Source organism: Parabacteroides sp. 20_3 (genome assembly GCF_964238835.1).
Classification (GTDB): domain Bacteria; phylum Bacteroidota; class Bacteroidia; order Bacteroidales; family Tannerellaceae; genus Parabacteroides; species Parabacteroides distasonis.
The window spans coordinates 692,057-749,727 of the sequence record NZ_CAXSNO010000002.1 but is presented as its reverse complement, the minus strand read 5'-3'; the positions used below and the strand labels follow the sequence as shown (position 1 = coordinate 749,727).

Here is a 57,671-nt window from a genome sequence, read left to right as displayed (position 1 = left end):
GGAGGTAATATCGGTGTGGGTGAGGCATTTTTATATGATGCTACTAATATTCGTCTACGTAATATTACCGTTGGTTATGATTTTGAGAAAAAATGGTTAGAGAAAACCCCATTACAGAAAGTACGTGTATCATTCGTGGCGAATAACGTTTGGATGATTGTAAATCATTTGGAAGGTATTGATCCGGAATCTATTTCGGCTACAAATTCCAATGCTACTGGTTTTGAGAATGGGGCAGCTCCGACTTCTCGCTCTTTCACATTTAATGTAACAGTTGGTTTCTAATAAGAAAGATGATTTTAAGTATGAAAACATTAAAAAGAACAATAATAGGGTTAGCTTCATTAGCCGTTTTATTTACTGCATGTAACGACTTTGAGGAAATAAATAAAGACCCGAATGCCGTAGATGAAAGTGCGATCAAAGTATCTTATCTACTGAATAAATCAATCATGGGGGCACAGCAGAACCCGCATATCGCAGAGCGTGTGTTCGTGTATCAATGGAAAAGTGCGGCTCGTTTTGAACGTCGTAGTGGTTTAGCTACAGGTGCGAATTATAATGATTATAATACGGACTACTTTGGCGTTGATTATGGAGTGGGATGGCTGAACAATGTTAATATGGCCGTGAAAATTGGTACGGAACGTGCCGCCAATCCGGAGTATCCTTATGAGAACAATTTGCTACAGATGTCTCGTATTTGGCGGGCTTATGTCATCTCTGAATTGGCTGATAACTTTGGTCCTGTGCCTCCGGCAAACGCTTTTGATGGTATCGTAGAATATAAGAGTATAGAAGATATTTATGATTTTATTATTTCTGAATTGAAAGATGCCGCTGGCAAGATAGATGTAAATGCGGATATGAGCGCTATTACATCAGAGAAAACGGATGCTTTCTATGATGGTGATGCCTCTAAATGGATAAAGTATGCGAACTCATTACGCTTGCGCTACGCTATGCGTTTATCTGCTGTAGATCAAGCTAAAGCAAAGGCTGCTTTTGAGGATGCCGCTTCGACGAATAATTTTATTACTACGCAAGATGAAATTGCTCAGGTGCAAGAAAAAGGCGGTTGGACTGATCTTGATGGTGTGATGTCTCGTCCTTGGAATGCCCAACCCATTTCGGTCACCATTAATAATATGATGATTGGCCTAGGAGGAATCGATTTCCAAGTTCCTGCGGCGATAAAAGAGGATGTGGTATTGAAAGATGCTCGTAATTATCTAGGCCTTCGATTAGAAAAACACTTACCGGTTTCTACGAATGATCCGGCTGCAGGCTATTTCTTTGATGCTCTTCCTTCAAAGATTGATCCTCGTGCTACTAAGTTGTTTCATATTCCGGGATATGATGATGGTGCTGTTTATTTCTCTAATATCGGTTTGGCTGATAAGGCTCGTTTAGCGGATCCTGCTACTGGAAATGTTGAGGATAACAATAAGACATATTTGGAGTTGAACGTGAAATATACTTGGAATACTTGGGTTGCTGGAAAATGGGATAAATACTCAGCGCTAACCAGCGAATTGACAGGAGCAAGTAAGACTTATCCTTCTTTATCCAAGATATATCGTGAAAGTACGAATAAGCGTGTATGGTTTGGGCCGTGGGAGACGGAGTTCTTATTGGCTGAAGCTGCGTTGTATGGTTGGAACGTGTCTGGTAGTGCGAAATCTCATTATGAGGCTGGTATAGCAGCTAGCTTTGAATATCACGGTGTATCTGAGTTCTTAAATGATTATTTGAGTTCTACGGAATATAACCGTGTAGGTACTTCTGTCGCTTTTGATCATACGGCGGAAGCAAAGTCTTATACGGCTGAATATGTAGATGGTTATACTGGTGAGAAAAAGACTACTACTTATACTTATCCGAAAAATTCTATTTATAAGAATGGTACGGTCAATAATGATAAGCTGACAAAGATAATCTCGCAAAAATACTTGGCACAGGTTCCTTGGTTACCTTTAGAGGCATGGTCTGATCATCGTCGTTTAGGTTTGCCTTTCTTTGAGAATCAAGCTGTTGAGATAGATTATAACGTTTCTAGTAACGAGTTGCCTCTTACTCGTGCTAACTGTAAGGAATGTAAGTGGGAATTCTATCAAGAACGTCTGCGCTATCCAGCGAATATGGAAATCAATAGTAAGGATAGTTATATGAAAGCTGTTGAGCTATTGGGTGGAGCTGATTTAATTTCTACTCCGCTATGGTGGGCTAAACATTGATTTATATGAAAGCTCAAGGTGAAGGATTATGCTTCCACCTTGGGCTATTTTTGTTAACTTAATAAATTGTCTGATTATGAGAAAGTTATTAATGGTATTGTTTTTATTTGGAACAATTAGTGTTTTTTGCAATGCCCAAATAGATGGTTATTATGTAAAAGACAGTGGTAATCTAGCGCTTTTTGCGGATGGAGAACCTAGAACTAGTACTTCAATTGGTATTGAAGCTGGGAAATCAGTGGAAATTCGTTTTACTCAACCTTCTACTAGAGATTTCTTGTGGCAAAAAATAAGTGGTAGTGACTATATTCAATTTAATCCCGGTGGGTCTGGACGTTTTGCGTTAATTTGGACACAGGGTGCAAGTAAAGGGGACTCGGCTGTTTTTTGTGTCACAGACAAGAATGGTGATGTGCTGACGATTACTATTCATGCTTATTAGACTTTATATAAAATAAAGATATCTACTTCTTGTCTTTTGACAACTTTGTATTGTAACTGATTCGGAAATCATAGAGAATAAATATTCTTACGAGGAAAAGGGCGTATCGATGTAAATGTCGGTATGCCTTCTTTTTTTGTAGTGATGGTTTGTATGGTAAACCGGAGCTTTTAGGGGCTTCTGAAGTGAATAACTAACGGCTTGTCGAGTCGTAAGCTTACGGCTACCCCTAGTGAATAACTAACGGCTTGGGAAGTGAATAACTAACGGCTTCCTGCCTCTTTTACGGTTTGGTTATCCTTTGGTGAAAGTTTCTGTAAATCAATTTTTTATGAATGTTAGTGAGGATAACTCTTATTCGTTTTGTCTGTAAGGAGAGAGTAGTTGCGGTATCCTCACCAGTTACCTCTTGTATATGTTAAACTCAAAACATATCTGCCCTTTTTATGTTTATACAGGATAAATGACATTCGTTGACGCAAAAACTAAAACATTGTCTATCAAAATAAACAAAAAACAGTAGTTATGTTGAAAAGATTCAGACCAGTCAGCTTAATCCTGTTGGTAGGGGCGCTTGGGTTCTCGGGAAACTTATACGCCACGCCTATGCCCGGGATTCCGAAGGTTGACATTTCCCAGCAAAACGCAAAGGTGTCGGGAATAGTTGAGGATGCCTTAGGACCCGTTACCGGGGCGTCCGTAATCGTGAAAGGAACTACCAATGGTACTATGACCGACTTGGACGGGCATTTTACTTTGGATAACGTGAAGAAAGGGGATATCATACAGATATCGTTTATCGGTTATACCTCGCAAGACATCCCATATACCGGCCAGTCCGAGATTACGGTTAAACTCGTGGAAGATACCCAGAAACTCGATGAGGTGGTGGTGACTGCCTTGGGTATGAAACGGGATAAGAAAGCCTTGGGTTATGCCATGCAGGAGTTGAAAGGGGATGACCTCTTGGCCTCCCGTGAGCCGAACTTGGCGAACTCCCTTTCCGGTAAGGTTTCCGGTTTGCAGATCGTTCGTTCAAGCAATGGCGTAGGAGGGTCTTCTAAGATCGTACTTCGTGGTAACAACTCCTTGACGGGTAGCAACCAGCCCTTAATCGTCGTAGACGGTACCCCGATGGATAACTTCACCGGTGGTGTGGATGATGTATGGGGTAACTCCGGAGCGGACATGGGTAACGGCCTTTCGGATATCAACCCGGAAGATATCGAGTCCATGACGGTATTGAAGGGTGCTTCCGCCGCCGCCCTTTATGGCTCACGTGCCGGTAACGGCGTGATCTTGATCACTACCAAGTCCGGACGTAAGAACGAGGGACTCGGTATTACGATCAACGCCGGTATCACCGCCGAGACGATTTTCCTGAAACCTGATTTACAGAACGACTTCGGACAAGGCTCCGTGGGCGTTTACGATAACCAATCCCGCCTTAGCTGGGGACCGAAAGCCATGGGACAAATGGTAACCGATTGGAGAGGCAACCAAATCCCTCTGCATACTTATGATAATATCGACGCTTTTTTCCGCACTGGAACCTCCTTTAACGAGGGTGTCAGCTTCCAGCAGAACATAAAGGGTACGGCGGTATTCGCCTCCGTAAACCGTTCCGACGATGCTAGCATCACCCCACGCTCAAAACTAAACAAGACGAATATTACCTTGCGTGCCACTACTTTCCTAGATGAGGCGGAAAAGTGGAAAGTAGATGCCAAGGTGAATTATATCAATCAAAACGCACATAACCGCCCGATTCAGGGCGTGAATCCCTCGAACGCTTTCAATACGATCTATAACCTGCCTCGTTCCTTGAATATCCGCGAATTTGAGGATGACGTGGATGAGCAAGGCAATATGATTTGGTATGACGCCTCCAAGAATCCGCAGGAGAACCCTTATTGGGTGACCCGTTATCGCCAGAACGAGGATACCCGTAACCGTTTGTTAGGAAATATCTCCTTGAAATATGCCCCGACCGATTGGTTCGATATTGAGTTGAGAGGTGGTACGGATTATTATACCACGACGAAGAGCGAGAAAGTATATGCCGGTGGTAATACCAGTCCGAGAGGTCTGTATACCGAGGGATCGGAGACCTTCTATGAGAATAACTTCAGTTTCTTGGCTACGGCCCGGAAGGATAATTTGATCGATCGGCTGGGAGGTTTCGTTACTTTCGGTGGTAACTTGATGCTCCAGCAGCGTAATAAGATGAACGCTTCTGCCGGAGAGTTGTTGGTGCCGAACTTGTTCTCGCTGAATAATGGCGTGAATAAGCCAACAGTCACTTCCGAGTTGATCCGCCGTCGTATGAATTCCTTGTACGGGTCGTTGCAGTTGAACTGGGATGGTTATCTGTTCTTGGATGTTACGGCACGTAACGATTGGTCGTCTACGATGTCGAAAGCCAACCGCTCTTATTTCTATCCATCTGTCAGTTTATCGCTTGTGATCTCAGATATGTTGCCGAAGATTGGCGGAAGCATGCCGGATTGGTTCTCTTTCGCTAAGGTACGTGCCTCCTTCGCTGAGGTAGGTAACGACTTGGATCCGTATCAATTATATAACTTCTACTCTGTAGGCAAGGACCCCAACGGGAATACGACGGCGAAACCGGGTAAGGTACTTTACGACTCGGACGTACGTAGCGAGTTGATTAAATCATGGGAGGCCGGTTTCGATATCCGTTTCTTCAATAACCGATTGGGCTTGGATGCCGCTTGGTATAAGTCCAACGCTACCCGCCAGTTACTGGATTTACCGATGGACCCGTTCTCCGGCTATGCTTCCCGTAAGATTAACGCAGGTAACATTCAGAACGAGGGTTTGGAGATCTCCTTGAACGGTACGATTCTAGACAATCCCGCCGGATTGAGCTGGAGCTCTACGGCGCAGTTCTCCTTGAACCGGAATAAGATCAAAGAATTATACGAGGGCGTGAATCTATATGATATAAAGACGTTCGACGCTATCCAGATCGTAGCTCCGGTAGGTGGTTATTATGGTGAGATCTACGGGCAGACCTTTATGCGTGTGACCGATGAGAATAGTCCTCACTATGGAAAGATCGTCGTAGGTGATGACGGTTTGCCTTTGATCTCTACCGAGAAGTCGAAAGTAGGAAACCAGAGTCCGGATTGGATGATGGGTTGGACCAATAATTTCTCTTATAAAGGTTTTAACCTGAGCTTCTTAATAGACTTCCGTATCGGTGGTAGCATCTATTCGGCGACAGCCTCCAACCTGTATACCCGGGGTAACGCCGCCGGAACAGTGGTGAATGGTGATCGTGCCGAATTCGTGGTACCGAATACCGTGGTTCAACAGGGCAGTGGTTATGCGGAGAATACGGTCGCCGTCACTCCCCAGAACTATTGGGAACGTATTGGGTCTACCGGAAATTATGGTTTACCAGAGGTTTATACCTATAGCGCCACCAATGTCCGTTTGCGTAATATCACCTTTGGCTACGAGTTCAATCGACAGATGTTGAAGAAAACGCCTTTCCAGCGTGTACGTCTATCCGCTACTTGTAACAATGTTTGGATGATCCATTATAACTTGCCGGGTATCGACCCCGAGTCCGTTGCCGCCACGAATACCAACGCTACCGGATTCGAGAATGGAGCCGCGCCGACCAGCCGTTCCTATACGTTTAATGTAACCGTGGGATTCTAATGGAATACATGATAATTTGAATTACGATAAAAATGATGAAGATGAAAACAAGAAATATACTTTTTACCGGACTGGTATCGGTGGCCGCTCTTCTTTCTTCCTGTAATGACTTTCAGGAGATCAATGAGGACCCGAATCTTGTGGGAGAGGATAAGGTGAAGCCCCAATGGTTCCTGAATGCCTCTATCATGGGAGACCAGATGAACCCAGAGATAGCCGAGCGTATCTTTATCTTGTACTGGGACCGTGCTTCCCGTTTCAATAGGGGAAGTGGTTTTACGATCGGTACGGATAACAATGATTATAGTACTACCTACTTGAGTAACGATTACGCCGTGGGTTGGCTGAACCAAGTGACCAAAGCGATCCAGTTAGGAGAGCAGATGGTTGCCAATGGCGAGGCGGATACCTATCCTTATTATAAGAACGTGATCCAGATGTCCCGTATCTGGCGTGCTTATTTGAACTCGGAAGTAGCTGACGGTTTCGGGCCGATCCCTGCGTTGGCCGCTTTCTCCGGTGTACCGGCTGAGTACGATAGTGTAGAGGCTATCTATCAATTTATATTGAAAGAGTTACGGGAAGCTGAGTCTGCGTTAGACCCCTCCTTGGATATGTCCGCTATGGCTAACGAGGATGCTTTCTATGCGGGAAATGTTGCGAAATGGAAGAAGTACGCCAACTCCTTGCGTATGCGTTTGGCGATGCGTATCTCGGCTGTCGATCCTGCCTTAGCAAAAGCGGAATTTGAGGATGCCGCCTCTAAGACATTTATTTCCGAGCCAACCGATATCGCTTCCGTGCAGGAGAAAGAGGGTTGGGATGAGCTGACGAGCGTGATGTCTCGTCCTTGGAACGGGCAGGCAATGTCCGTGACGTTTAAGAACTTGGTAGTTGGTTTGGGTGGACAGGAATTTCCGTTGCCGGACTCCTTAAAAAGCCATTTGAAGAATCCATACGATTATCAAGGTTTGTATTTGAACCAGCACTTCCCGCTGACAACGAATGATCCGTGCGCCGGTTTCTATTTCGACGGTATACCTCAATATGTAGATCCCCGTGCCCCGAAGTTGTTTAGTGTAGTAGGCTGGGATGATGGCGTGGTTTATTCCGATTATATCGGTGCGGCCAGCGAGGTGAAGCCGGTTCACTTGAAGAATCCGGCGGATAATACCCAGAATATGTTGACAATCGATCCGAAATATACGTGGGGCACTTGGGTCGCCGGAGAATGGGACGTGAAAGCCGGTCTGGTAAGTGAGCTGACAGGTAAGAATTATAATTATCCCTCTATGTCGAAACAATATCGAATGAGTACCAATAAGCGTGTCTTCTTCGGCCCGTGGGAAAGTTACTTCTTATTGGCGGAGGCTGCGGTGAAAGGCTGGAAAGTTCCGGGAACGGCTAAATCCAATTATGAGTCTGGTGTTACGGCTAGTTTTGAGTATCATGGCTTATTGAGCCAAGTCGGCGATTATCTATCGTCTCAGAAATACAACCGTGTAGGTACTTCCGTCGCTTTCGACCATACGACAGAGGCGAAATCGTATACGATCCGTTATACGGACCCATATACGAAGGAGGTAAAAAGCCGTACGTATGAATATCCTCATAACTCGATCTACCGGAATGGCGCTTATAATAATGACGCTCTGACGAAGATTATCACCCAGAAATATATAGCGCAAGTTCCTTGGTTGCCGGAAGAGGCTTGGAGCGATCATCGTCGTTTAGGTCTTCCTTTCTTCGAGAACCAAGCGGTAGAGAAGGATTACAACCCATTGAATCAAGTTCCTTTGACGGTCGCTACCTCTAAGGAATGCCGTTGGGATTTCTACCCGAAACGTTATCGTTATCCGGCGAATATCCAAACGAATAATCAAGCGGGTTATGCGCAAGCTCTCCAGCTTTTGGGCGGCCCGGACTTGACGACTACTCCACTTTGGTGGAACGCTAAATAGCGAACCTACTTGGTCTGTTTTATATATACTTTTTCGGTGTCACGCATTTACTTGTGTGGCACCGTTTTTTATGGATATCCCTTCCGGTTCCTCGGCCGCTAAGGATGCGGTAGACGAATTGATCCGTCTTTATTTACCGATGGATGGTAAGGAGGCTCCTCAAATCCCGGAGATACTTGGGATTCGTTCCCCTTATTCGGGTGCGGTGAAATATTTGCGAGGCCCAATCTCTGTCTCAAACGCCAGTACGTCTTTGGCTGAATTGCTGGAAGATTGCCCGTTCACGGGAGTCTGGTTCGTGGGAGAAAGGAAGACCGATTATTTTCAAGCCTTAATTTACGTGAAAGATCAAAAAAACTTGAAACGTTGGGGTGAGAAAATATCGGCCTCTTCTTGCATTCGCAAGGGAGATGACTTTATTTATATAAAAGGAACGGAGGAGGAGACAGCGGACGAGGGTCATGGAGACTTCGGGTTTTAACCCGAGTCTCTTATTCGATCATACTTAACCATTTCTCCAATTCCTCAGTCCATAAATGCTTAAAGATAAAGCTGTCCCTGAACCCAAAACTATGGCCGCCTTTTGGGTAAATATGCAAGGAGGCGGACACCTTGTTCTTTAGCAAAGCGAGATAATAAAGCACGCTATTCTCCGGGCTAATCGCCTCGTCATCCGAAGCCAACGCTATAAAGGCGGGAGGCGTCAGTGAGTTTACGTGCAATTCCAAAGAGAAAGCTTCCTCTTCCTCATGCGTGGGATTCGCTCCTAATAGCCGTTCCCTCGATTTAAGGTGCGTTAAATGAGGTAGCATACTGATAACCGGATAAAGGAGTATTTGGAAATCCGGACGTGCGTCGTCTACCCCGAATATTGCGGCATGCCCGGCGATATAACCGCCAATGGAGGCACCCATGACACCGACCTTCGTAATCTTCCACTCTTCCGAGTAATTACGGAGGATGCGGAGACCTTGGCGAACATCGTCCAGAGGGACTTCCCTATGTCCGTTCGGCATCCGGTATTTCAATACGGCATAAGTAATACCTTGCGCATTAAACCATGCGGCCATATCACGCCCCTCATGTCCGATCGAAATCTTGGAAAGTCCGCCACCCGGACACATCAAGATCGCCTTGCCATTCGGCTTCGTCGCCGGATAAACCAATAGGGAAGGATTCGATATATTGGATATGGCATTCGGGGCATCTTCCAATTCTACGCCGGCCAATCCATTACTAGTGGGCGCTCCATCCGGCCAAAGTAGGATAATCCTATTTTTCTGTTGTACTGTTTCCATTTTCTATATTCTGAATTGTGTTTATAGTATAAAACAACGTTGGCCTTTGATTAGTTTAGCATTCAAGATCTTTTCGAATCATCATCGTATATAAAAAAGTCCGGAAAAGACGAGGGAAATCACCCTCCATCCTTTTCGGACTTTTATCCTATTACATTGAAAGGTAAATTATTGCATACCTTCCGTAGTCATTTCCTTATTGATCTTTTTAACCAATCCCTGAAGAACGGCACCCGGGCCTAACTCGATGAAATGAGTGGCACCGTCGGCAATCATGTTTTGTACGCTTTGGGTCCAACGTACCGGGGCGGTTAACTGTGCGATCAAGTTAGCCTTAATTGTTTCCGGGCAAGTCTCGGCTTTCGTGCTTACGTTCTGGTAAACCGGGCAAGAAGGTTTATTGATCGTCGTAGCCTCGATAGCGGCAGCCAACTCCGTACGAGCCGGTTCCATCAATGGAGAATGGAACGCTCCACCTACTTTCAACTTCAAGGCACGCTTAGCACCTGCGGCCAATAACTTCTCGCAAGCCTGATCGATACCGGGGATAGAACCGGAGATTACCAATTGGCCCGGGCAATTATAGTTAGCGCAAACCACTACCTCGTCCTTGATGCTTGCGCAAATTTCCTCAACCGTCGCGTCCGGCAAGGCTAATACGGCGGCCATTGTAGAGGGAGTTGCCTCGCAAGCCTTTTGCATAGCCATGGCACGTTTGGAAACTAATACCAAGCCGTCCTCGAAAGACAATGCTCCGGCAGCTACCAAGGCAGAGAATTCTCCTAATGAGTGACCTGCGGTCATATCCGGCTGGAATTGATCACCTAATGTTTTCGCGAGAATGACAGAGTGTAAGAAGATCGCTGGTTGAGTAACCTTGGTTTGTCTCAGATCCTCGTCTGTTCCGGCAAACATTAAATCCGTGATACGGAAACCAAGGATCTCGTTAGCCTTCTCAAACATCTCTTTAGCAAGAGGATTATTATCGTAGAGGTCTTTGCCCATACCTACGAACTGTGCCCCCTGACCGGGAAATACGTACGCTTTCATCTTTCTAATTTTTTTCTAATTTCAGTTTTTTAAGACGGTGCAAAGGTAATAAATTTGGAATAATGAGGCTACTATTCATTACAAATTGTATCTTTGCCCCCATAGAAACGAGAATATTAATGACTAATATTATAATATCATGAATGAATTACTATTTTTAGGAAACTTAGGTACTGGCGAGATCGTGATCATCGCCATTGTTGTGTTGTTACTTTTCGGTGGTAAGAAAATTCCTGAGCTGATGAAAGGTATCGGTAAGGGTGTGAAGAATTTCAAGGACGGTGTAAAAGGTTTGGAAGACGATATCAAATTAGACGATACGGAAAAGAAGTAAAGGAAGATGCAACAAGAAGAAATGTCATTCTGGGATCACCTAGAAGAACTTCGTTGGACTTTATTTCGTTCTGTTTTAGCGCTCTTTGTTTTTGCTATAGCCGGGTTCTCGGTAATGCCGTGGCTGTTCGATAATGTCGTGATGGCCCCGTGTAGCTCCGATTTCATCGTCTATCGGGAAATGTGTAAGATTAGTTCTCATTTTTCTTTTCTCCCGGACTTTTGTAATGATACGTTCCATGTGAACATTGTCAATATCAAACTGGCTTCCCAGTTCTTCACGCATATGACAAGTTCTTTCTGGCTGGCGTTATTATTGACTTTCCCCTATTTGATGTGGGAGATCTGGAAGTTCGTAAGTCCGGCTCTCTACGAGAATGAGAAGAAAAATGTACGTTGGGTATTCTTGTTCGGAACGATAATGTTCTTTATCGGATGCTCAGTGGGTTATTTCTTGGTGTTCCCGATGACACTACGTTTCTTGGCGACTTACGAGTTGAGTGCCGCCATTACGGAACAGGTATCCCTTGATTCTTACATGGATAACTTCTTGATGTTGATATTCATGATGGGAATCGTATTTGAGATGCCATTGGTATCTTGGCTATTATCTCAGATAGGGTTGCTAAACCGCTCGTTCTTTCATAAATACAGACGGCATGCTGTTGTCGGCTTGTTAGTTGGTGCGGCGTTCATCACTCCAAGTAGTGATCCGTTTACGTTAAGTATCGTATTCTTACCGCTCTACGGTTTGTATGAGTTGAGTGCGTTCTTCGTGAAGAAAGCCCCAAAGGAAGAAGACGAGGAGAATGAGGATGAGGAAGATAATAATGAGGAATAAATCCCGAAAGTTATAATAATGTAATATAAAAGAGGCGTGATCCATAACGGATTACGCCTCTTTTTGTGTAGGCCTTGCTTATCTGTTTTTCTCTAGGCTCAATATGAACCGTACCAATTCCGGATCATAATGTGAGAAAAACAGGCTTTGGGCTTTGTCTAACTTCGCGATTTCATTCATGTCCTGTTCCGAAAGTTCAAAACTGAATACGTCGAAGTTCTCTGCCATCCGTTCTTTATGCGTGGATTTGGGGATAACGACTATGTTGCGTTGGATGAGGAAGCGCAAGGCGACTTGCGCCACGGATTTATTATATTTCTGTCCGATTCCCGTCAATATCCCGTTCGTGAAAAAGTTATTGCGCCCTTCTGCGAAAGAGGCCCATGACATGATTTGTGTACCATATTCCCGCATGATTTCCTCTGCTTTCACTTGCTGATTGAAGACGTGTGTTTCCACTTGATTCACTGCGGGTTTTATTTTTACATGTTCCGCTAGGTCGATAAAACGGTCCGGGTAAAAGTTACTTACGCCGATGGCCCGGGCTTTTCCTGCACGGTAAGCCTCTTCCATGGCACGGTATGTTCCATAATAGTCGCCAAAAGGCTGGTGAATGAGCAGAAGATCAACATATTCGGTCTGTAAATTGCGCAGAGACTCATTGATAGAGGCTTTCGCCTTCTCCTCTCCGGCGTTGGTCACCCATATTTTTGTGGTGATGAACAATTCATCGCGAGGTACGCCACATTTACTTATGGCTTTGCCTACACCTTCCTCGTTATAGTACGCTTGTGCCGTGTCGATGGAGCGATAGCCTACGCTGATAGCATCCAATACGCAACGTTCACATTCCTCGGGGGCTATTTGATATACACCATAACCCAAGATCGGCATTTCTACGCCGTTGTTCAATTTTACTGTTTTGTTCATCGTAATGTTATTTTAAATTGTGGTCGCAAAGTTATGTCTGATAAGCGGATATGACGATAAATAAAAGTCGGTGCTATTTTCATTTTTTTCGGTTGTTGAGTCTCGATTTTATTTTTATATCGTGTTTTTCTGTATCTTTACTCTGTAAACAAGAGAGCTGATTATGAATACGGATATCCTATTTGCTGACAACCTCGATGATATGATTTCCGGGAGTTTTGACCGGTATTGTACACATGCGCTTTGTCGTGAGGGTGAAGCTTCATTCCTGATGACGGGCGAATGGTTTCGGATGAGGAAAGGGGATTGCGTTATATTTACTCATAATGAACTTATATCTAAGATAGAGATAAGCGACGATTTTCAGGTAACGGTACTTTATATCTCGAACAGTTTTTCATTCAAGAATATCCCTCGAAATGATTATGACGTGATAGGAAAGTTGACACTACTCCGTAACCCGATCATGTCGCTTACAGAGCGAGAACAGCGGATATTTATGGAAGATATTGAACTTATCCGCAGGCGGTTGACGGACCATACGCATCGTTTTCATGACGAACTAATCGGTTGTTTGGCTAAAACTTTCGTGCTCGACCTTTACGATTTCCATGCACGAATTTATGAATCTCCCTCTGTATCGGAACAAAATGCCGTGTTGATGGAGCGATTTATAAATCTGCTAAAAGCGGGGGATTATCGAAACCACAGGGAAGTATCCTATTACGCTTCACGGCTCTGCATTACGCCTAAATACCTTACGGAAGTTTGTAAGAAAGCAAGCGGATTTACAGCAAATTACTGGATAGACCGTTTCACCATCTCCCGGATTACCCACTTGCTTTCAGACAAGAACCTGACATTGAAAGAAATCTCAGACAATATGAATTTCTCTTCTTTGTCTTTTTTCAGCCGTTACGTGCAACGATTGCTGAAAGTCTCACCATCAGAATACCGGAACGGCAATCTGATTGCTTAAGCTTTTAACAGTGGTAATTGACTCAACATATTCCTAAGCTTAATCGCTATCCGTGGCATAGGTTCGGCGACGGTAAGTCCTACTAGATCGTATTCGGACGCAATGTCATTGATGGCACGTACTACCTCGTTTATTTTCATCCCGTTCGGTTCTATGCCGACCCCGGCTATCATATCCGCTGGATCAATGACATCCATATCGAAATGGATGACAACCTTGGAAGCACCTGTCCCTTTCAGCCATTCGAGGATAAGCGAGCTATCAGCCGCCACTTCTTCCGGAGATAAACCTTTTATACCTAATTCTTTCTGCCGTTCCTTCATACCCTCGTCCTATGAGTGCAGACCTACGATCAACGCATTTGAGGGCTTGAATGTTCTGGGTAATAGATGGATGATCTCCTCATCACCCATTCCTAGACAAGCTGTAAGAGTCATAGCGTGGTATTGATGTTTTATTTTTCATGTTATCGTAGTTTTTGTACAAAGTTAAAGGATTCCACCGAATTCTCGTCTTGATGAAAAAAGATTTTCTCCTTGATGAAAAAAGATTCTCATCATAATGAAAAAAGATTTTCACCCCGATGAAAATAGAAAGTTTTCCCCGTAAACTGTTTCTCTTTCGAAATAATTTATGTATGTTTGCTCAAACTCAAAACGAATTGCATAACATGAAGCACATGTCTATATTGGCGGTCTCTTTGCTGGCACTCGTGGCCTGCACGCCTGAAAAGAAACAGGAGGCGGATTACTCGCAGTATGTGAACCCCATGATCGGTACGGATTTTACCGGCAATACCTACCCGGGAGCCCAAGTCCCTTTTGGTATGGTACAATTGAGCCCGGATAACGGTTTGCCGGGTTGGGATCGCATCTCGGGGTATTTCTATCCGGATACGACGATCGCCGGCTTTAGCCATACGCACCTTTCCGGTACGGGGGCAGGCGATTTATACGATATCTCTTTTATGCCCGTGACCCGTCCTTATAAAGAGGCCCCGGCGCCGTTAGGAATCTATTCCACGTTCTCGCATAATGACGAGGCGGCTTCCGCAGGATATTACCGGGTATTGCTGAAGGATTATAACATTAACGTGGAGCTTACGGCTACCGAGCGTTGCGGTATCCAGCGGTATACCTTCCCGGAGGCCGAGGCTTCGGTATTCTTGAACTTGAAGAAGGCGATGAATTGGGACTTTACCTTGGATTCCAAGATCGAGGTGGTAGACTCTACGACGATCCGTGGATACCGCCTATCCCAAGGCTGGTCTCCCTTGCAGCATGTTTATTTCGAGACCCGTTTCTCTAAGCCTTTCGTGGCTTGTCATATGGATACGACTTCTATCGTGACCAAGGAAAAAGGTTGGATCGGTACGGCCTATGTGGCCCGTTTCGATTTCAATACGAAGAAGGATGAGGAAATCCTTGTCACGACCGGAATCTCTGGTGTCAGCATGGAGGGAGCGGGAAAGAATTTGCGTGCGGAAGCCCCGAAGGATGATTTCGATTACTATCAAGCGCAGGCTAGCGCGAATTGGAACCGACAGCTTTCCAAGATTGAGGTGAAGAGCCGGAATACGGACGATATGGTGAAATTCTATACGGCCTTGTATCATTCCATGATCGCCCCGACGATCTATAGCGACGTGGATGGTTCTTATTACGGCCCGGATCAGCAAATCCATAAAGCGGACGGATGGACGAATTACTCTACTTTCTCTTTATGGGATACCTACCGTGCCTCCCATCCGTTGTTTACGTATACGGAGCCGGAACGGGCGAATGATATGATCAAGGGTTTCTTGAAGTTCTATGAGCAGAACGGGGCTTTGCCTTTATGGAACCTTTATGGCTGGGAAACGAATATGATGATCGGTTATCATGCGGTGCCCGTTATCGTAGACGCTTATCTGAAAGGTATCGGTGATTTCAATGCCGAGAAAGCGCTGGAGGCTTGTATAGCGACAGCCAACCGGGATGACTATCGGGGTATCGGCGATTATAAGAAGTTGGGCTACGTACCGGCTTATAGCGATCCGAAAAAATGGGAGAACTGGTCTTTATCGAAGACCTTGGAGTATGCCTACGATGATTATTGCATCGCTAAGATGGCCGAGAAGATGGGTAAGAAAGAGATCGCCGACGAATTCTTTAAACGTTCACAGAACTATCATAATGTGTACAATCCGGCAACTTCCTTTATGCAGCCTCGTGATGAGAAAGGAAACTTTGCCGCTAATTTCAGCCCCGATGATTATACGGAAGATATTTGCGAGAGCAATGGTTGGCAATATTTCTGGTCCGTGCCGCAAGATTTGGACGGTTTGATCGGATTGGTAGGAAGCAAGGAACGTTTCGCCGAGAAATTGGATAGTATGTTTACCTATGTCCCCAAATCGGATGAGGAATTGCCTATCTTCAGCACAGGTATGATCGGCCAGTATGCGCATGGCAACGAGCCGAGCCATCATGTGATCTACTTATATAATAAGGTCGGCCAGCCTTGGAAGACCCAGAAATACGTGGCTCAGGTATTACATGACTTGTATCTGAATGCCCCGGACGGTATTTGCGGTAATGAGGACTGTGGGCAGATGTCCGCTTGGTTTGTGTTCAGCGCCATGGGATTCTACCCGGTTGATCCGATCAGTAGCCAATATGAGATCGGCTCCCCGTTGTTCCCGGAAGTGAAGATGCATGTAGGTAATGGCAAGACCTTTACGGTTTTGGCTCCCGAGGTCTCTGCGGAGAATATTTATATCCAATCCGTGAAGCTGAACGGACAACCTTATGATAAGAGTTATATCACCCACGAGCAAATCATGAGCGGGGCGACATTGGAGTTCGTCATGGGCAGCCAGCCGGGACCGGTATGGTATACGAACGAATGAAATAGCTCTCTATGATATAATGAAGAGAAGTGCCGTGGTCATATCGCCACGGCACTTTTTTTAATCCGGCTCATGCGAATCTTTCCCATAAGCCTTGACAATATCCTTTACGATGTACCAGAGTACGAACACGACCATTATGCTTCCGATCAATATCTTTCCCACTCTTATGATAGAATCGATGTATTCTTCCATAATGTTATTATTTAAGAGATTACCGTTCGAGGTAAATGTACGGATAAAAATCGGGAAATAAGTCTATGTCTCTAAGATAATTCAGATATTTGTTCTATTTTTGAGCATTGTATAAATGATTAAATATAATAGCATGTTAAAACAAATGATAGCCTTGACGGCTTTGATGGTGTCATCCATTGCTTTTGCGCAAGACCGGGAGTATGTAATCGTGGTACATGGTGGTGCGGGGGCGATGGCCGGATTGGAGGAAGATCCGGTTAAGTCGGCTCAATATTACGCCGCATTGGACTCCGCTTTAATGATTGGAGATAAGGTCCTTTCTTCGGGAGGCGAGGGGCCGGAAGCGGTGATGGCCGTAATCAATTACTTCGAGGGAAATCCGTTGTTTAACGCCGGAATTGGTGCTACCTGTACGGCGGAGGGAACTTTTGAGTTGGACGCTTCCATCATGGAAGGCAAGGATTTAAGCGCAGGCGCTGTAGCTGGCCTAAAACACGTGAAGCATCCGATCAATGCAGCCTATGCCGTAAAGACAAAATCTCCGCATGTCATGCTGAGCGGAGCCGGTGCCGAGGAGTTCGCCAAGGAACAAGGCTTGGAAATGGTAGAAGACAATATGTATTTCGCTACGCCCAAGACGATGGAGTGGATCGAGAAGTTAAAGCAAGAAAGTAAGAAGAACGGTACGGTAGGCTGTGTCGTTCTGGATAAGCAAGGAAACTTAACGGCCGGGACCAGTACCGGCGGTATGTTTAAGAAACGTTGGGGGCGTATCGGTGATTCGCCCGTGATCGGGGCGGGAACGTATGCGGATAATAACAGTTGCGCTGTCTCCTGTACGGGGCATGGAGAGTATTTTATCCGTCATGCGGTAGCGTTCGATGTGTGTGCCCGCTATAAATACCTTAAGGAAAGCGTAGAGAAAGCGGCGGATTATATCATCCATACGGAATTGAATACGAACGCCGGCAACGGCGGCTTGATCGCCGTGGATAAACTAGGAAATATCGCCATGCCTTATAACAGTGGCGGTATGTTCCGCGGATTCTTGTATAAGGAGAAAGGTAGCCCGGAAATTAAGAAGGGCTGCGGTATCGGAAAGAAGATCGTTGTAGTAGGGGAAAAGTAGTTTTTTGTATCTTTACGCCAAATTCAAGATAGAATGGCGAAAACAAAAACCGTATATGTCTGCTCTAACTGTGGCGCTGATTCCCCGAAATGGCTGGGTAAATGCCCGAATTGTGGGGAGTGGAACACCTATGTAGAGGAGATCGTAACAAAGGAGCCTGCCGTGAAGCGGCCAGTTCCCGGTATTATGGAGGGCAATAAGATCCGTCCGGTGTTATTGCGTGATATAACGACGGAAGAGGAGGCCCGTATCGATTTAAAAGATGATGAATTAAATAGGGTCCTCGGCGGAGGCTTGGTGAAAGGCTCTTTGGTCTTGATCGGGGGAGAGCCGGGAATCGGAAAATCCACCTTGGTCTTGCAAACCGTGTTGGGCTTGACAGGCTTGAAAACCCTATATGTCTCGGGCGAGGAGAGCAGTCGCCAGTTGAAACTCCGGGCGGACCGATTATCGCATGATAATCCGAACTGTTTCATCCTATGCGAGACGCATCTGGAACAGATTTTTACGCAAGCGGCCAATATCCAGCCGGACTTGATGATCATAGATTCCATACAAACCATCTTTACGGAAGTCGTGGAATCTTCCCCCGGCAGTGTTTCCCAAGTACGCGAGTGTAGCGCCGCTATCTTGAAATACGCCAAGGAAAGCGGTGTCCCGGTCTTATTGATCGGCCATATCAATAAGGAAGGCAGTATCGCCGGTCCGAAGGTATTGGAGCATATCGTGGATACGGTGTTGCAGTTTGAAGGCGATCAGCATTATATGTATCGTATCTTGCGGAGCATCAAGAACCGTTTCGGCAGTACGGCGGAACTAGGGATTTACGAGATGCGCCAGAACGGGCTTCGTGAGGTCAGCAATCCATCCGAGTTATTATTAACCCAGAATCATGAGGGACTGAGCGGTGTCGCCATCGCCGCCGCTATCGAGGGGGTACGTCCTTTCCTGATCGAGACGCAAGCCTTGGTCAGCTCGGCGGTTTACGGTACGCCGCAACGTAGCGCCACCGGATTCGATTTACGCCGAATGAATATGTTATTGGCGGTATTGGAGAAAAGGGCGGGTTTTAAGTTGATCCAGAAAGATGTTTTCTTGAATATCGCCGGAGGTTTGAAAGTGAATGATCCGGCTATCGATTTGGCGGTAATCAGCTCCATCCTTTCCTCTAGCTTGGATATCAGCATCGAGCCGGGTGTTTGTATGGCCGGAGAGGTAGGCTTGTCCGGAGAGATCCGTCCGGTCAACCGTATTGAGCAACGTATCTTGGAGGCGGAGAAGCTGGGTTTCTCCCGGATTATCATTCCGCATAATAATCTAAAAGGTTTCGATACGGCGAAGAGCAAGATCCAAATCGTACAGGTAAAGAAAGTGGAGGAAGCCTTTCGGCAACTATTCGGTTAATATATAATAAACAATGATAAAAGAATTACAACTCCGGATATTGCCGGAAGAGGCTGTTAATGAGCAATCGCTAAGACAAGTAGTAGCCCGTGAGACGGGTGAGGCTCCGAAAAATATCCGAGCCGTACGTGTATTGAAACGTTCGATAGACGCACGCCAGCGAACGATATTTGTCAACGTGAAACTGCGTGTTTTCATGAACGAGATGCCCAGCGAGCCGGAATATCAATCGATAGAGTATAAAGATGTCTCGGCAGGGAAACCTGTGATCGTCGTAGGAGCCGGTCCGGGAGGTCTGTTCGCTGCCTTGCGCTTGATAGAGTTAGGTTTGCGCCCCATCATCGTCGAGCGAGGTAAGGACGTGCGGGAACGCAAGAAAGATATCGCCTTGATCAGTCGTGAGCATAAGGTGAACGGAGAATCAAATTATAGTTTTGGTGAGGGCGGTGCCGGCGCTTATTCTGATGGAAAGCTGTATACCCGTAGCAAGAAAAGAGGCTCGGTAGATAAGATACTGAATATCTTTTGCCAGTTTGGGGCCAGTCCCTCTATCTTGGCGGATGCCCATCCGCATATCGGAACGGATAAGCTCCCCCGTGTGATCGAGAATATCCGGGAGCAAATCAAGCGATGCGGAGGTGAGGTACATTTCGAGACCCGTATGGATGCTTTTATCATGAAAGAGAACGAGGTGATCGGCATCGAGACGAATACGGGAAAGAGCTTTTACGGGCCTGTTATCTTAGCTACCGGCCATTCCGCCCGTGATGTCTATAACTATTTATACGAACGCCAGATCCAGATCGAGGCGAAAGGGATCGCGGTCGGTGTTCGTCTGGAACATCCTCAGGAATTGATCGACCAAATCCAGTATCATCGGAAAGAAGGTCGTGGGAAATATCTTCCTGCGGCAGAGTATAGTTTTGTGACGCAAGCGAATAACCGGGGCGTCTATTCTTTCTGTATGTGTCCGGGAGGTTTCGTGGTTCCTGCGGCGAGCGGACCTAAGCAGGTCGTGGTAAATGGAATGTCGCCTTCCAACCGGGGTTCCCGCTGGTCTAACTCAGGGATGGTGGTAGAGATCCGTCCGGAAGATTATTCCGAACTGGTAGGGCAGGAGGAGCTTTATCTTCGGAATGGCGAGAAGGTAGATGCGGATTCCCCATTAGCGTTGATGGCCTTTCAAGAACGTCTGGAAGAGGTCTGCTGGCTAAACGGAGGCATGAAGCAAACGGCACCCGCCCAGCGCATGGATGATTTCATGCGGAAGAAGAACTCTTTCGATTTACCGGTTTCCTCGTATACGCCGGGTCTGCTGGCCTCTCCGTTGCATTTTTGGATGCCGGAATTTGTGACCAGTCGCCTGCGGGAAGGTTTCCGTTATTTCGGTAAGGTCTCTAGAGGCTTCTTGACCAACGAGGCAACCATGATCGGCGTAGAGACCCGTACATCCGCTCCGGTTCGTATCCTCCGTGATCGGGATACCTATCAACACGTCACGGTAAAAGGTCTTTTCCCTTGCGGTGAGGGAGCGGGGTATGCGGGAGGAATCGTATCTGCCGCCATCGACGGGGAACGTTGTGCGGAAGGAGTGTATAATTTAGAATCCAATAAATAAGAAAAATGAAAAGTGGTATGAAAATAGGAATATCCCTTTGTCTGGGAGTTCTTATGTGTTTGAATGCGGGTTGTACGGGAAAGAAGTCTGCCGCGGAAGAGCCCGAGTTAACGTACAGTAATCCTTTGTCGGTCCAGTTTGGCGATCCATACGTATTGTTGGCCTCGGACGGACGTTATTATATGTATGGTACCGGTGCCGGGGCTGTAGACGGTTTTTGCGCCTATTCTTCCGATGATTTGATCCATTGGAAGTCGGAAGGGCAGGTTTATCGGGGCAATACGCCCGATTCTTGGGCAATCGCTAATTTCTGGGCGCCGGAAGTGTACGAGCGTGACGGGAAGTTCTATATGTTCTTCAGTGCGGATTGGCGGAAGAATCCGACCAACGGGGAGGAAAATTTCCGTATCGGCGTAGCTGTGTCGGATAAGCCGACCGGACCATTTAAGGAATTGGCCGATGCTCCTTTGTTCGATCCGGGATATCCTGTAATCGACGGAAACTTGATCGAGGATGAGGATGGCCGTACCTATCTCTATTATTCCCGTTGTTGCTATAAGCATCCGGTAGAAAGCGAGATCGCCGATGAGGCAAAGAAGAAAGGCATGTTCGACTCCGTTGAGGAAAGCTGGATTTACGGGGTGGAGGTCGCTCCGGATCTTACGCACGTAATTGGGGAACCCGTACTTCTGCTGCGTCCACCTGTAAAATTGGATGATGCGCAAAGTGAATGGGAAAGTCGCTCGGTTACCAAAGGGGAGGTCGGACGTCGTTGGACGGAAGGCTCTTTCATGCTACGTCACAACGGCTTGTATTATATGATGTATTCCGCTAATTATTTCGGCGGGGCAAATTATGCGGTGGGATATGCCGTGTCCGAACATCCGTTAGGACCGTTTGAGAAGGCATCTAATAATCCGGTGCTGGAGAAGAACGTGGAAAAAGGCGGTATCGTCACGGGTACCGGACATAATAGCGTTACTTGGTCGAAGGACGGAAAACAAATGTATTGCGTTTACCACGGGCGTACCCAGAAGACAGGGGATGAGCGGGTCGTATTCATCGATAAAATGCGAATCGATGAGAAGGGCCTTCTAGTCGTGGAAGGCCCTACCACCGATCCGCAATCTATTCAATAGTTATTTATCTCTTCCAGCAACGCCACTCGTTCCAATGAGAACGTAGTGTCGTTGCGTTGGATATATTCCAATAGCTCTTTCGCTCTTGCCCGGAGTTTTTTACCTTGCGCCTCCGGCAAAAGGAAACTTTCTTCCAGCAAGGTCTTGGTCGCCAGTTCCATGCGTTGGAGGCCACACGAGTCATCACCGTCCAGATAAGTGCGGATGCCGTCGATAGGCGTGTTCAGCAAGAAATCGTTATCCAGTTTTAAGGATGTGTAGACGGATTGGATTAACTCGGGGTTCTTGCGTGCCCCATCGTTGGAATTACGATTGAAGATGATCAGGGCGATCACTTTGCCCAGTTCCTCGATCTGTACCATGATGAAATCTCTCTTTAACATAGGAGTGGTGAATTATTCGATCGTTATACTTTGGATGCGGATGTCTTTCTTCGGACGGTCATTCTGGTCTTTCGGCTGGGTGGCGATCTGATCCAGAACGTCGAACCCCTCCGTCAGCTCCCCGAAGATCGTATAAGTGCCGTCCAGATGATGGCAACCGCCTACGGTGGTATAAGCCTTCCGTTGCTCGTCCGTAAATAGCAAATGCCCGGGAGTTGCTTGAATAACGGAGTCTATCCGGGCGTTGATCATTCTCAATCGCTTCTGGTATTCCCGTTTGTTACTCATCTTTATCATATTCAACTCGGCACGGACCGGTGCGTAAAACTCCTTCAGGGCCTTTTGCCGGGCCGGATAGTTGGCGGTACGCTCTAACGTATCCAGTTCGGTTTCCCTATAGACCTTCCCCTGCACGATAAAGAATTGCGACATGTCCGATTTCTTTTGCGGGTTGACATCGTCCGGTTGGCGGGGAGCGGCCAAGGCTCCTTTCTTATGGAAATATTTCTCGTTGATCTCGGGCAGGATCTCGGCGGAAGGATCGCCAAAGCCGCATTTGGCACCGGCGGGAGCATTCTTGGAATCCGGGGCTCCTCCTTGGATCATAAACTCCGGCAGGACACGGGTGAATAAGGTCCCGTTGAAATCCCCCCGTTTCGCCCGTTCGATAAAAGTACGTGTGTGATTAGGCACATCATCGTACAGGATGGCCTTCATAGTACCTACATTGGTTTTAATAACTACCGTTTTTCCAGCTTCTTGCGCCGAGGTGGCTACCACGCAAAGGAACAATGCTGATAAAATGTAATATATCTTTTTCATGAGATTTTAATTTAAAAGGTAAATATAGGTGTTATGTTGTAAAACACAAAGTAAATGCCTAACTTCGCGTCTTTATTAATAGGTAATAAGATTTTTAAAGATTTTAGCATGGATTGGATAAACGATTTATTATGGGGAGAAGGTATCGGGCATTCTATCCTTTTACTATCTTTCGTGATTGCCGCCGGCATTCAGTTGGGAAAGATAAAGGTGTTTGGGATTTCGCTTGGGATTACCTTGGTGTTGTTTGTAGGTATTATTTTAGGGCATTTTGGGTTTACGGTTAACCACAATGTGATTCATTTCTTTAAGGAATTTGGATTGATCTTATTTGTTTATTCGGTAGGTATGCAAGTCGGGCCGGGTTTCTTCTCGTCTTTTAGGCAGGGGGGAATCACGTTGAATATGCTTGCCTGTGGAATTGTCTTCCTTGGCGTGGCTACGGCTTTGGTATTGCATTTCGTGACAGGTATTCCGATGCCTACGATGGTGGGTATTTTATCGGGGGCGGTGACGAATACCCCCGGATTAGGTGCGGCTCAGCAGGCTTATTCCGATATGTACGGGGTTTCTGATAATACGATCGCCTTGGGTTACGCCGTGGCTTATCCGCTGGGCGTGATCGGTATTATTCTTTCGATCATTTTCGTACGTTACGTATTCCGTGTGAATTTCGATAAGGAGAATGACGATTTGAATAAAGAGGATGCCTCGCATACGAATGAGGCGAAACCGATCTCGCTGGTCGTAAAGAACCCTGCGGTTTTCGGTAAGACGGTAGGGGAGTTATCCGGTTTGATGGATCATCTGGATTTCGTGATTTCCCGTGTATGGCGTAATGATAACAAGCAGATCGAGATCGCTTCCGCCGGTACGATCTTGAATGAGGATGATAAGATTTTCGTGATCACGACAGATCAAGATGCCGAGTCCGTAAAGACATTCATCGGCGAGGAGATCGATATGGAGCGCAAGCAATGGATTCGTATGGAGAGCCAGTTTATCAACCGCCGTATCTTGATCACGAAACCGGAGTTGAACGGTAAGAAGCTGGGACAGTTGAAACTGCGTAAATTATATGGTATCAATATCACCCGTATCAACCGTGCGGGCGTGGACTTGGTCGCTACGCCGGGCCTGACGTTGCAAGTGGGTGACCGTGTGAATGTGGTGGGTACCGAAACCGCTGTCTCCAATGTGGAGAAGGTATTGGGTAACTCCATGAAACGCTTGAACGAGCCGAATTTGATCACGATCTTTATCGGCATTGCCCTCGGTATTGTCTTGGGTAGTATTCCTATCACGTTCCCGGGCATTCCGCAACCGGTTAAGTTAGGTTTGGCGGGAGGTCCGCTGATCGTGGCGATCTTGATTAGCCGTTTTGGTTACCGTTATAAGCTGGTTACCTATACGACCCAGAGCGCTAACTTGATGTTGCGTGAGATCGGTATCACCCTCTTCCTCGCTTGCGTGGGTATCAGTGCCGGCGATGGTTTTGTGGATACGATCGTGAACAACGGCGGATTCGCTTGGATCGGTTACGGTTTCATTATCACGACGGTTCCTTTACTGATCATCGGTTGTGTAGGCCGCTATTTCTATAAGATCAATTATTTCACCTTAATGGGCTTGATCGCCGGTAGTACGACGGATCCGCCCGCTTTGGCTTACTCGAACGCTACGGCTGGAAACGACGCTCCTTCCGTAGGTTACGCAACGGTATACCCATTGACCATGTTTTTGCGGGTGCTTACGGCGCAATTATTGATCTTGTTCTTCGCTTGATGCGGTAGTTATAATGGTGCCGTCTTACACGTATACCGGCATTGCCTCACACGTATATCGACGTAGGCCTATGCGAACGTAGGCGTGAGGCGATGTCGGTATACGTGCTGGATGGAGTTGACGCCGGGGAAAATAAAAAGCATAGATGTATTAAATTTACCAGTTTAAAAGGCAATGTTATTCGTAGCATTGCCTTTTTTGTTAGCTTTGTGGGAGTATAATCTAATTAATATCGTGAAAAGAATGAGTGTAGTCAAGAAAAACGCTTATATCGGAGTGGATTTAGGGGGGACGAATATGCGTGCCGGCCGTATCGCAGGGGATCGATTAGTGGCTCAGGGGAACGCCCCGACTCCCCAGGACGCCGCGGATTGTGGGGAGACATTGGAGGCTTTGATAGAGGTGATCCGTTCCGTGTGGGACGAGGGCGTGGTAGCTATCGGTATCGGTGTGCCGAGCGTGGTGGATCGTGAGAAGGGGATCGTATATAACGTAGTGAATATCCCGCATTGGGAAGAGGTACATTTGAAGGAGATCTTGGAGGCTCGCTTCTCCGTGCCGGTTTATGTGGATAACGACGCGAATTGCTTCGCTTTGGGTGAGCGTATCTTTGGCGACGGAAAGACGGTTGATAACTTCGTGGGCCTCACCTTGGGTACAGGCTTGGGGGGTGGAATTATCCAGAAAGGCAAGCTGCTGGCCGACGCTAATTGTGGCTCGGGAGAGTTTGGCATGATTCCCTACCAAGGACAGATCTTGGAATATTTCTGTAGCGGTTCCTATTTCATGAACGTATGGGGCGTGGATGGGAAGGAGATGTACACCCGTGCGATGCGGAAGGACGAGCAGGCGCTGGAGGCTTATCGGCAGTTGGGCGTACATGTGGCCGCCGCTATCAAGATCGTGGTATTGACGGTAGATCCGGAGATGATCGTCTTCGGAGGCTCGGTGACCTCCGCCCATGAGTTGTTTGAGGAGAGCATGTATGAGGACTTGAAGGATTTCGCTTATCCGAACTCTATCAAGAACTTGAAGATACGTTTCTCTAAGCTGGAGAATCCGGGGCTATTCGGTGCCGCTTCCCTTTGTTATTAAATAAAGACGGATAATTTATAGTTTACTTAAATCTTATTCATACCATGAGACATGTATTTTGTAGGAAGATCGTTTTCCTTTTGGCCGCTTTACTGGTTGTATGTGGCATGTCGGCCCGTAAGCCGATCAAGACGTTATTAATAACGGGGCAGAATAACCATAATTGGCAGGTGAGCCACGTGGTGCTTAAACAGATATTGGAGAACTCGGGACGCTTCTCCGTGGATTTCGCGGTCTCTCCGGAGGCGGGGAAGGATATGTCCGGCTTTGTCTTGGATTTTAGTCCTTACGAGCTGGTGGTGCTGGATTATAATGGGGATGCTTGGCCGGAAGAGACAAACCGTCGTTTCTTGGAATATGTGCAAGGAGGTGGTGGTGTCGTGATCTATCATGCCGCTGATAACGCCTTCGTGAACTGGCCGGAATACAATAAGATTTGTGCCTTGGGCGGTTGGGAGAACCGGGATGAGAAAGCGGGACCCTATGTATATTGGAGCGATGGTAAGTTGATAAAGGATAGCTCGGCGGGCGTGGGTGGCTCTCATGGCAAACAACATGAGTATGTGCTGAATGCCCGGAACCATGAGCATCCGATCATGAAGGGGCTGCCGAATAAATGGAAACATGCGCAGGATGAGTTATATGATCGTATGCGTGGCCCGGGAAATATAAAGGATTGCTTGTATACCGCTTATTCGGACAAGGAGACCGGAGGCTCCGGCCGTGAGGAGCCGTTGATCTTTACGGTTGATTATGGGAATGCCCGTATATTCCATACGATGCTAGGGCACGCGGGGGAAACGGTAGAGAATTGTCCGGCTATGCAATGCGCCGGCTTCCAGATCACCTTGTTAAGAGGTGCGGAATGGGCCGCTACCGGCAAGGTAACCCAAAAGGTTCCCGCTGATTTCCCGACGGAAAAACAAGTATCTAATCGGAGTAATTATAAGCGGTGATACTTGGTTTATTAGAATGCCCATTGTAAGCTCCTTATGATGGGCATTCTAGCAAGCTAACAATGGGCATTCTAAGGAGCTTACGATGGGCATCGTGCTATTTTGCTGAATCCTCGTGCGATAGATAGCCGTCGCTTAATGTGAATCGGGGATCTTGATCCGCCAGAAAGCGGATGGCCGTGAGGCTTTTCTCTTGAGGGAAAGGTAATTTCTCAATAAGCTCTTTCACGGGGATAGGGGATTCCTCGGCCAATACCTTTACGAGACTTTCCCGGATAGCGCTGAATTCCCAATTCATAAGCTGTGATTCATGCTTCGATAAGCATACGTCGCAACAGCCACAAGGGGCGGAATCTTCCTCGCCGAAATAGGATAGGAGCATGCGGCTACGGCATACCCGCTCCTCGTTGATATATTCCAGCACCTTCTCGATCCGTTTCCCGAAACGCTCCTTGCGTTCCTCATACGCCGAGCGGGGTATGGAAAGATACCGCTGTTCCTCCCGGGTCTGGGTATAGATAATCAACGGGGTTTTCTTATGCGGGATGTAGTTTACGATCCGGTATCTGGATAAACCTACCAAGGTCTCATACACCTCGTGAGGCGTTACTCTCGCACGGGTAGCGATTACGCTCTCATCTATATAAACATAATCCGCAAATAACCCGGTGTAAGAACGCAAGATCGTCTGAATCACCTCATCCGTTCGCTTGTTCTCACTTAAATACCTGTAAAGCTCGTCACGGGTAGCCGTGAACATCAGGCGGGAAGCGTTGTCCACCTCCTCCGTATACTCGATATAGCCCGATAGCCCAAGGATCTTCAAGGCATGATGCGCTTGCAATAAAGAGAACTTATAAGCGGAACAAAAATCCGTTAACGAGAAATCGTGTACCGTGTCTAGCCCGTACCCTACGGCGATCTGGTAATAATTACCCAACGCCTCATAGACCCGGTAGATAAACTCCTTGTCCGGAAACTCATCCGCCAGCCGTTTCTTTAGCTTGGCGCTATCCGTGGAGGAACAAAGAGCCACGGCGAAGGCTTTCTTCTCATCACGCCCCCCGCGTCCGGCCTCTTGATAATATTCCTCCAACGATCCCGGCATATCCATATGCACGACCAATCGTACGTCCGGCTTATCGATACCCATACCAAAAGCGTTGGTCGATACGATTACCCGGCACTCGTTGTTTTTCCAACGGGCCTGACGCAGTTCTTTCTCGTCACGGTTTAATCCGGCATGGAAGAAATCGGCGGAGATACCCGCCTGTTGCAGCATGACGGCGATCTCCTTGGTGCGTTTCCGATTGCGGACATATACGATGGCCGTACCCGGAACTTTTCCCAATATATAAACGAGTGTATTTAACTTATCTTCCGTCTTCCGGACAATATAAGCCAGATTTTTGCGGGCGAAGCTCTTTTGAAATACGTTCTTCTCCTTGAACCGCAGACGCTCTTGTATGTCATTCACCACTTCCGGGGTAGCCGTGGCGGTCAAGGCCAATACCGGAACACCCGGCAATAAGTCCCGGATCTCAGCGATATTGAGGTAAGAAGGACGGAAATCATATCCCCATTGCGAGATACAGTGACTCTCGTCGATCACTAGCAGACAAACTTGCATGGCCTCCATCTTGATCCGGAAAATATCCGTACTAAGCCGCTCTGGGGAGACATACAAAAACTTATACCCTCCGAAGATGCAATTCTCCAGTTGCGTGATAATCTCTTGCCGGCTCATGCCCGAATAAATAGCCGTAGCCTTGATGCCGATCCGGCGTAAGTTCTCCACTTGGTCTTTCATCAAGGCGATCAAGGGAGTGACGACGATGCAAATCCCTTCCATCGCCAAGGCCGGCACCTGAAAGGTGATGGATTTACCACCACCTGTAGGCATCAGCCCAAGCGTATCTTTTCCGGCACAGACGGAATGGATAATATCCTCCTGCAAGGGGCGAAAAGCAGGGTATCCCCAATACTTCTCTAATATCTTATGGTAGACGTCCACCTGTCCTCCTCATATATCGTCGGGTTTGATGTCTTTGATCATCAGCTGGATAGAGGTGTTGCCGTTGTAGGTGTTCTCCTCCACCGTGTAGCAGATGTTGAAAGGCTTCATACCCTTGATATGGTCGTTGTGCCTGTGCATGCCGAAAGCGATGGCGTGCATGGGGGTGCTTGAGTTTCCGTCGATCAATTCCAGCTTGAGATGCTCCAGTTCCTTACCCACGAGCTTACTGGTGCCGTAGTCCTTTACGCCAAGCGAGCAGAATACAGGCTTCTGGTTGTCCGGTCCGAACGGGCTCATCTTCTTTAGGTCGTTCACGAACTTCTGGTTGATCTCTTTCAAATCCAAGATAGCGTCGATATCGATCTGTGGGATCATCTGTTCCGGTATGATCTCCTCGGATGCGATCTTCAAGAAACGCTCGGTGAATGCCTCTAGGTTCTCCTCCCGAAGGGAAAGCCCGGCGGCGTAGGTATGTCCCCCGAAATTCTCCAATAAATCCCGGCAGCTCTCTATCGCCTTGTAAATATCGAAACCCGTTACGGAACGTGCCGATCCGGTGATCAACTCGGACGATTTGGTAAGAACGACCGCCGGACGGTAATACTTCTCGGTCAAACGGGACGCTACGATACCAATCACGCCTTTGTGCCATCCCGGGTTATACACCACGATCGCCTTCCGGTCATCCATGTTCTCTACTTCGTCGATGACAGCGTTCGCCTCGTCGGTGATCTTCTTGTCCAATTCCCGGCGTTCCTCATTATATTGGTTGATGCTCTCGCTCTTCTCCCGGGCACTGGCGCTATCCTTGGACAGTAGCAGTTCCACCGCCTCCTTCCCGTTCATCATACGGCCGGAAGCGTTGATACGGGGACCGATCTTGAATACGATATCACTGATCGTGATCTCCTTTCCGGTCAATCCGCAGATATCGATGATCCCTTTCAGCCCGAGGCTGGGGTTGCTGTTCAATTGCTTCAGCCCGTAATAGGCGAGGATGCGGTTCTCTCCCGTAATCGGGACGATATCCGAGGCGATACTGACCGCCGTCAGTTCCAACAACTTCTCCAGATCCGAGAACGGGAAATTATTACTCTTGGCGAACGCCTGCATGAACTTGAATCCCACTCCGCAACCCGATAAATGCTCATACGGATAGATAGAATCCGAGCGCTTGGCATCCAATACGGCGACAGCGTCCGGCAAAGTGGCGTCTGGCATATGGTGGTCGCAAATAATAAAGTCGATACCTTTCTCCTTGGCGTACTCGATCTTCTCGATCGCTTTGATACCGCAATCCAGCGAGATAACCAGCGACACGCCGTTCTCGGCGGCATAATCGATACCCTTGTAAGAGATACCGTACCCCTCGTCGTATCGATCTGGGATATAGAAATCCAAGGTAGACGAGTAAGGTCTTAAATACTTGAAGACGAGCGATACCGCTGTCGTTCCATCCACGTCGTAATCGCCGTAGATCAAAATCTTTTCTTTATTCCCCAAGGCTTTGTTCAAGCGCCTCACCGCCTTATCCATATCCGGCATAAGGAACGGGTCGTGCAAATCGTTCAAGCTGGGTTTAAAGAATTTCTTCGCCTCTTCGATCGAAGTGATACCTCGTTGAACGAGCAAGAGACAGATCACCGGGCTGAATCCTAATTCAGCCACCAATTGGTCTCTCTTATGTAACTCTTCTTCTGATGGGGTTTGAAAGTTCCATTTGTTAATCATTATATATTGTTTTTTTCTTTTTTGCTTGCCTGATACTACGGATACCTTGTCATCCTTAATCTACCGTATGACAAAGGCGAGATTTCCGCAATATATTTCAACCCGTAAAGTTAGAAATTAAATATGGTATATCCGGTATGGCTTAAAGAAAATAGTTTTTTTGTTATTATTTTTTTGAAGTAGGAGAATGATTCGTACATTTGCCTAAATATTATAAAATACAATGACGGAAGATATTAAAAAAGCTTGCGAAGTAATGGCCGCAGGCGGCATAATACTTTATCCTACAGACACTATCTGGGGAATTGGTTGCGACGCTACCAATGAAAAAGCCGTACAAAGAGTGTACGAGCTAAAGCGAAGGGCAGACAATAAGGCTATGTTGGTCTTGATGGACAGCGAGGCTAAATTGGATAGGTACGTGTCGGATGTTCCCGATATCGCTTGGGATTTGATTAGCGTGTCTGATAAGCCGTTGACCATCATTTACTCAAGTGCCAAGAACTTGGCGACAAATCTATTGGGAGCCGATGGTAGCGTGGGTATCCGCATCACGAACGAGGAGTTCTCCAAGAAATTGTGCGAGCGCTTCCGTAAACCCTTGGTCTCTACTTCCGCCAACGTAAGCGGCGAGCCTTCTCCCGCTAATTTCAGCGAGGTATCGGAGGTGATCAAGGAGGGTGTGGATTATATCGTGAGTTATCGTCAGGACGATATGAGCAAGGCCGCTCCGTCCGGCATTATCAAGCTAGGAGCCGGTGGGCTTGTGCAGGTAATTAGATAAGGATGAAGAAAAGCGTACAAGCCGGAAAATATATTGTCTCGGATTTTATAGCGTCGTCGGTAGTCTGGTTATTATTTAACCTGATACGCTATGAGGAGGTGGCGGTGTATGAAGGGTTTGATACCGTCGGGGCCTTTTTGCTGCATATCCCCTCGTTGAAGGGGCAGCTATTGATCCCGTTTTTCTGGTTCGTATTATATTGGTTTTCCGGTTATTATAATAAACCGTTCGGTAAGTCGAGGCTTACTGAGTTGTTCTCTACCCTTGGGAGCGTGTCGATCGGTGTCGTGATCTTGTTTTTTGCCTTAGTGCTGAATGACTTGCCCCGTTCCTATCATGTGTATTATGATATGTTTTTCTCTTTATGGGGATTACAGTTTGTCTTGACGTATATTCCCCGGTTATTGATTACGCAGGCCGGGTTACGGAAGATAAAGTGCAGGGAATGGGCGTTGAACGTATTGATGATTGGGGCGGGGAAGAAGGCGGCGTGTATTGCCGACGACCTGTATGGGTTGGGTTATAATATCGTCGGTTTTGTCTCCGATGGTACGGAGAAAAAAGGCGGGGTCGCCGGAGATCGTGTGATCGGTAGGCTGGAATCTTTGCCGGTGATTGTAGAGGAGAAAAAGGTGGATGAGCTGGTTGTCGCCTTGGAGACGGTGGATAATAGCCGTTTGATGGATATCCTGTATTCGTTATATTGCTATAAACGGCCGATCAAGATATTGGCGGATAAATCCAGTTCATTATCGCAAGTAAAGATCAAGGCGATAAAGGGCGTTCCGCTGGTGGACGTGACGGATAACAACTTCTTGCCCATCGAGCAGAATGTAAAGCTCTTTATGGATAAGATGTTATCTCTGATTTTCTTGGTGCTCTTATCTCCCTTGTTCCTGTATATCGCTTGGCGGGTGAAGCGGGATTCCCCCGGCCCGGTGTTTTTCAGTCAGGAACGGATCGGATACATGGGCGAGCCTTTCATGATCTATAAGTTTCGTACGATGTATACGAACGCCGAGGAAGAAGGTCCGTTGCTCTCTTCCGAGGACGATTCCCGTATCACTCCCTTCGGACGGGTGATGCGGAAATACCGCTTGGACGAGTTACCGCAGTTCTGGAACGTGCTGAAAGGGGATATGTCGCTAGTTGGCCCCCGTCCGGAACGTAAATATTTCATCGAGCGGATCGTGAGGAAAGCCCCCTTCTACTATCTGCTGCATAACGTACGTCCGGGAATCACCTCGTTGGGTATGGTGAAATATGGATATGCCGGCAGTGTGGATGAGATGATCGAGCGCTTGGAATATGATATATTATACTATGAGAATATGTCCTTGATTCTGGACATAACGATTCTCATTTATACAGTTAAAACAGTGTTTACAGGTAAAGGTATTTAAAATGGCTAACGAAGGGTTATTCTATAAATTGTTGTTATGGCGGGAAAAGCGCATCAAGGAGAAGCATTTTATCCTTATTATCAGCTTTATCGTGGGAATTTGCACAGCTGCGGCCGCTATCATATTGAAACAATTGATCCATTTCATACAACATGTATTGACGGGTAATTTCAGTGCTGATGGCGTGAACTATCTCTATTTGCTTTATCCGGTGATCGGTATCTTGTTGGCCGGCTTGTTCGTGAAATATATCGTGCGTGACGATATCGGCCATGGGGTGACGAAGATCTTGTATGCCATCTCGCAACGAAAGAGCCGTATCAAGCCGCATAATACATGGACGTCTATCGTAGCCAGTTCCGTGACGATCGGCTTTGGTGGATCGGTCGGGGCGGAGGCTCCTATCGTATTGACAGGGGCGGCTATCGGTTCTAATCTGGGACGGGTGTTCAGGATGGAGCAGAAGACGTTGATGTTGCTCGTGGGATGTGGTGCCGCCGGAGCGATCGCCGGTATCTTCAAGGCGCCTATCGCCGGGTTGGTGTTCGTGATCGAGGTATTGATGCTGGACCTTACGATGACTTCCGTGCTTCCTTTGCTGATCTCGTCGGTGACGGCGGCTACGATGTCTTATATCTTTACCGGTACCGAGGCCATGTTTAAGTTTTCTCAGACCGAGGCATTCGAGATCGAGCGTATTCCTTACGTGCTCTTGCTGGGTGTTTTTTGCGGATTGGTATCCCTTTATTTTACCCGTGTGATGAACAAGGTGGAAGGGATGTACCGGAAGTTGGGTACGTATTGGAAGAAGTTCATGTTGGGCGGCGTGATGCTGAGTATCTTGATATTCCTGTTCCCCCCACTATATGGTGAGGGCTATGATACGATCGGCTCGTTGCTGAACGGGCAGTTCTCGCATATCATGGACAAGAGTTTGTTTTACGATCTGAACGATACGTATTTCGGGGTCTTGATCTTCTTGACCTTGATCTTGCTTACGAAGGTATTCGCTTCCAGCGCCACGAATGCCGGAGGGGGTTGCGGTGGTATCTTCGCTCCTAGTTTGTATCTGGGCTGTATCGCCGGTTTTATCTTTGCGCATACGTCTAATTATTTCCCGTTCACGATGTATATCTCAGAGAAGAATTTCGCTTTGCTGGGTATGGCGGGCATTATGTCCGGGGTGATGCACGCTCCTTTGACCGGGGTTTTCTTGATTGCCGAGCTGACGGGTGGGTATGATTTGTTCCTCCCCTTGATGATCGTCTCGATCAGTTCCTATATCACGATCCTTATGTTCGAGCCTCATAGCATCTACTCCATGCGTTTGGCGCAGAAAGGCGAGTTGCTGACGCACCATAAGGATAGGGCGGTGCTTACCTTGCTACGGGCGGATAGCGTGATCGAGAAAGATTTCCAGATGGTGTCTCCGGAGATGACGTTGGGCGATATGGTAAAGGTCATTTCCCGAAGCGGACGTAACACCTTTCCTGTCGTGGACGAGCGGGGCGTGTTGCTGGGTATCGTCTTGCTGGATAATATCCGGAATATCATGTTCCGTCCGGAGTTGTATAATCGTTTCCATGTATCGAAGTTCATGGTTTCCGCCCCGGCCAAGATCGTAATCAACACGCCGATGGATCAGATCATGCAGACGTTTGATGATACGAAAGCGTGGAATCTTCCGGTGGTCGATGAGAATGGCCATTATATCGGCTTTATGTCGAAATCGAAGATATTTAATTCCTATCGGGAGGTATTGGTCGATAACTTTTCCGGGGACTAACTTGTTAAAAACAGATCCAATTTATTGTATATGAAGAAAGAGGATTTACGAATCGTATATATGGGCACTCCCGATTTCGCCGTGGAGAGCCTGCGTGCCTTGGTAGAAGGTGGATATAATGTGGTAGGTGTCATTACGATGCCGGATAAGCCAATGGGCCGTCATGGTAGCGTGCTTCAGCCGAGCGCTGTGAAGCAATATGCCGTATCGGTGGGTCTTCCGGTCTTGCAGCCAGAGAAATTGAAGGACGAGGCATTTTTAGAGGAACTGCGTGCCTTGCAGGCGGATTTGCAGATCGTGGTGGCGTTTCGTATGCTGCCGGAGGTGGTCTGGAATATGCCCCGTCTGGGAACTTTTAATCTGCATGCCTCCTTGCTTCCGCAATACCGGGGTGCCGCTCCGATCAACTGGGCGGTTATCAATGGTGATACGGAGACCGGCGTGACTACTTTCTTTCTTACGCATGAGATTGATACGGGTAAGATCATCCGTCAGAAACATCTGCCGATCGCTGATACCGACGATGTAGAAACCGTTCACGATGCCTTGATGGCGATGGGGGCGGGGTTGGTTACCGAGACCGTGGACTTACTGTTGGATGGAAAAACAGACGCTATCCCTCAAGAGGAGTTCTATAAGGATGCCGCCGAGTTGCGTCCGGCCCCGAAGATATTCAAAGATACCTGTCATATCGATTGGAACCAACCGGTGAAGAAGATCTATGATTTCGTCCGTGGGCTTTCTCCTTATCCTGCCGCTTGGACGGAATTGATCTCAGCGGATGGCAAACGTATGGTCTTGAAGGTTTACCAGACGGAGAAGCGTCCGGCAACGCATAACTTCCCGGTAGGTTCTATCCATACAGATCATAAATCGTATATCGATGTGGCCGTGAAGGATGGTTTCCTTCGATTGCATTCCTTGCAACTTGCCGGAAAGAAACGGATGAATATAACGGACTTCTTGAACGGTTTCAAGCAAATCGCAGAATATACGGTTGGCTGATGAACGGGACGAGACGTATCATATACATTACGTTAGGAACATTTTTTCTCATATTGGGAGCGATCGGCATCTTTGTCCCTTTGCTCCCGACCACTCCTTTTTGGTTACTGACTTGTTGGTTTTATGTCCGTAGCTCGGAGAGACTTTATAACCGGGTGATGAGCAATCGTTATTTCGGGCCGCATATTAAGGGCTTTGTGGAAGATAAGGCTATTCCTTTGCGTTCCAAGATTATCACGATCGCTATCATGTGGCTATCTACGATCATTACTTCCCTTTTGCTAGTCGGCTATTGGTGGGTGAAAGCTTTGTTAGGGCTTATCAGTATCGGGGTCTCATGGCATATCCTCTCTTATCCTACTAAAAAAGAATGAGATAACCTGTTCATCCATAGGATTACTGGGGTTATCTCTCTTTTATCGCTTTCTATCGTAGCCTTACTACTTTATCGGTCTTCTTTCAAGGCCTCTTCCAAGCTGATTCCTAGAGCTTCAGCTACTCCCTTACCGTAAGCAGGGTCTGCCTTGTAGCAATTGCGTACGTGGCGTTGCTTGATGAACAGTTGGGCGTTACCCATCGCACGGGCGGTATTTCCGAATAATAACTGTTGCTCTTCTGGCGGCATCAAACGGAATAAGGCACCCGGTTGGCTGTAATAATCATCATCATACTCACGCTCGTTGTAATTATAAACATCCCCGTGTACTTTCAAAGGCGGTTCCTTCTTCTCGGGAGAGTCTTTCCATTCGCCGAAGCTGTTAGGTTCGTAACCCTTTGCGGCTCCATAGTTTCCGTCTACACGCATCGCTCCGTCACGGTGATAGGCATGGAACGGACAGCGGGGCTTGTTCACTGGGATCTGCTCTAGGTTCACGCCAAGGCGGTAACGCTGGGCGTCGCCATAAGAGAATAGACGACCTTGTAACATCTTGTCTGGGGAGAAGCCGATACCTTCGACAGTATTCATCGGGTTGAATGCGGCCTGCTCCACGTCTTGGAAATAATTCTCCGGATTACGGTTCAACTCGAGGATACCGACATCCATTAACGGGAAGTCCTTATGCGGCCATACTTTCGTGAGGTCGAACGGGTTGATCGGATAGGTCTCGGCCTGCTCCTCAGTCATCAATTGGATCTGGAATTTCCATTTCGGGAAGTCCCCACGCTCGATACTCTCGAACAAATCACGCTGATGGGATTCACGATCCTTGGCGATGATCGCAGCCGCTTCCTCGTCACTCAAGTTCTTGATACCTTGCAGGGTTCTGAGATGGAACTTCACCCAGATACGTTCGTTCTTATTGTTGATAAAACTGTACGTATGGCTACCGAAACCATGCATATGTCGATAAGAGTAAGGAATGCCGCGAGAACTCATCGTAATCGTTACTTGATGCAGGGCCTCGGGAAGCAAAGTCCAGAAATCCCAGTTGTTATCCTCGCTTCGTAGATTCGTTTTCGGGTCACGTTTGACCGCATGATTCAAGTCCGGGAACTTTAGGGGATCACGCAAGAAGAATACGGGGGTGTTGTTGCCTACCAAGTCCCAGTTACCCTCCTCTGTGTAGAATTTCATGGCGAATCCACGGATATCACGCTCTGCGTCGGCTGCTCCACGCTCTCCGGCTACGGTGGAGAAACGGACAAAGCAGTCAGTTTTCTTGCCTACCTCGCTGAAAATAGCCGCTTTCGTATACTTTGTGATATCATGTGTAACGGTAAAGGTACCGAATGCGCCGGAACCTTTGGCGTGCATGCGTCTTTCTGGGATCACTTCACGGTCGAAGTGCGCTAGCTTCTCAATGAACCAAGGGTCTTGTAATACCATCGGGCCACGTGGCCCCACTGTTTGTACGTTCTGATTGTCCGCAACAGGGCGTCCGTTGGCGGCAGTTAGTTTTTTGTCTTCCATAACTTTAGTTTTTATGTCGCAATAAAGAATTTTAGATAAAGTAATCTTTAAATAAAACTGTTTAGAAACAACAATTGTTTTTAACTTCCTGACAAAAATAAGATGTTGTTAGACAGTTGTCAAATAGTTAATATCTATAAATATATAGATGGGTAGTAGAAACTCAGTGGGGATAGGCGCATGAGTTATAAAAGTATCTTAGTTTCATCGCCCCATACACCTAAGATACTTCGCCAATGAACTTAGGATACTTTCTCTATGAAACTAAGATACCTTGTTTAAAAGGTATGGATACAAAAAAGCGGTTGTCTGGCAAGATGCCAAGCAACCGCGGTATGGTTTGAAAAAATCAAATGTTCACCTTCCCGGTAAAATGGGGTGTTACTTATTTATTGTAACCCCATTTTGTTAACTCCGACTGACCGATAGCAGCGAGTGATCTCAAGCAGCTATCCAAAAAATGTCTAATAAAACTTTTCATAGCTCATTTTCTTTTTAATTAATAAATCTGTGCCTTTCGACACGTTCTAAATCTCACATAACTTTTGAAGTCCGAGTAACGAATGAATTGAAAACCTAAACCTTTAACCTTTTAACCTATTACTAACCTAATCCCGGACTTCTGATAACCTTAACCTAAACCTTCCTCTTTTTCATCGTGAGGTTTACCACATGCGGTAAACCCAAATTGTCCAAGGTTGAAACCCTAGCAAATCGATGTAACGTTTAAACAATCTCTTTACCATATTTGCTTTACAATTATGTTTTACGACACAAATATACGGCGTTATTCCATACGTGGTATGTTTTATAGCATGTTTTTTGCGGATTCCTATGTTTTCTTGATCTATGATAAAAAATGCGGGAATCAGATTCATATAATGATAGTATTTGAACGTTTGGCATGTCTATTGTGTTACCATGCCATTGCGTTTCTATTTCTATTTGCTACATTTGCGGAGCTAAATGTAAGATAATGTAATATATATGAGTAGAAAAGAGGAGTACAAAGAGAAGAATCTATTGTATTTGGACGAGATCGCTTCGGAAGAGGGAATCCGGACATTACCGTGTGGTATATTATATAAGGTAATACAAGCGGGTACAGGCAAAGTCTCTCCTAATCGGGAAAGCGTCGTTTCCGTACATTATAAAGGAACGTTGATTAATGGAAGGGAATTTGATAACTCATGGAAACGGGGTTGCCCGGAAGCCTTTCGCTTGAACCAAGTGATTGAAGGCTGGCAATTGGCTCTTCAAGAAATGCGGGTAGGGGATAGATGGATAATCTATATCCCTTACAATTTTGGTTATGGTAATCGTGCCTCGGGTCCGATCCCTGCTTTCTCCACATTAATATTTGAGGTAGAGTTGTTGGGAATCGCCTAATTCCAATCATAGAATATATAATAATGTATCCGAAGGGAGTAAAAAAGAATAGCCATGGCTAAACCCATGGCTATTCTCTTTTTGCCTCATTAGAGGATTGGAAACTTTCTATTGTTTAGGCGTAACATCCGTCTTCTTTCCTTTATTCAGCCATTTCTCTTGGATGGTCTGCATCAGTTCATAGAAGTTAGGGATGAACATCGTGGCGAATATCGTATTGATAGCCATACCGAATACTACCGCCGCACCTAAGGATATACGGCTGGCCGCTCCTGCTCCGGTAGCGAAAAGCAAAGGCATGACACCCAATACAAAGGCGAACGAGGTCATCAGGATCGGACGTAAACGAACGTGTCCGGCTTCTAAGGCGGAATCCCGTATCGGATTACCTTCCTTTCGGAAATCCCGGGCGAACTCTACGATCAAGATACCATTCTTGGCGGACAAGGCGATCAATAAGATAATACCGATCTGGGTATATACGCTTACCGGAACCCCCATCACCCAGCAGCCGATAATAGCTCCCAACAAGGCGATCGGCAAACCCATGATAGCCGCCAACGGACTTGTCCAGCTCTCATATTGAGCCGAGAGAACCAAGAAAGCGACTAGCAACGCCATGGCGAAAATAATCACCGTCGTAGATCCTGCTTTCGTCTCTTGATAAGCGACCGAGGTCCATTCATATCCAAAATTATCACCTAATTGTTCCTGTATCAGCTCCTCCATCGCTAGGATCGCTTCTCCAGAGCTATATTTCGGGTTGGCGATACAAGTAATAGCCGCCGATGAATACATATTATATAGGTTGATCTGGTCTAATCCCAATTGCTCGTCTAATTCGATAAAAGAGGAGAAGGGTACCATCTCTCCTTTACTATTCGCCAGACTCAAACGGAGTACATCATCGATCACTTTCTGCGCCTCTCCGTTCGCCTCGATCTTAACTTGGTAAATACGTCCGAACTCCACGAAATCGTTCACGTACGCCGCTCCCATATAATAGCTGAGCGTGGAGAATACTTGATTCAACTGAAGACCGAGCATCTGCACCTTATCCCGGTCTATCTTCAGTAGATACTGCGGGGTATTGGCCTGATACATACAAGAAAGGTTCAGCAATTGCGGTTTCGAGCGGTAGCTGGCCAGCAATGTCTCCACGGCATGCTGCATCTCCGTCGGACCTAGGTTCTTACGATCCTCCAATTGCAGTTGCAAGCCGCCCGAAGCGCCCAACCCCGGGATAGCGGGCGGTACCATACCGAATACCTGCGCTTCTTGGATAGCCGATGCCTCCCGGTTGAAACGGTTGGTCACGGCCTCTGCCGTATGCTCCTTACCTTTACGTTCGTTCCAGTTCTTTAGGATCACGAAGAAGGTGGCCGTATTGGATTGCTCCCCTCCACCCATCACGGAGAATCCGCTAACGCTGATGAATGATTTCACCTCGGGGTATGTCTTTAGGATCTCGTCGATCTGCTTGGTGACCGCCTCCGTCCGGTTCAAGCTCGCCGCCGGGGGTAATTGGGATACGACTAGGAAATAGCCGTCATCCTCTTCGGGTATAAAGGTTGTCGGCCAGCGCATAAACAAGATAACCGCTACCGCCGTGATGATACCGTAAACGATCATCGCCGCTCCCGGTCGTTTCAGCATCCGCTCCACGATCGAGTCGTACATCTTCTGAGTCTTTCCGTATACCTTATTGAATCCTTTGAAGAGGAAGAATTTTGGTTCTTCCGTATTCTTCTCCAAGAAAAGGGCGCAAAGCGAGGGCGTAAGCGTAAGCGAGTTAAATCCGCTTAATACGGTAGCGGCGGCGATTGTCAAGGCGAATTGCTTATAGAGCTGCCCGGAGATACCGCTGATAAACGTTGTCGGGATAAATACCGCCAATAATACCAATACCACGCCCACGATAGGCCCTACGATCTCATCCATGGCCTTCGATACCGCCTCGTGGGCCGTATATTTCCCGGTATCGAGGAGCCGGGTGGAGTTCTCTACCACCACGATGGCGTCGTCTACCACCACCGCTATCGCCAGAATCAAGCCGAATAAGGTCAACGTATTAATGGAGAAGCCTAAAGCCGCCATGACCGCCAGCGTACCGATCAATGAGACCGGAATCGTAATGAACGGGATGACTACCGCCCGGAAATTCTGTAAGAATAAGAAGATAACCAAGACTACCAGCAAGGTTGTCTCCAAGAACGTGATAAGCACCTCATGGATGGAGGCGTCGATCACCTCGGTCGTATCCAAGGTCACTTTGTATTCCACGCCTTCGGGTAAGGAACTGCCTAATTCTTTCATCTTGGCCTTTACCACCTTCGATACATCCAAGGAGTTGGAGCCCGGCAACTGGTAGATCGCTATCGCAGCAGTCGGCTGTCCGCTTAATTTAGAGACCACGTTGTAAGAGGAGCTACCCAACTCTATGCGGGCGATATCCTTCAATCGCAGGATCTTGCCACCTTGCCCGGTCTTAAGGACAATATTGCCGAACTCATCCGGTGTCGTCAACCGTCCTTTCACGGTCAAGGTATATTGATAGGGGTTATCCGCCCGTAGAATCGGTTGGCCTACGTAACCGGCGGATACTTGGGCGTTTTGCGTGGATATGGCTTGATAGACCATGTCCGGCGTCAAGTTACGGATACGCATCGCCTCCGGGTCTAGCCAGATACGCATGCTATAGTTTCCGGCTCCCATTACCTGTACCGAGCCTACACCCGGCAGGCGGGTTAGCTGGTCTATCATATTTAAGGTGGCGTAATTACTTAAATACAACCCGTCGTAAATGGAATCCTTGGAACTTAGGGTAAGCATCATCACGATATTGGAGGATTGCTTGCGGGTGGTGATACCTTGTACGATCACGGGTTCCGGCAAGCTGCTCTGGGCGATACTCACCCGGTTTTGCACCATGACGGTCGCCATGTCGATATCCGTTCCCACGGCGAAGGTGATCGTTAGGGAGTAAGCCCCCGAACTGGAGGAGTTTGAACTCATGTAAAGCATACCGTCCACGCCGTTTACCTGTTGCTCGATCGGTAAACCTACGGTTTGCGCTACCGTCTGTGCGTCCGCCCCGGGATAAACGGCGGATACCTGTACGGTAGGCGGCGTGATCTCCGGATACTGGGCGATCGGTAATATATTGAGGGTGACCAAACCCGCCACGACGATGATCAGAGCAAGTACGGTGGCGAATATCGGTCTGTTAATAAAGAACTTTACCATAGCTTGCTTATTTTATAGGTTTGATAGTCATGCCATCCCGTACCTTAAGCAGGGCGGAGGTGACATAGGGATCTTTGGGGCCGATACCGGCAGTCACTTGGCGAAGCGTATCGTCTACCAGTTGTCCCACTTCGATAGGACGGTATCGTACGACATTGGAGTCGTTCACGATATAAAGGTACTTCCCTAATTGGTCGGTACCGATCGAGGCGTCGCGAACCAAGACCGCATCCGGCTGCTCGGCATACGGCAGGGTGATGGTGACGTATAAGCCACTCTTCAATACATGCTTCGGGTTATCCAGATTGGCACGTACGTTCAGGGTACCGGTCGATAGGTCGATATTTGGGGATAGATAATCCAGCCGGCCCGTATACGCATTGCCGCCATCCTTGCCTATGCTGACGAGGATCTCGGTCGGAAGTTTCACGGTGCTATCGTTGCGGGCGGCTTCCAGCATCATCTTCATGAACTGGTTATCCTCGATATTGAAATTGGCGAACATCAAGTCGTCCTTGTATAAGGTGGCCAAGGTAACCGGCTGGACGGCTCCGTTGATGTAATTACCTATATCGTAGCTGGCCCGGGTAACCGCACCGTCGAAAGGCGCACGGATATAGCAATAGCTCAAGTTGGTCCGTGCGGTATTCAACTCCGCCTCGGCATTCTTCACGGCAGCCTCAGACTCCGATACGGTAGCCTCCGCTTGGATCACTTGTATCTGGCTTACGGCGCCGCTCTTAGCCGCCTCCTTCATACGCTCGTAGTTGCTGCGTGCATATTCCAGCTGGGCTTTGGAGGTCTTTACGGAAGCCTCGGCTTGGGTGACGTTATCTTGATAGGTGTCCGGTTCGATCACGAAGATAAGATCGCCCTTCTTCACCCGGCTTCCGGCCTTGAGGTAAGAGGTACGCAAGTATCCGTTGACACGGGCTACCAAGTCTACTTTCAGTTGTGAACTAAGGTATCCGGGGTATTCTTTCGTCAAGGTAATGTCCCTCACGATCGGCGTGGATACGCTTATGGAGGGCACGGGCGTTTCCATCGGCTTGCTTTTCCCCTTGCAAGACGCCAGTAATAAGGCGGAGGCTCCGATAATCCCTATGTAAACAAATGTCTTCATATCTTTTGTCTTTAATGATTATTTATATTAATTGTTTGAGTGGGCTTTTGTTCGATCGGATCGAACGGCCTACATAGGATTCCATCCTCCACCCAATGACTGATAAAGCTGTATCAAGTTCAGTAGTGAGCTACCTTGAGCCTGTGTCAATTGGTTCTGGTAGGTGAGGAGGGAGCGTTGCGCGTCCAGTACGTTTTGGAAAGGCGTAAGGCCCTGCTTATAGAGGTCAAGGGAAAGATCCAAGGTCTGTTTTCCTTGGTTTACCACTTCCCGGAGGGCTACGATCTGCTTGATCGAGTTCTTGTACGAGCTCATGGCGTTATCCACTTCCTGTACGGAGGTAAGCACGGTCTGGTTGAATTGCCGGATCGACTCGTCCAACTGGGCTTTCGCCAACCGGGTAGCCTGTATCTTCTGGGTGCCTTGGAAGAAGTTCCACGTAAGGGTAGGGGCGATCTCATAGGTCAAGCTATTATGATTCGCCAGCTTGTCGAAGTCGTGGGAGGCGAAACCGATCGAACCTTTCACGAATACTTTCGGCCACCAATCGGACTTAGAGGCCCCGAGCGAGGCGGCAAGCGCATTGACCTGCCGTTCTGCCGCACGTACATCCGGACGGCGTAGCAACAGGTTTGCCGGTAGCCCTACACCGACCGGCTCGATATATTCCGGCAAGGAGGCCTCTGTCTCCATGATCTTTTGCAGATCGGAAGGGTACAGGCCTAGCAAGATCGCCAAGGAGTTCGCGTATTGGATGATACCGGCCTCCAGCATCGGTAGGGAGGCTTTCGTGCTGTAGTATACGGATTGCGCCTGCGCTACGTCCAGTTTGGAGACTAGCCCGGTCTCATACCGTTTCTGGGTGATCTGTACGACCGTCTGTTGGGAGCGGCAGTTCTGTTGCGCTACCTTTACCTCTTGTTGCAGTTCCCTCATATTGATATAGGAGGAGGCTACTTGAGCGCAAAGGGAGACCATGGCGGCGTTGTATTCCTCTTTCGAGGCGGCGAAATTCTCTTTCTCCGCTTTCACCCGGTTCCGGATACTCCCGAATACGTCCACCTCCCAGTTCATATCTACGGTAGCGCTGGAATATTGGGTGATCGCCTTGGGTACCTGATTGATATTGCCGCTACTTTGTTGCCGTGTCCATCCGGCGGAAAGCTCTAGGGTGGGCGAGTAGCTTCCTTGTGCCGACCGCAGGTTGGCTTTCGCCATGGCGATCCTGTCCATCGCCATTCGCACGGAATAGTTTTGTTTCACGGCTACTTCTATCAGCGAGTCCAGTAACGGGTCCTTAAAATTTCTCCACCAATTATCTTCTACGGGAAGTGTCTGCTGGAAATCACTTCCTTCCTCAGACCATGATCCGGGTAGGGCACGGTCTAAATACGTATGCTCTGTCTGCGCCATTACCCCGATCGGCACCAGCAAGCACAACAAAGCATAACATGTCAGGCGTAAATGTTTGTGCATAAATATATATGTTTAGATTTAGCTTTTAGCAAAACAGTTAAGGGTGGGAAATGTTTGTATCTTTGTCTATTTATATATCCTAAAAACTGAAACGTATGGAAAATGGCAAGATCGTTATTTATCGGACAGCCGATGGTGAGACTTCAATTGACGTGAAATTGGAGAATGATACAGTATGGCTTACGCAAGCGCAGATGGCGGAGCTTTTTCAAAAGGATCAATCGGTAATAGCTCGGCATATCAGAAATGTTTTTAAAGAAGGAGAACTTGAGGAAATGAGTAATATGCAAATTTTGCATAATACTTTTTCCAAATACAAGCCTACTGGGGTTTATAGTCTTGATGTCATTATCTCAGTCGGCTATCGTGTCAAGTCTAAGCGTGGTACGCAATTCCGTATCTGGGCGAATAAAATCCTAAAAGAATACCTTGTCAAAGGCTACGCTGTCAATAAACAACTGACCCAACAAAAATACGACGAACTGAAGCTGCTTGTACAAGTCCTCGGTCGTACAGTTAAGGGTCAGGAGGTTCTTTCCTCGGATGAAAGCCGTACGTTACTAGATGTAGTTGTAGACTATACCTATGCCTTAGATACACTGGATAAGTATGACTATCAGCAATTGGATATTCATTCGACGACAAATGAGCAACGGTTTAAGGCTACCTATGAAAATGCGATGTTGGCTATCCAAGGATTGAAAAGTAAATTTGGTGGAAGTAATTTATTCGGAAACGAGAAAGACGGCTCTTTCAAAAGCTCTATCGGACAGATTTACCAAACTTTTGGTGGGGAGGATCTTTATCCCTCGGTAGAGGAAAAAGCGGCTATGCTTCTTTATCTGGTTACAAAAAATCATTCGTTCAGCGATGGTAATAAGCGTATAGCCGCAACGCTTTTCTTGTGGTTTCTCGATAATAATGGAATCTTATATAATCCGGATGGGACGAAACGTATCGCTGATAATACATTGGTCGCTTTAACCTTGATGATAGCGGAAAGCCGGACGGAGGAAAAAGATATGATGGTGAAAGTCGTGGTGAATTTGATTAATAAGGAGAATTGGTGAAATAAAGGATTATTGTAAATAGTGATTGTATGGATATCTTATTGGTTATACTAGGCGTTATCTGTTTGTTGGTGGGATTGGCGGGGTGTTTTTTGCCGGTCTTGCCGGGGCCGCCGGTGGCGTATTTGGCTTTGTGGCTGCTGCATTTTACGGGTTATGCGGAATTTACGGTTACGGAGTTGGTCGTGTGGGGATTGCTGGTCGTGTTGGCACAGGCGATGGACTATGTTACGCCCATGCTGGGGACTAAGTATAGCGGAGGGTCCAAGTGGGGAAATTGGGGATGTGCCGTGGGAACCGTGGCCGGCATATTCGTGTTTCCGCCTTGGGGGATCTTGCTGGGTCCATTCGTGGGGGCTTTCGTTGGAGAACTTTTGGGAGGCAAGGCGTCCGGAGATGCGTTGAAGGCTGGTTTCGGGGCGTTCGCTGGTTTTTTATTGAGTGTCGTGCTGAAAGTCGCTCTTTGCGGCTATTTTATTTATAGCTTTGTGAGAGGGATAATTAATTGAAGATGGTAGTTAATAAAGTAAGATATGTTTGAGAAAATTGTAGTGGTAGATTCTACCGGATTGAATACATGGGGAGTGGAGCGTTTGAAGGAGCTTGGAAAAGAGGTTGTTTTTTATACCGGCATTCCGGAAACGGATGAGGAGATTGTGAACCGGATCGGGGACGCAGATTGCGTACTCGTCTCTTATAATACACAGATCCGGAGGAACGTGATCGAGGCTTGCCCGAATATCAAATACATCGGGATGTGCTGTACCCTCTATAGCGAGTCTAGCGCGAATGTGGATATAGCCGCCGCACGTGAGCGGGGGATAACGGTCTTGGGCATCCGCGACTATGGCGATGAGGGAGTCGTGGAGTATGTCATTAGCGAGCTGGTCCGTTTGTTGCATGGTTTCGGCGGGAAACAGTGGAGACATAAGGCGTATGAGCTGGGCGGGCAAAAAGTAGGCATCGTGGGATTGGGCCGCACCGGGAGAATGATCGCTGACGTTCTTCGTTTCTTGGGGGCTGAGGTCTATTATTTCAGCCGTACCCGTAAGCCGGATGCCGAGGCCGCCGGTATCGCTTACCTGCCTTTGCGGGAGTTGCTGCCGGAGGTGGATATTTTATGTACTTGCTTGCCTCGTAATACGATTCTTCTGGGGGCGGATGAGTTTCGTTTGTTCGGTAATCTGAAGATATTGATCAATACGTCGGTAGGGCCGACTTTCCGTGTCCCGGATTTACAACGTTGGCTTAGCGCCCATAAACGGAATTTCTTCTTATGCGATGAGGTGGGTATCGGGAATTATGCGGATACCTTGACGCAGTTCGATAATGTCATATATACCCCGAAAGTCTCCGGCCACTCGGAGCAATGTATGGAGCGATTGTCGCAAAAGGTAATAGCGAATATCGAAAGCTATCAGAATTGATATATCCAGTTGTAGAGACGGGGCACGCCCCGTCTCTACAACTGGGGACAGTATTCCCCTATCAACCTTCTTTCTCGATCTGCTCCTGAACGATAGCGTCTACGACAGCTACGGTAGTCAGGTTCACGATATCGCGGGTAGAGCTTTCTACGTCGGTGAAGTGGATCGGTTTGTTCAATCCCATCTGGATCGGGCCGATCGTCTCGGTGATACCCAGTGTATCCAATAGCTTGTATGCGCTGTTGGCGGAGCTTAGGTTCGGGAAGATCAAGGTATTCACGTCTTGCCCTTTCAGCTTGTTGAACGGATACATATCGTCGCGCAGCTTCTTGTCGAGGGCGAAGTTCACTTGCATCTCTCCGTCTACTACCATGTCTGGGTATGTCTTATGCAAGAAGTCGATCGCCTCGTGCACCTTCAGCGGGCTACCCTGCTTGTCGGAACCGAAGTTCGAGTAAGACAACATCGCTATCACCGGCTCGTGAGCGAAGAACTTCACGGCATCGTGCGTCAGGCGGGCGATATCGATCAATACCTCGGCCGACGGATGACGGTTGATCAACGTATCGGCCATAAAGAACGTACCCTTCTTGCACGTCAGGATGTTCAAGGCGCCGAAATGCTTGTAGCTCGGGCGGATACCGATGATCTGCTCCGCCATCTTGGTAACCTCCGAGTAGCGGCTGTATACACCCGTCACGAAAGCGTCGGCGTCGCCGGTAGCCACCATCATCATACCAAAGGCGTTACGGTCTACCATCTTCTCGCAAGCCTCCGAGTAGGTCACGCCCTCGCGCGCCTTCTTATCGGAAAGGATGCGGGCGTAGCGGTGGCGGCGTTCCGTCTCGCGGTCGTGGCGGAGGTTGACGATCTCGATACCGTCCAGACTGATATTCTCCTCGGCGGCGATCTTGGCCAGACGCTCCTCGTTACCCAGCAAGATCGGGAAACAGATACCTTCCGCTTTCGCCTCGGCGGCGGCTTTCAGCATATTCACGTGGTTCGCCTCGGCGAATACCACCCGTTTCGGGTTCGCTTTCGCCATATCGGTGAACGAGCGCAAGAGTTTATTATCGTACCCCATCATCTCACGCAAATGGTTGGCGTAGCCCTCCCAGTCGGTGATCGTCTTGCGAGACACGCCCGAGTCGATAGCGGCTTTCGCCACGGCGCAAGATACACGGGTCAGCAAGCGGGGATCGAGCGCTTTCGGAAGGATATAGTCGCGTCCGAAAGTGGTTCGTTTCAGCTTATAGGCGGCGTTCACCACGTCGGGAACCGGCTCCTTGGCAAGGTCGGCGATGGCGTAGACGGCGGCCCGCTTCATCTCCTCGTTGATCGCCTTGGCGTGCGTATCCAAGGCGCCGCGGAAGATATAAGGGAATCCCAGCACGTTGTTGATCTGGTTCGGATAGTCGGAACGTCCGGTAGCGAAGATGATATCATCCCGCGAGGCCATCGCGTCGGCGTAGGAGATCTCCGGGTTCGGGTTCGCCAAGGCGAATACGATCGGGTCGGCGTTCATGCTACGTACCATCTCCTTGGTCAATACGTTCGCCACGGAGAGGCCCAAGAATACGTCGGCTCCCACCACGGCCTCTTGCAAGGTCTTGATCGGACGGTCGGTAGCGAACTCCCGCTTGGCGGCGTTCAAGTCCGGGCGGCTGGTAGAGATGACGCCCTTGCTGTCGCACATGACGATATTCTCCTTGCGCGCTCCCAGCATCACGTACAGTTTCGTACATGAGATAGAGGCGGCTCCGGCGCCGTTCACCACGATCTTCACGTCCTCGATCTTCTTGCCGGCGATCTCCAAGGCGTTGATCAGCCCGGCGCCGGAGATGATTGCCGTACCATGCTGGTCATCGTGCATGACGGGGATATCCAGCTCGTTCTTCAAGCGAGTCTCGATCTCGAAACACTCCGGTGCCTTGATATCCTCCAAGTTGATTCCTCCGAACGTGGGCGAGATCGCCTTCACGGTCTGGATAAACTTCTCCGGATCTTTCTCGTTCACCTCGATATCGAATACGTCGATACCCGCGAATATCTTGAATAGCAATCCCTTGCCTTCCATCACCGGCTTACCGGCCAAGGGACCGATATCGCCCAGCCCGAGTACGGCGGTACCGTTGGAGATTACGGCTACCAAATTACCTTTCGCCGTATATTCGTACGCGTCCAGCGGATTCTTCTCGATCTCCAGACACGGCTCGGCTACGCCCGGCGAATAAGCTAGGGATAAATCCGTTTGCGTGCTATGAGGCTTTGTCGGGATAACCTCGATCTTACCCGGTTTGCCCTCGGCATGGTACCGAAGGGCCTCCTCTTTTGTAATCTTTGCCATAGGTATGTTTATTAATTATGTTGTTCCTATTTAAAACCACCGCAAAAGTAACAAATTATTATGAGTTTACTAGGTTTTGCTTACAAATAGTTTTTTCAAGAAAGTGCGAATAGTAATCCGGTTTTAACTTGTGAGAGTGGAACTCTATTGTTATCTTTGAAGATTTAATAATCAGGGCCTCCATCCAAGAGAGACCTATAAATCTATTTATCATGGCAATACTAGTAAAACCCGTGCAACGAATAAACCCTTTGGACAAGGAAGCGCCTAAGAAATGGTATGTAACTCAAGTAACTACCGCCCAAGCGGACGAGACCGAGGTAGCGATGGAACTCGCCGACGAGACTACGTTGAACCCTTCCGAGGCGATGATGGCCATCCGCCAGCTTCGTAAGATCTTGCTTCGCAGGCTGCTGGGAGGAGAGAGCGTGAAACTGGGTAACTGGGGTAGTTTCAGCGTTACGCTTTCCAGTTTGGGGGTACCTACCAAGGAGGAGGTCAACGCCAAGAATATCAAAAGTGTGAACCTTAACTTCCAGCCTGACGAGGCTTTCAAGACGGATCTTCAGAAGGCTACTTTCGCTTGGGTGGACAAGCTGGCGGAAGGACGACCGGGTGGCTCCGGCGGCTCCGACTCGGAATCTCCGGACGAGATATAGGCTAGGATGATAGCCGCGGGCCGGTATCCGGGCAGGTACTCACGTGTACCCGCCCAGATACCGGCTTTTTGTTGCTCGGATACAAGCGGGTACCCGTACGGTTACGCTCTTGCACTTACGTATCCGCGTCCTTGTATCTACGTATCTGCATCTTCGTATCCGTACGGATACACGGATGCAGATACGTAGATACAAGAATGTAGCCGTACGGATACGAGTAAGGAAGATGCCGGGTAGATAAATAATCGTGGAAGAGGTGTAGGCGTTGTCCCTGCGGGACTCTGGTTAATTATGAGATCAAAGATAATAATATTTATTAAATAGCTGGTGAAAATCAATAATAGTCTTAAGAAAAAAAACAATAGTGTTAATGAGCGGAGTGAAATAAAACCATTTACCACCAGAGTCCCGCAGGTACTCGTAAACTTAAAGAACCATGAAACACCTACTTTATATATTTTTAGTTTTAGCAACCTTGCTTACGGGGTTGTACTTGCTACCTAAGCATACTCCCTTATTTGAGTATTATAGGCTGAGGCCTGTTTTTGAGGTAGCTACTATCGTATTTTTAATCGGTGTCTTATGCTTGTATGGGCGGGAGAAGAGGCAAGTCAAGATGATCTTCTCCCGTCTGTCTCAAAAGAATTTCTTCTTGGATTTGGCCATACAGTGTGGAGGCATATACATCTGGGAGTTTAAGGACGAGGAGTTCTTTTTCGAGTATCCTGTCGGTGACCAGTCACCACGGATCGAGTTGGAAGAGATGTGGAGGCTGATACATCCCGATGATCTCACTGCTTTCAAATTACTTTGGCAATCCTTATGGAAGGCGGACAAGGAGGTATTCCAATGCCGTGCCCGCTTCGCCGGATCTGATTATAAATGGTGGGAATTCCGCTTTAGCGCCATGCCTGCGTTAGATAATGCGGAGAGAGGCAAAGACGTGAGCGGTATACTTATCAATATCAATGACATGAAGAAACGAGAAAAAGAGCTTATCCTCATGAGGGGATATGAGCAAAAGTTCTTGGCGAACATGAGCCATGAGATACGTACGCCGCTGAACTCTATCGTAGGCTTCTCGAACCTGCTGGCCTCGGAGAAGGACTTAGACGAGGCCGACAAGCAGCTGTTTGCCAAGACGATCAATCAGAGTTGCGATCTGTTGTTGGTGCTCATCAATGATATTTTGGAGGTTTCGAGACTTCAATCGGGACAAATGAAATTCGAGAAAGAGAGCTGCTCCGTCAAGGAGTTGGTAGACGATCTTTACCTCGCCCATCAGTTATTGGTCCCCACCCACCTACGATTCTCGAAAGAGGCGGAGGGGGATTTGTTTATCTATACGGATAAAAAGAGACTTTCGCAAGTTATAACCAATTTCTTGACAAACGCTTGTAAATTCACGAATAGCGGATATATAAAGTTGGGATTTAAGCATCTGAGGGGGACGGATGAGGCGGCGATTTTTGTCGAGGATTCCGGGATCGGTCTATCGGAGGAGCAACAAGAGAAGGTGTTCAGCCGTTTTTTCAAGCAAGATGAATTCAGCCAAGGGGCCGGTCTGGGGTTGTCTATCTGCCAAGGAATCGTACAAAACTTGGGGGGACGGATAGCGCTGAGTTCTAAGCAGGGAGAAGGAAGCCGCTTCTCGGTCGTGCTGCCGGTATATAAGGGGGGATACGCTTGATCATTCGTCTTTTTCATTCTACCAAAATCTGATATCTGAAGGGAAAGAAGTACATTTGCCGGATCAAAATAGAAGAAGATAAATGGCATTGAAACTTATCCATACGGCCGACTGGCATCTGGGCCAGACCTTTTTCGGCTACGACCGGGAGGCGGAGCACGACGCTTTCCTCGGTTTTCTGACAAATCTTTTGGTGGAGCGGCAGACGGATGTCCTGTTGATCGCCGGCGACGTGTTCGACGTGACGAACCCTTCCGCCGGGGCGCAACGTCGTTTCTATCGTTTCCTGAAAGAGGCGAATCGCCGGAATCCGGGCTTGCAGATCGTGATCATCGCCGGCAATCATGACTCCGCGATCCGTCTGGAAGCCCCGAATCCCTTGCTGGAGGAATTGAATACCTCGATTGTAGGTATCGTGGGGAGGACGGATTCCGGGGAGATCGATCTCGGATCGCTCGTTGTCCCCTTGAGGAACCGGGCGGGAGAACGGGAGGCGCTTTGTCTAGCAGTGCCTTTCCTCCGCCAAGGGGATTACCCGGCGGCGTCCGAGGGAGAGCCCGACTCGTATGTGGCGGGCATCGGCCGGATGTACCAGCGGCTCTACGCTTATGCGGATGCCCGGAGGAACCCCGGCGAGGCGATCGTAGCCTTGGGCCACCTCCACGCCACCGGAGCCGAACTATCGGACGACGACCGGAGCGAGCGTGCCATCATGGGAGGGCTGGAGTCCGTATCTGCGGATACCTTCGACGCCGGGATCGCTTATACGGCGCTAGGGCATATCCATAAAGCGCAACGGATTGGCGGGCGCGAGGCGGTACGTTACGCCGGAAGCCCGCTTCCCATGTCGTTCTCGGAGAAGAATTACCGGCATCAAGTGATAGCCGTAGCGGTCGAGGAGGGGAAGGTCGCTGGTACCGAGGCGATCGAGATCCCAAGAGTTGCGGACTTGATGCGTATACCGGATAGCCCGTTACCCCCGGAGGAGGTCTTGCGATGCCTCGCCGGGCTTCCGGAGCCGGAGGTGGTCAGCGAGGATGAGAGCCGCTGGCCTTACGTGGAGATACGGGTCCTGCTGACGGAGCCGGACCCTACGTTCCGCCATCGGGTAGAGGAGGCGTTGGTCGGGAAGGCAGTCCGCCTCACCTCCATCGTTCCTTCGTATCCCCGGCGGGAAGGAGAGGCAGAGGAGCGGGCCTTGTCGTATAATGATTTGCAAAAGATAGCCCCGCTGGATATGCTGAGACATACGTTTGCCGTGAAATACGGAGGCGAGTTGCCCGAGGAGATAGAGACATTGTTTAATGAGGTGATGAGGGAGGTTTCTTTATGAGAGTGCTGGCGATCAGAGGACGCAATCTGGCGTCGCTGGAAGGAGAGTTTTCCATTGATTTTACGGAAGAGCCTTTGGCTTCGGCGGGTATCTTCGCTATATCCGGGCCTACCGGGGCGGGAAAATCCACGTTGCTGGATGCCATGTGCCTCGCCCTTTTCTCCCGTACGCCGCGAACGGAGCTGGCGAAGGAGAATAACGTGCGGCTGAGGGACGTGCAAGAGGATGTGTTGCCGCAAAGCGACCCCCGCTTCCTCTTGCGCCGTGGGACGGCCTCGGGCTACGCCGAGGTGGATTTCGTGGCGCTGAACGGGTGCCGGTATCGCGCCCGCTGGTCCGTATCCCGGGCCCGGGAGAAGGAGAGCGGACGTTTGCAGGCCGCCCGCCTTACATTATATAATATAGATGCCGGGAAAGAGGAGCCGGGAACCAACAAGGACCTGCAAGCCCGTATCATCGAGCTGATCGGCCTGACTTTCGATCAGTTCACCCGCTCGGTGCTCTTGGCCCAGAACGATTTCTCTACCTTCCTGAAAGCGGAGCAGGGCGAGAAGGCCTCCTTGTTGGAGAAACTGACCGGTACGGAGCAATACTCGGAGATCTCCCGCCGGATCTTCGCCAAGAACGCCGAGGCGAAGGAGGCCTACGAGCGGCTATGCGCCCGCGTACAAGGCATAGAGCTTCTATCGGAGGAGGAGGTGGAAGCCTCCCAAACCCGCCTTTCGGTCTTGGAGGGGGAGCTGGCCCGTCTGGAGAAGGCGAGGGTCGAGCGGCAAAGCTTACGGGAGGCCGTGAAAGCGGCCGAGGTCCAGATCGCCTCGAAGGAAAAACAGCGGGAGGAGAACGCTCGTTTCTTGGAACGGGCGTTGGCATCGCTGGAAACCGTAAGGAAGGAGTATGAGCAAGGAGAGGTGCGATTGGCGAGGACGGATGAGGAATCTAAGCGTCTGCGACTGGAATTGCAACAGGCCCGGAAACTGGACGTGCAACTGGAATCTGCCTTGAAAGCCCGCTCCGAGGCCGATGAACGGATGAAAGACTTCTCCCGGCGGAAGCAGGAGGCGGAAGAGAAACTCAGGAAGGTGGAAGAGCGGCAGAAGAAAGCCTCGGAGGAATGGGACAAGCTGACGTCGTGGCGTGAACGTTACCGGAGCAAGGAGGGGATCGCCGAGCAACTGTCGGCCTTGTTGATTCATCTGGATACCTGCCTTACGGCTCGCCGGGCAGTCGAGCGGTCGGACAAGGCCTTGCTAGCCATCCGACAGAAAATCCAGCGGTTGGAGGTTCGGAGGCAATCCTTGCGGCGGGAGGCGGAGACGCACGCCAAGGAACAGGTAAAGATTGAGGAAGAGCGGAAGTCCGTAGCGCTTGCCCTCAAGGAATTGGAACCGGAGGCTTTGGATCGATCGATCGAGACCTGCCGTACGGAACGGGAGCGTTTATTGTTGGAGCAAGCCCAGTTCGTGACGACTGGCGATATCAAAAGCCTGCGGGACAAGCTGACCGCCGGAACGCCTTGCCCGGTCTGCGGAAGCCTTGAGCATCCTTTCGCCTCTCACGAGGCGCATGAGCGTCTGTTGGCCTTGGCGGATCACATCTCGGAAGCTACCCTGCGCCTCAAGCGGCTTCTCGACCGGAAAGAACGGCAGGAGGCCTGCGGGAAACAACTCGCCGCCCTGCAACAGAAAGAACTGGAGCTGCATAAACAACTCGCCGCGGACGAGAACGCACGGACGGAATTAAGGAATCAGCTACAATCCCTGTCCGAGCAAATCGACCGGGAAGAATTGGATAAGCGGGAGCAGCAGGAGAAGCTGTCCCAATCCCTATCCGCCGCCAACGCCCTGTTCGGGAACGACGCATGGCAGACGGGCTGGAACAAGGAGCCGGAAAGCTTCCGGGAGACCTTGACGGATTTCGCCCGGCAGTGGCAAGCCAACGGGGAACGCTTGCGGGAATTGGAACGGGAGCGGAGCGCCTATAAAGCGGAACGGGAGTCGTACGAGGCTTTCCTCCCTCCCTTGCGCAAGCAGTACGAGGACGCCGCGAAAGCCTACGACGAGAAGAATCAATCCTATACCCGTTTGCGCTCGGAACGGAATCTCCTGCTGGGAGGCCAGCCCGCCGACCAGGTGGAACGTACCTTCCACGAACGGGTGGAAGCCTTGAAGAGCCATTTGAAGGAGCTGCAAGAGAGTACGACGAAGCACGCCGGCGAGGTGGAGCAATACCGGGGGATTACGGAACAGATCAAGAAGGATCTGGTGGAGACTTCCGGCCTTCTTTCCGCACGCCGGCAAGAACTGGATAACTGGTTGGCCGCCTACCAAGAGACCTACGAAGGCAAGACGCTGGAGGAATCCCTGTCGGAAATGACGGCCCAAAAGTCTGAATGTAGTTTCCGTCTGCGTACGCACGAGGAGAATAAGCGGAAGATAGCCGGCTTCCAGCAAGAGCTCTCGGAGCGGAGGGCGATGAGCGAGCGTTGGGCGAAGCTGAATGAATTGGCAGGCTCGGCGGATGGCGCCAAGTTCCGTAGGATCGCCCAAGGCTACACCTTGGATGTCTTGTTGAGTTACGCAAATGTGCAATTGCGGCAACTATCCCAGCGTTACCGGTTGGAGCGTGTGCCGGATACCTTGGCTTTGCAGGTGATCGACCAAGATATGTGCGACGAGATCCGTACCGTGCATAGCCTTTCCGGAGGGGAATCTTTCTTGGTCTCGCTGGCCTTGGCGCTAGGCTTGTCCTCTCTCTCCTCGAACCGGATGAAGGTAGAGAGCCTGTTTATCGATGAGGGCTTCGGCTCTTTGGATGCGGAGACGTTGCGGCTCGCTATGGATGCCTTGGAGAGCCTGCGTACGCAAGGGCGCAAGATCTGCGTTATCTCGCACGTACAGGAAATGACGGAACGTATTCCCGTGCAGATCCGGGTGAACCGGGCGGGAAACGGACGGAGTTATCTGGAAGTCATATAGCTTTACCAGCCATTGTGATGGATCTGTTGGACGTTGTATTTGTTTTTGGGAGTCTCTTTCTGCATGGGGTATCCCACAGGTATGACGTTCAACGGCATGATATGATCCGGTAGCCGAAGCTCTTTCCGGACGATCTCAATCCGGTCCGGATAGGGGTAAACAGCCGTCCATACAGCTCCCAATCCCATGGATTCGGCGGCAAGTAACAGGTTTTGCGAGGCGGCGGAACAATCCAGAAACCAAGCGTTGGAGGATTTGATCGTATCGCCGCAAACGACGATCGCTTGCCTTGTCTCTTTCAGCATCCGGGCGAAGGGAAGGCCTTCGGCCATCGTATCCAAGGCTTTCCGGTCGGTTACGATAATGAATTCCCAGGGTCGCCTGTCACGGGAGGAAGGGGCGGCCATTCCGGCTCGTATCAGTTTGTCTATCTTTTCCTTTTCTACCGGGCGATCCTTATACTTACGTACGCTTTTGCGATTGAGTATCGTTTCCAAGGTCTGGTTTTCCGGTTCCTGCCGCTGGTTCCCCGTAGAGGAGCAGGCCATGAGGAAAACGGTGATCAAGAAGAAAAGACAGATTCTCATAAAGACGGGTTTATATGGTTTATAACGGATTATTTACTTAATATCAACGTAGAAGGCATCTTCTGCAAGGCTTCTTTCCGGTGCTCGGAGACATCGTTCCATGTCTTATAACTGATCAGCATGAAGTTGAAGCCGTTGAAAGACTGGGGCGTAAGGTCTTTCTCTCGTAGAAGCGTGGTCTGCTTCACGTCTTCCGTGAATCGCAGGATTCCTTCCTTGATCACCTCGTTCCCCGGGGTCGTGCTGCTGGATTTATCAAGTACGCTGGCCGAGCCGTGTGTAGACTTCAATAAGGTCTGGGCGTATCCCAACAGGAATAAATCCTCCTCGGAGTCGATGACCACGATTACGTTCGATGCCTTGACGAAATTCCGGTTCACGAATACACCTACCGGGCAATTGCTTTGCTCGATAAACATCTTCGTCTTGTCTTTCAATAAGGCACCCGGATAAAACCAGGATTCCGGAGCCTTGAAGCGTTTGAAATAACGGTTGTAGAACGAGGCCCGATAATGGCTTGCCGCT

Annotated in this window: 45 protein-coding genes and 1 pseudogene (2 of these 46 running past the window's edge); 30 read left to right on the top strand and 16 right to left on the bottom strand. The window is 48.5% G+C overall.

Annotation, left to right across the window (positions count from 1 at the left end):
• The 6 genes from ACESPU_RS06860 to ACESPU_RS06835 form a co-directional block, all read left to right on the top strand.
• Positions 1 to 285, top strand: the 3' portion of a protein-coding gene (locus ACESPU_RS06860; RefSeq protein WP_158532891.1) for a SusC/RagA family TonB-linked outer membrane protein. 2,886 nt of this gene lie to the left of the window's left edge; only the last 285 of its 3,171 coding nucleotides appear in the window; the start codon falls outside the window, past its left edge; its stop codon occupies positions 283 to 285.
• Positions 286 to 305: 20 nt separating this feature from the next.
• Positions 306 to 2,237: a SusD/RagB family nutrient-binding outer membrane lipoprotein gene (locus ACESPU_RS06855; RefSeq protein WP_158532890.1), complete on the top strand. Its 1,932-nt coding sequence runs from the start codon at positions 306 to 308 to the stop codon at positions 2,235 to 2,237.
• Between the two features lie 76 nt (positions 2,238 to 2,313).
• A complete protein-coding gene (locus ACESPU_RS06850) occupies positions 2,314 to 2,679 on the top strand; it encodes a hypothetical protein (protein ID WP_158532889.1) in 366 nt (121 codons plus the stop codon).
• A 525-nt stretch (positions 2,680 to 3,204) separates the two neighbouring features.
• Complete coding sequence (locus ACESPU_RS06845; RefSeq protein WP_158532888.1) at positions 3,205 to 6,372, top strand: SusC/RagA family TonB-linked outer membrane protein; 3,168 nt, start codon at positions 3,205 to 3,207, stop codon at positions 6,370 to 6,372.
• Between the two features lie 41 nt (positions 6,373 to 6,413).
• On the top strand, positions 6,414 to 8,333 hold the full coding sequence (locus ACESPU_RS06840; protein WP_158532887.1) for a SusD/RagB family nutrient-binding outer membrane lipoprotein: 1,920 nt from the start codon (positions 6,414 to 6,416) through the stop codon (positions 8,331 to 8,333).
• 55 nt (positions 8,334 to 8,388) lie between these two features.
• The gene (locus ACESPU_RS06835) at positions 8,389 to 8,814 is read left to right on the top strand and encodes a hypothetical protein (RefSeq protein ID WP_227154376.1); all 426 of its coding nucleotides are present in this window, start codon (positions 8,389 to 8,391) and stop codon (positions 8,812 to 8,814) included.
• A gap of 10 nt (positions 8,815 to 8,824) precedes the next feature.
• Here ACESPU_RS06835 and ACESPU_RS06830 read toward each other — a convergent pair whose 3' ends face one another.
• On the bottom strand, positions 8,825 to 9,631 hold the full coding sequence (locus ACESPU_RS06830) for an alpha/beta hydrolase (RefSeq protein ID WP_048928368.1): 807 nt from the start codon (positions 9,629 to 9,631) through the stop codon (positions 8,825 to 8,827).
• Between the two features lie 168 nt (positions 9,632 to 9,799).
• On the bottom strand, positions 9,800 to 10,681 hold the full coding sequence (gene fabD, locus ACESPU_RS06825; RefSeq protein WP_005866160.1) for an ACP S-malonyltransferase: 882 nt from the start codon (positions 10,679 to 10,681) through the stop codon (positions 9,800 to 9,802).
• A gap of 139 nt (positions 10,682 to 10,820) precedes the next feature.
• Here fabD and ACESPU_RS06820 point away from each other — a divergent pair, with 139 nt between their 5' ends.
• Together ACESPU_RS06820 and tatC are read left to right on the top strand one after the other, a co-directional pair.
• The gene (locus ACESPU_RS06820) at positions 10,821 to 11,015 is read left to right on the top strand and encodes a twin-arginine translocase TatA/TatE family subunit (RefSeq protein WP_005858259.1); all 195 of its coding nucleotides are present in this window, start codon (positions 10,821 to 10,823) and stop codon (positions 11,013 to 11,015) included.
• 6 nt (positions 11,016 to 11,021) lie between these two features.
• Positions 11,022 to 11,855, top strand: coding sequence for a twin-arginine translocase subunit TatC (gene tatC, locus ACESPU_RS06815; RefSeq protein ID WP_122144163.1), 834 nt, complete (start codon positions 11,022 to 11,024; stop codon positions 11,853 to 11,855).
• Between the two features lie 78 nt (positions 11,856 to 11,933).
• On the opposite strand, the gene ACESPU_RS06810 is transcribed toward tatC, so the two are convergent.
• Positions 11,934 to 12,785 carry an aldo/keto reductase gene (locus ACESPU_RS06810; RefSeq protein WP_122144162.1) on the bottom strand — a complete coding sequence of 284 codons (852 nt, stop codon included), beginning with the start codon at positions 12,783 to 12,785 and terminating at the stop codon, positions 11,934 to 11,936.
• A 163-nt stretch (positions 12,786 to 12,948) separates the two neighbouring features.
• Here ACESPU_RS06810 and ACESPU_RS06805 point away from each other — a divergent pair, with 163 nt between their 5' ends.
• A complete protein-coding gene (locus ACESPU_RS06805; protein WP_005866166.1) occupies positions 12,949 to 13,764 on the top strand; it encodes an AraC family transcriptional regulator in 816 nt (271 codons plus the stop codon).
• Here the strand turns inward: ACESPU_RS06805 and ACESPU_RS06800 are convergent.
• Positions 13,761 to 14,210 (bottom strand): annotated as a pseudogene (locus tag ACESPU_RS06800) (arginase family protein); the annotation flags it as partial. The gene ACESPU_RS06805 and the pseudogene ACESPU_RS06800 sit on opposite strands and share 4 nt — an antisense overlap.
• A 137-nt stretch (positions 14,211 to 14,347) precedes the next feature.
• Between ACESPU_RS06800 and ACESPU_RS06795 the strand changes: the two are divergent.
• Positions 14,348 to 16,654: a GH92 family glycosyl hydrolase gene (locus ACESPU_RS06795; protein WP_158532886.1), complete on the top strand. Its 2,307-nt coding sequence runs from the start codon at positions 14,348 to 14,350 to the stop codon at positions 16,652 to 16,654.
• 60 nt (positions 16,655 to 16,714) lie between these two features.
• Here the strand turns inward: ACESPU_RS06795 and ACESPU_RS06790 are convergent, their stop codons facing one another.
• Positions 16,715 to 16,849: a hypothetical protein gene (locus ACESPU_RS06790; protein WP_005858250.1), complete on the bottom strand. Its 135-nt coding sequence runs from the start codon at positions 16,847 to 16,849 to the stop codon at positions 16,715 to 16,717.
• Positions 16,850 to 16,982: 133 nt separating this feature from the next.
• On the opposite strand from ACESPU_RS06790, the gene ACESPU_RS06785 reads away from it, so the two are divergent.
• Genes ACESPU_RS06785 through ACESPU_RS06770 form a run of 4 tightly spaced genes read left to right on the top strand, consistent with a single transcriptional unit; the run spans position 16,983 to position 22,142 of the window.
• Complete coding sequence (locus ACESPU_RS06785; RefSeq protein ID WP_158532885.1) at positions 16,983 to 17,981, top strand: isoaspartyl peptidase/L-asparaginase family protein; 999 nt, start codon at positions 16,983 to 16,985, stop codon at positions 17,979 to 17,981.
• Positions 17,982 to 18,014: 33 nt separating this feature from the next.
• Positions 18,015 to 19,385, top strand: coding sequence for a DNA repair protein RadA (radA, locus tag ACESPU_RS06780; RefSeq protein ID WP_005858247.1), 1,371 nt, complete (start codon positions 18,015 to 18,017; stop codon positions 19,383 to 19,385).
• A gap of 13 nt (positions 19,386 to 19,398) precedes the next feature.
• On the top strand, positions 19,399 to 21,003 hold the full coding sequence (locus ACESPU_RS06775) for an NAD(P)/FAD-dependent oxidoreductase (protein ID WP_008774174.1): 1,605 nt from the start codon (positions 19,399 to 19,401) through the stop codon (positions 21,001 to 21,003).
• 17 nt (positions 21,004 to 21,020) lie between these two features.
• Entirely contained in the window at positions 21,021 to 22,142 is a 1,122-nt protein-coding gene (locus tag ACESPU_RS06770; protein WP_227154375.1) for a glycoside hydrolase family 43 protein, read from the top strand.
• Here the strand turns inward: ACESPU_RS06770 and ACESPU_RS06765 are convergent.
• Positions 22,136 to 22,525, bottom strand: coding sequence for a hypothetical protein (locus ACESPU_RS06765; protein WP_158532883.1), 390 nt, complete (start codon positions 22,523 to 22,525; stop codon positions 22,136 to 22,138). The genes ACESPU_RS06770 and ACESPU_RS06765 overlap by 7 nt on opposite strands.
• A 12-nt stretch (positions 22,526 to 22,537) precedes the next feature.
• Positions 22,538 to 23,347 carry a peptidylprolyl isomerase gene (locus tag ACESPU_RS06760; RefSeq protein ID WP_158532882.1) on the bottom strand — a complete coding sequence of 270 codons (810 nt, stop codon included), beginning with the start codon at positions 23,345 to 23,347 and terminating at the stop codon, positions 22,538 to 22,540.
• 108 nt (positions 23,348 to 23,455) lie between these two features.
• On the opposite strand from ACESPU_RS06760, the gene ACESPU_RS06755 reads away from it, so the two are divergent.
• The 3 genes from ACESPU_RS06755 (at position 23,456) to ACESPU_RS06745 (ending at position 27,183) form a co-directional block, all read left to right on the top strand.
• Positions 23,456 to 25,132 carry a putative transporter gene (locus ACESPU_RS06755; protein WP_008778112.1) on the top strand — a complete coding sequence of 559 codons (1,677 nt, stop codon included), beginning with the start codon at positions 23,456 to 23,458 and terminating at the stop codon, positions 25,130 to 25,132.
• A 243-nt stretch (positions 25,133 to 25,375) separates the two neighbouring features.
• The gene (locus ACESPU_RS06750) at positions 25,376 to 26,227 is read left to right on the top strand and encodes an ROK family protein (protein ID WP_034530414.1); all 852 of its coding nucleotides are present in this window, start codon (positions 25,376 to 25,378) and stop codon (positions 26,225 to 26,227) included.
• A 44-nt stretch (positions 26,228 to 26,271) separates the two neighbouring features.
• Positions 26,272 to 27,183, top strand: coding sequence for a ThuA domain-containing protein (locus ACESPU_RS06745; RefSeq protein WP_044544851.1), 912 nt, complete (start codon positions 26,272 to 26,274; stop codon positions 27,181 to 27,183).
• A gap of 97 nt (positions 27,184 to 27,280) precedes the next feature.
• Here the strand turns inward: ACESPU_RS06745 and ACESPU_RS06740 are convergent, their stop codons facing one another.
• Entirely contained in the window at positions 27,281 to 29,197 is a 1,917-nt protein-coding gene (locus tag ACESPU_RS06740) for an ATP-dependent DNA helicase RecQ (RefSeq protein WP_122145420.1), read from the bottom strand.
• A gap of 9 nt (positions 29,198 to 29,206) precedes the next feature.
• Entirely contained in the window at positions 29,207 to 30,931 is a 1,725-nt protein-coding gene (gene recJ / locus ACESPU_RS06735; RefSeq protein ID WP_005866190.1) for a single-stranded-DNA-specific exonuclease RecJ, read from the bottom strand.
• A gap of 223 nt (positions 30,932 to 31,154) precedes the next feature.
• On the opposite strand from recJ, the gene ACESPU_RS06730 reads away from it, so the two are divergent.
• The 5 genes from ACESPU_RS06730 to ACESPU_RS06710 are packed head-to-tail and all read left to right on the top strand — an operon-like array spanning position 31,155 to position 36,283.
• The gene (locus ACESPU_RS06730; RefSeq protein WP_008774182.1) at positions 31,155 to 31,715 is read left to right on the top strand and encodes an L-threonylcarbamoyladenylate synthase; all 561 of its coding nucleotides are present in this window, start codon (positions 31,155 to 31,157) and stop codon (positions 31,713 to 31,715) included.
• A 2-nt stretch (positions 31,716 to 31,717) separates the two neighbouring features.
• A complete protein-coding gene (locus ACESPU_RS06725) occupies positions 31,718 to 33,118 on the top strand; it encodes a sugar transferase (RefSeq protein WP_005866194.1) in 1,401 nt (466 codons plus the stop codon).
• A gap of 1 nt (position 33,119) precedes the next feature.
• A complete protein-coding gene (locus ACESPU_RS06720; protein ID WP_005858223.1) occupies positions 33,120 to 34,904 on the top strand; it encodes a chloride channel protein in 1,785 nt (594 codons plus the stop codon).
• Between the two features lie 30 nt (positions 34,905 to 34,934).
• The gene (gene fmt / locus ACESPU_RS06715) at positions 34,935 to 35,909 is read left to right on the top strand and encodes a methionyl-tRNA formyltransferase (RefSeq protein ID WP_122369330.1); all 975 of its coding nucleotides are present in this window, start codon (positions 34,935 to 34,937) and stop codon (positions 35,907 to 35,909) included.
• The gene (locus tag ACESPU_RS06710) at positions 35,909 to 36,283 is read left to right on the top strand and encodes a YbaN family protein (protein ID WP_005866200.1); all 375 of its coding nucleotides are present in this window, start codon (positions 35,909 to 35,911) and stop codon (positions 36,281 to 36,283) included. Before fmt ends, ACESPU_RS06710 begins: the two co-directional genes overlap by 1 nt.
• A gap of 71 nt (positions 36,284 to 36,354) precedes the next feature.
• On the opposite strand, the gene ACESPU_RS06705 is transcribed toward ACESPU_RS06710, so the two are convergent.
• Entirely contained in the window at positions 36,355 to 37,821 is a 1,467-nt protein-coding gene (locus ACESPU_RS06705) for a catalase (RefSeq protein ID WP_005858216.1), read from the bottom strand.
• Positions 37,822 to 38,808: 987 nt separating this feature from the next.
• Here ACESPU_RS06705 and ACESPU_RS06700 point away from each other — a divergent pair.
• Positions 38,809 to 39,210, top strand: a complete 402-nt coding sequence (locus ACESPU_RS06700; protein ID WP_005866204.1) for an FKBP-type peptidyl-prolyl cis-trans isomerase — start codon at positions 38,809 to 38,811, stop codon at positions 39,208 to 39,210.
• 108 nt (positions 39,211 to 39,318) lie between these two features.
• Here ACESPU_RS06700 and ACESPU_RS06695 read toward each other — a convergent pair whose 3' ends face one another.
• The 3 genes from ACESPU_RS06695 to ACESPU_RS06685 form a co-directional block, all read right to left on the bottom strand.
• Positions 39,319 to 42,456: an efflux RND transporter permease subunit gene (locus tag ACESPU_RS06695; protein ID WP_005866206.1), complete on the bottom strand. Its 3,138-nt coding sequence runs from the start codon at positions 42,454 to 42,456 to the stop codon at positions 39,319 to 39,321.
• Between the two features lie 7 nt (positions 42,457 to 42,463).
• Positions 42,464 to 43,579 carry an efflux RND transporter periplasmic adaptor subunit gene (locus ACESPU_RS06690; RefSeq protein WP_057325954.1) on the bottom strand — a complete coding sequence of 372 codons (1,116 nt, stop codon included), beginning with the start codon at positions 43,577 to 43,579 and terminating at the stop codon, positions 42,464 to 42,466.
• Positions 43,580 to 43,648: 69 nt separating this feature from the next.
• Entirely contained in the window at positions 43,649 to 45,055 is a 1,407-nt protein-coding gene (locus tag ACESPU_RS06685) for an efflux transporter outer membrane subunit (protein WP_158532880.1), read from the bottom strand.
• 95 nt (positions 45,056 to 45,150) lie between these two features.
• Here ACESPU_RS06685 and rhuM point away from each other — a divergent pair, with 95 nt between their 5' ends.
• The 3 genes from rhuM to ACESPU_RS06670 are packed head-to-tail and all read left to right on the top strand — an operon-like array spanning position 45,151 to position 47,552.
• Entirely contained in the window at positions 45,151 to 46,125 is a 975-nt protein-coding gene (rhuM, locus tag ACESPU_RS06680; protein ID WP_048928374.1) for a virulence protein RhuM/Fic/DOC family protein, read from the top strand.
• 29 nt (positions 46,126 to 46,154) lie between these two features.
• Positions 46,155 to 46,634 carry a DUF456 domain-containing protein gene (locus ACESPU_RS06675; RefSeq protein ID WP_008774188.1) on the top strand — a complete coding sequence of 160 codons (480 nt, stop codon included), beginning with the start codon at positions 46,155 to 46,157 and terminating at the stop codon, positions 46,632 to 46,634.
• Between the two features lie 24 nt (positions 46,635 to 46,658).
• Positions 46,659 to 47,552 (top strand): D-isomer specific 2-hydroxyacid dehydrogenase family protein, encoded by an 894-nt coding sequence (locus tag ACESPU_RS06670; protein WP_057325951.1) that lies wholly within the window; start codon positions 46,659 to 46,661, stop codon positions 47,550 to 47,552.
• 61 nt (positions 47,553 to 47,613) lie between these two features.
• Here ACESPU_RS06670 and ACESPU_RS06665 read toward each other — a convergent pair whose 3' ends face one another.
• Positions 47,614 to 49,899, bottom strand: coding sequence for an NADP-dependent malic enzyme (locus ACESPU_RS06665; RefSeq protein WP_057325950.1), 2,286 nt, complete (start codon positions 49,897 to 49,899; stop codon positions 47,614 to 47,616).
• Between the two features lie 212 nt (positions 49,900 to 50,111).
• Here ACESPU_RS06665 and ACESPU_RS06660 point away from each other — a divergent pair, with 212 nt between their 5' ends.
• From ACESPU_RS06660 to ACESPU_RS06645, 4 genes are all read left to right on the top strand, one after another.
• Positions 50,112 to 50,558: a DNA-binding protein gene (locus ACESPU_RS06660; protein WP_005858196.1), complete on the top strand. Its 447-nt coding sequence runs from the start codon at positions 50,112 to 50,114 to the stop codon at positions 50,556 to 50,558.
• Between the two features lie 436 nt (positions 50,559 to 50,994).
• Positions 50,995 to 52,248, top strand: a complete 1,254-nt coding sequence (locus ACESPU_RS06655; RefSeq protein ID WP_122115076.1) for a HAMP domain-containing sensor histidine kinase — start codon at positions 50,995 to 50,997, stop codon at positions 52,246 to 52,248.
• 82 nt (positions 52,249 to 52,330) lie between these two features.
• Entirely contained in the window at positions 52,331 to 53,581 is a 1,251-nt protein-coding gene (locus ACESPU_RS06650) for an exonuclease SbcCD subunit D (RefSeq protein WP_048927761.1), read from the top strand.
• Positions 53,578 to 56,559: an AAA family ATPase gene (locus tag ACESPU_RS06645; protein WP_158532878.1), complete on the top strand. Its 2,982-nt coding sequence runs from the start codon at positions 53,578 to 53,580 to the stop codon at positions 56,557 to 56,559. The genes ACESPU_RS06650 and ACESPU_RS06645 overlap by 4 nt, the downstream gene beginning before the upstream one ends.
• Before the next feature lie 2 nt (positions 56,560 to 56,561).
• Here ACESPU_RS06645 and ACESPU_RS06640 read toward each other — a convergent pair whose 3' ends face one another.
• Both ACESPU_RS06640 and ACESPU_RS06635 read right to left on the bottom strand, forming a co-directional pair.
• Positions 56,562 to 57,146: a nitroreductase family protein gene (locus tag ACESPU_RS06640; RefSeq protein ID WP_008779572.1), complete on the bottom strand. Its 585-nt coding sequence runs from the start codon at positions 57,144 to 57,146 to the stop codon at positions 56,562 to 56,564.
• A 29-nt stretch (positions 57,147 to 57,175) separates the two neighbouring features.
• Positions 57,176 to 57,671, bottom strand: the end of a protein-coding gene (locus ACESPU_RS06635; protein WP_008779573.1) for a cation:proton antiporter. 1,793 nt of this gene lie beyond the right edge of the window; 496 of the gene's 2,289 nt are visible here — the last part of the coding sequence; its start codon lies off the right edge, out of view — the gene reads right to left on this strand; it ends in the stop codon at positions 57,176 to 57,178.

Bases quoted from the DNA above. Each gene is read 5' to 3' on its own strand.
- ACESPU_RS06855 (WP_158532890.1), top strand. From the start codon at position 306: ATGAAAACATTAAAAAGAACAATAATAGGGTTAGCTTCATTAGCCGTT.
- ACESPU_RS06850 (WP_158532889.1), top strand. From the start codon at position 2,314: ATGAGAAAGTTATTAATGGTATTGTTTTTATTTGGAACAATTAGTGTT.
- ACESPU_RS06845 (WP_158532888.1), top strand. From the start codon at position 3,205: ATGTTGAAAAGATTCAGACCAGTCAGCTTAATCCTGTTGGTAGGGGCG.
- ACESPU_RS06840 (WP_158532887.1), top strand. From the start codon at position 6,414: ATGAAAACAAGAAATATACTTTTTACCGGACTGGTATCGGTGGCCGCT.
- ACESPU_RS06830 (WP_048928368.1), bottom strand. From the start codon at position 9,631: ATGGAAACAGTACAACAGAAAAATAGGATTATCCTACTTTGGCCGGAT.
- fabD (WP_005866160.1), bottom strand. From the start codon at position 10,681: ATGAAAGCGTACGTATTTCCCGGTCAGGGGGCACAGTTCGTAGGTATG.
- ACESPU_RS06820 (WP_005858259.1), top strand. From the start codon at position 10,821: ATGAATGAATTACTATTTTTAGGAAACTTAGGTACTGGCGAGATCGTG.
- tatC (WP_122144163.1), top strand. From the start codon at position 11,022: ATGCAACAAGAAGAAATGTCATTCTGGGATCACCTAGAAGAACTTCGT.
- ACESPU_RS06810 (WP_122144162.1), bottom strand. From the start codon at position 12,785: ATGAACAAAACAGTAAAATTGAACAACGGCGTAGAAATGCCGATCTTG.
- ACESPU_RS06805 (WP_005866166.1), top strand. From the start codon at position 12,949: ATGAATACGGATATCCTATTTGCTGACAACCTCGATGATATGATTTCC.
- ACESPU_RS06795 (WP_158532886.1), top strand. From the start codon at position 14,348: ATGAAAATAGAAAGTTTTCCCCGTAAACTGTTTCTCTTTCGAAATAAT.
- ACESPU_RS06790 (WP_005858250.1), bottom strand. From the start codon at position 16,849: ATGGAAGAATACATCGATTCTATCATAAGAGTGGGAAAGATATTGATC.
- ACESPU_RS06785 (WP_158532885.1), top strand. From the start codon at position 16,983: ATGTTAAAACAAATGATAGCCTTGACGGCTTTGATGGTGTCATCCATT.
- radA (WP_005858247.1), top strand. From the start codon at position 18,015: ATGGCGAAAACAAAAACCGTATATGTCTGCTCTAACTGTGGCGCTGAT.
- ACESPU_RS06775 (WP_008774174.1), top strand. From the start codon at position 19,399: ATGATAAAAGAATTACAACTCCGGATATTGCCGGAAGAGGCTGTTAAT.
- ACESPU_RS06770 (WP_227154375.1), top strand. From the start codon at position 21,021: ATGAAAATAGGAATATCCCTTTGTCTGGGAGTTCTTATGTGTTTGAAT.
- ACESPU_RS06765 (WP_158532883.1), bottom strand. From the start codon at position 22,525: ATGTTAAAGAGAGATTTCATCATGGTACAGATCGAGGAACTGGGCAAA.
- ACESPU_RS06760 (WP_158532882.1), bottom strand. From the start codon at position 23,347: ATGAAAAAGATATATTACATTTTATCAGCATTGTTCCTTTGCGTGGTA.
- ACESPU_RS06755 (WP_008778112.1), top strand. From the start codon at position 23,456: ATGGATTGGATAAACGATTTATTATGGGGAGAAGGTATCGGGCATTCT.
- ACESPU_RS06750 (WP_034530414.1), top strand. From the start codon at position 25,376: ATGAGTGTAGTCAAGAAAAACGCTTATATCGGAGTGGATTTAGGGGGG.
- ACESPU_RS06745 (WP_044544851.1), top strand. From the start codon at position 26,272: ATGAGACATGTATTTTGTAGGAAGATCGTTTTCCTTTTGGCCGCTTTA.
- recJ (WP_005866190.1), bottom strand. From the start codon at position 30,931: ATGATTAACAAATGGAACTTTCAAACCCCATCAGAAGAAGAGTTACAT.
- ACESPU_RS06730 (WP_008774182.1), top strand. From the start codon at position 31,155: ATGACGGAAGATATTAAAAAAGCTTGCGAAGTAATGGCCGCAGGCGGC.
- ACESPU_RS06725 (WP_005866194.1), top strand. From the start codon at position 31,718: ATGAAGAAAAGCGTACAAGCCGGAAAATATATTGTCTCGGATTTTATA.
- ACESPU_RS06720 (WP_005858223.1), top strand. From the start codon at position 33,120: ATGGCTAACGAAGGGTTATTCTATAAATTGTTGTTATGGCGGGAAAAG.
- fmt (WP_122369330.1), top strand. From the start codon at position 34,935: ATGAAGAAAGAGGATTTACGAATCGTATATATGGGCACTCCCGATTTC.
- ACESPU_RS06710 (WP_005866200.1), top strand. From the start codon at position 35,909: ATGAACGGGACGAGACGTATCATATACATTACGTTAGGAACATTTTTT.
- ACESPU_RS06705 (WP_005858216.1), bottom strand. From the start codon at position 37,821: ATGGAAGACAAAAAACTAACTGCCGCCAACGGACGCCCTGTTGCGGAC.
- ACESPU_RS06700 (WP_005866204.1), top strand. From the start codon at position 38,809: ATGAGTAGAAAAGAGGAGTACAAAGAGAAGAATCTATTGTATTTGGAC.
- ACESPU_RS06695 (WP_005866206.1), bottom strand. From the start codon at position 42,456: ATGGTAAAGTTCTTTATTAACAGACCGATATTCGCCACCGTACTTGCT.
- ACESPU_RS06690 (WP_057325954.1), bottom strand. From the start codon at position 43,579: ATGAAGACATTTGTTTACATAGGGATTATCGGAGCCTCCGCCTTATTA.
- ACESPU_RS06685 (WP_158532880.1), bottom strand. From the start codon at position 45,055: ATGCACAAACATTTACGCCTGACATGTTATGCTTTGTTGTGCTTGCTG.
- rhuM (WP_048928374.1), top strand. From the start codon at position 45,151: ATGGAAAATGGCAAGATCGTTATTTATCGGACAGCCGATGGTGAGACT.
- ACESPU_RS06675 (WP_008774188.1), top strand. From the start codon at position 46,155: ATGGATATCTTATTGGTTATACTAGGCGTTATCTGTTTGTTGGTGGGA.
- ACESPU_RS06670 (WP_057325951.1), top strand. From the start codon at position 46,659: ATGTTTGAGAAAATTGTAGTGGTAGATTCTACCGGATTGAATACATGG.
- ACESPU_RS06665 (WP_057325950.1), bottom strand. From the start codon at position 49,899: ATGGCAAAGATTACAAAAGAGGAGGCCCTTCGGTACCATGCCGAGGGC.
- ACESPU_RS06660 (WP_005858196.1), top strand. From the start codon at position 50,112: ATGGCAATACTAGTAAAACCCGTGCAACGAATAAACCCTTTGGACAAG.
- ACESPU_RS06655 (WP_122115076.1), top strand. From the start codon at position 50,995: ATGAAACACCTACTTTATATATTTTTAGTTTTAGCAACCTTGCTTACG.
- ACESPU_RS06650 (WP_048927761.1), top strand. From the start codon at position 52,331: ATGGCATTGAAACTTATCCATACGGCCGACTGGCATCTGGGCCAGACC.
- ACESPU_RS06645 (WP_158532878.1), top strand. From the start codon at position 53,578: ATGAGAGTGCTGGCGATCAGAGGACGCAATCTGGCGTCGCTGGAAGGA.
- ACESPU_RS06640 (WP_008779572.1), bottom strand. From the start codon at position 57,146: ATGAGAATCTGTCTTTTCTTCTTGATCACCGTTTTCCTCATGGCCTGC.